52 protein-coding genes (2 of these 52 only partly in view) are annotated in these 56,350 nt (G+C 70.5%); 15 read left to right on the forward strand and 37 right to left on the reverse strand.

The genetic code is table 11. The features are described 5' to 3' along the window. Positions 1-444 carry the 3' portion of a hypothetical protein gene (locus MQP27_RS39615; protein WP_242774550.1) on the forward strand. 60 nt of this gene lie to the left of the window's left edge, so only the last 444 of its 504 coding nucleotides appear in the window; its start codon lies off the left edge, out of view; the stop codon is at positions 442-444. A gap of 60 nt (positions 445-504) precedes the next feature. Here MQP27_RS39615 and dapD read toward each other — a convergent pair whose 3' ends face one another. Both dapD and MQP27_RS39625 read right to left on the reverse strand, forming a co-directional pair. Further along, positions 505-1,494 carry a 2,3,4,5-tetrahydropyridine-2,6-dicarboxylate N-succinyltransferase gene (gene dapD / locus MQP27_RS39620; protein ID WP_242774552.1) on the reverse strand — a complete coding sequence of 330 codons (990 nt, stop codon included), beginning with the start codon at positions 1,492-1,494 and terminating at the stop codon, positions 505-507. Between the two features lie 17 nt (positions 1,495-1,511). After that, entirely contained in the window at positions 1,512-2,756 is a 1,245-nt protein-coding gene (locus MQP27_RS39625; RefSeq protein ID WP_242774554.1) for an MFS transporter, read from the reverse strand. 105 nt (positions 2,757-2,861) lie between these two features. Here MQP27_RS39625 and MQP27_RS39630 point away from each other — a divergent pair, with 105 nt between their 5' ends. Further along, positions 2,862-3,746 (forward strand): winged helix-turn-helix transcriptional regulator, encoded by an 885-nt coding sequence (locus MQP27_RS39630; RefSeq protein WP_242774556.1) that lies wholly within the window; start codon positions 2,862-2,864, stop codon positions 3,744-3,746. A 63-nt stretch (positions 3,747-3,809) separates the two neighbouring features. Here MQP27_RS39630 and MQP27_RS39635 read toward each other — a convergent pair whose 3' ends face one another. From MQP27_RS39635 to MQP27_RS39655, 5 genes are all read right to left on the reverse strand, one after another. Further along, complete coding sequence (locus MQP27_RS39635; RefSeq protein WP_242774558.1) at positions 3,810-4,820, reverse strand: CU044_5270 family protein; 1,011 nt, start codon at positions 4,818-4,820, stop codon at positions 3,810-3,812. A gap of 2 nt (positions 4,821-4,822) precedes the next feature. Continuing rightward, positions 4,823-5,416: an RNA polymerase sigma factor gene (locus tag MQP27_RS39640; protein WP_242774560.1), complete on the reverse strand. Its 594-nt coding sequence runs from the start codon at positions 5,414-5,416 to the stop codon at positions 4,823-4,825. 112 nt (positions 5,417-5,528) lie between these two features. After that, positions 5,529-6,065, reverse strand: coding sequence for a TetR/AcrR family transcriptional regulator (locus tag MQP27_RS39645; protein WP_242774563.1), 537 nt, complete (start codon positions 6,063-6,065; stop codon positions 5,529-5,531). Further along, positions 6,065-6,385 carry a DMT family transporter gene (locus MQP27_RS39650; RefSeq protein ID WP_242774565.1) on the reverse strand — a complete coding sequence of 107 codons (321 nt, stop codon included), beginning with the start codon at positions 6,383-6,385 and terminating at the stop codon, positions 6,065-6,067. The genes MQP27_RS39645 and MQP27_RS39650 overlap by 1 nt, the downstream gene beginning before the upstream one ends. Positions 6,386-6,798: 413 nt before the next feature. Then, complete coding sequence (locus tag MQP27_RS39655; protein ID WP_308290081.1) at positions 6,799-7,833, reverse strand: sulfotransferase family protein; 1,035 nt, start codon at positions 7,831-7,833, stop codon at positions 6,799-6,801. Between the two features lie 235 nt (positions 7,834-8,068). On the opposite strand from MQP27_RS39655, the gene MQP27_RS39660 reads away from it, so the two are divergent. Further along, positions 8,069-8,902, forward strand: a complete 834-nt coding sequence (locus tag MQP27_RS39660; protein WP_242774569.1) for an AbfB domain-containing protein — start codon at positions 8,069-8,071, stop codon at positions 8,900-8,902. 7 nt (positions 8,903-8,909) lie between these two features. Here MQP27_RS39660 and MQP27_RS39665 read toward each other — a convergent pair whose 3' ends face one another. From MQP27_RS39665 to MQP27_RS39710, 10 genes are all read right to left on the reverse strand, one after another. Beyond that, positions 8,910-9,557 (reverse strand): hypothetical protein, encoded by a 648-nt coding sequence (locus MQP27_RS39665; protein ID WP_242774571.1) that lies wholly within the window; start codon positions 9,555-9,557, stop codon positions 8,910-8,912. Between the two features lie 335 nt (positions 9,558-9,892). Continuing rightward, positions 9,893-10,285, reverse strand: coding sequence for a hypothetical protein (locus MQP27_RS39670; protein ID WP_242774573.1), 393 nt, complete (start codon positions 10,283-10,285; stop codon positions 9,893-9,895). A 178-nt stretch (positions 10,286-10,463) separates the two neighbouring features. After that, entirely contained in the window at positions 10,464-10,796 is a 333-nt protein-coding gene (locus MQP27_RS39675; RefSeq protein ID WP_037743875.1) for a metal-sulfur cluster assembly factor, read from the reverse strand. After that, positions 10,793-11,260 carry a Fe-S cluster assembly sulfur transfer protein SufU gene (sufU, locus tag MQP27_RS39680; protein ID WP_242774575.1) on the reverse strand — a complete coding sequence of 156 codons (468 nt, stop codon included), beginning with the start codon at positions 11,258-11,260 and terminating at the stop codon, positions 10,793-10,795. The genes MQP27_RS39675 and sufU overlap by 4 nt, the downstream gene beginning before the upstream one ends. 18 nt (positions 11,261-11,278) lie before the next feature. After that, complete coding sequence (locus MQP27_RS39685) at positions 11,279-12,535, reverse strand: cysteine desulfurase (protein ID WP_242774577.1); 1,257 nt, start codon at positions 12,533-12,535, stop codon at positions 11,279-11,281. Then, positions 12,532-13,296: a Fe-S cluster assembly ATPase SufC gene (sufC, locus tag MQP27_RS39690; RefSeq protein ID WP_242774579.1), complete on the reverse strand. Its 765-nt coding sequence runs from the start codon at positions 13,294-13,296 to the stop codon at positions 12,532-12,534. The genes MQP27_RS39685 and sufC overlap by 4 nt, the downstream gene beginning before the upstream one ends. A 7-nt stretch (positions 13,297-13,303) precedes the next feature. Continuing rightward, complete coding sequence (locus tag MQP27_RS39695) at positions 13,304-13,624, reverse strand: non-heme iron oxygenase ferredoxin subunit (RefSeq protein WP_115908852.1); 321 nt, start codon at positions 13,622-13,624, stop codon at positions 13,304-13,306. Continuing rightward, the gene (sufD, locus tag MQP27_RS39700; RefSeq protein WP_242774582.1) at positions 13,624-14,805 is read right to left on the reverse strand and encodes a Fe-S cluster assembly protein SufD; all 1,182 of its coding nucleotides are present in this window, start codon (positions 14,803-14,805) and stop codon (positions 13,624-13,626) included. Before sufD ends, MQP27_RS39695 begins: the two co-directional genes overlap by 1 nt. Positions 14,806-14,863: 58 nt before the next feature. Next, complete coding sequence (sufB, locus tag MQP27_RS39705; protein ID WP_242774585.1) at positions 14,864-16,288, reverse strand: Fe-S cluster assembly protein SufB; 1,425 nt, start codon at positions 16,286-16,288, stop codon at positions 14,864-14,866. Beyond that, the gene (locus MQP27_RS39710) at positions 16,285-17,040 is read right to left on the reverse strand and encodes a helix-turn-helix transcriptional regulator (protein ID WP_242774588.1); all 756 of its coding nucleotides are present in this window, start codon (positions 17,038-17,040) and stop codon (positions 16,285-16,287) included. Before MQP27_RS39710 ends, sufB begins: the two co-directional genes overlap by 4 nt. Positions 17,041-17,201: 161 nt before the next feature. On the opposite strand from MQP27_RS39710, the gene MQP27_RS39715 reads away from it, so the two are divergent. From MQP27_RS39715 to MQP27_RS39725, 3 genes are read left to right on the forward strand one after another with little or no spacing between them, the layout of a single operon-like run. Then, a complete protein-coding gene (locus MQP27_RS39715; RefSeq protein WP_242774590.1) occupies positions 17,202-18,077 on the forward strand; it encodes an AAC(3) family N-acetyltransferase in 876 nt (291 codons plus the stop codon). A 10-nt stretch (positions 18,078-18,087) separates the two neighbouring features. After that, complete coding sequence (locus tag MQP27_RS39720) at positions 18,088-19,011, forward strand: ABC transporter ATP-binding protein (protein WP_242774592.1); 924 nt, start codon at positions 18,088-18,090, stop codon at positions 19,009-19,011. Between the two features lie 47 nt (positions 19,012-19,058). Continuing rightward, a complete protein-coding gene (locus MQP27_RS39725; RefSeq protein ID WP_242774893.1) occupies positions 19,059-19,775 on the forward strand; it encodes an ABC transporter permease in 717 nt (238 codons plus the stop codon). 9 nt (positions 19,776-19,784) lie between these two features. On the opposite strand, the gene MQP27_RS39730 is transcribed toward MQP27_RS39725, so the two are convergent. Further along, positions 19,785-23,099: an ABC transporter substrate-binding protein gene (locus MQP27_RS39730; protein WP_242774595.1), complete on the reverse strand. Its 3,315-nt coding sequence runs from the start codon at positions 23,097-23,099 to the stop codon at positions 19,785-19,787. Between the two features lie 147 nt (positions 23,100-23,246). On the opposite strand from MQP27_RS39730, the gene MQP27_RS39735 reads away from it, so the two are divergent. Beyond that, positions 23,247-24,167, forward strand: a complete 921-nt coding sequence (locus tag MQP27_RS39735) for a hypothetical protein (RefSeq protein ID WP_242774597.1) — start codon at positions 23,247-23,249, stop codon at positions 24,165-24,167. Positions 24,168-24,246: 79 nt separating this feature from the next. Beyond that, a complete protein-coding gene (locus tag MQP27_RS39740) occupies positions 24,247-25,260 on the forward strand; it encodes a COX15/CtaA family protein (protein ID WP_242774599.1) in 1,014 nt (337 codons plus the stop codon). Here MQP27_RS39740 and MQP27_RS39745 read toward each other — a convergent pair. Both MQP27_RS39745 and MQP27_RS39750 read right to left on the reverse strand, forming a co-directional pair. Beyond that, on the reverse strand, positions 25,237-25,824 hold the full coding sequence (locus MQP27_RS39745) for a hypothetical protein (protein WP_242774601.1): 588 nt from the start codon (positions 25,822-25,824) through the stop codon (positions 25,237-25,239). The two genes, MQP27_RS39740 and MQP27_RS39745, sit on opposite strands and share 24 nt — an antisense overlap. An 88-nt stretch (positions 25,825-25,912) precedes the next feature. After that, positions 25,913-26,476 carry a helix-turn-helix domain-containing protein gene (locus MQP27_RS39750; RefSeq protein ID WP_242774604.1) on the reverse strand — a complete coding sequence of 188 codons (564 nt, stop codon included), beginning with the start codon at positions 26,474-26,476 and terminating at the stop codon, positions 25,913-25,915. Between the two features lie 205 nt (positions 26,477-26,681). Here MQP27_RS39750 and MQP27_RS39755 point away from each other — a divergent pair, with 205 nt between their 5' ends. Then, entirely contained in the window at positions 26,682-28,232 is a 1,551-nt protein-coding gene (locus tag MQP27_RS39755; protein WP_242774607.1) for a hypothetical protein, read from the forward strand. 71 nt (positions 28,233-28,303) lie between these two features. Here the strand turns inward: MQP27_RS39755 and MQP27_RS39760 are convergent, their stop codons facing one another. From MQP27_RS39760 to MQP27_RS39770, 3 genes are all read right to left on the reverse strand, one after another. Then, positions 28,304-29,410, reverse strand: a complete 1,107-nt coding sequence (locus MQP27_RS39760) for an amidohydrolase family protein (protein WP_242774611.1) — start codon at positions 29,408-29,410, stop codon at positions 28,304-28,306. A gap of 101 nt (positions 29,411-29,511) precedes the next feature. Then, positions 29,512-29,844 (reverse strand): hypothetical protein, encoded by a 333-nt coding sequence (locus MQP27_RS39765; protein ID WP_242774614.1) that lies wholly within the window; start codon positions 29,842-29,844, stop codon positions 29,512-29,514. A 70-nt stretch (positions 29,845-29,914) separates the two neighbouring features. Continuing rightward, positions 29,915-30,868, reverse strand: a complete 954-nt coding sequence (locus MQP27_RS39770; RefSeq protein WP_242774617.1) for a heme o synthase — start codon at positions 30,866-30,868, stop codon at positions 29,915-29,917. A gap of 344 nt (positions 30,869-31,212) precedes the next feature. Here MQP27_RS39770 and tkt point away from each other — a divergent pair, with 344 nt between their 5' ends. Genes tkt through pgl form a run of 5 tightly spaced genes read left to right on the forward strand, consistent with a single transcriptional unit; the run spans position 31,213 to position 37,916 of the window. Further along, positions 31,213-33,300, forward strand: coding sequence for a transketolase (tkt, locus tag MQP27_RS39775; protein WP_242774620.1), 2,088 nt, complete (start codon positions 31,213-31,215; stop codon positions 33,298-33,300). Positions 33,301-33,333: 33 nt separating this feature from the next. Next, positions 33,334-34,452 carry a transaldolase gene (gene tal / locus MQP27_RS39780; protein WP_242774623.1) on the forward strand — a complete coding sequence of 373 codons (1,119 nt, stop codon included), beginning with the start codon at positions 33,334-33,336 and terminating at the stop codon, positions 34,450-34,452. A gap of 4 nt (positions 34,453-34,456) precedes the next feature. Then, a complete protein-coding gene (gene zwf / locus MQP27_RS39785; protein WP_242774626.1) occupies positions 34,457-35,995 on the forward strand; it encodes a glucose-6-phosphate dehydrogenase in 1,539 nt (512 codons plus the stop codon). After that, positions 35,992-37,137, forward strand: coding sequence for a glucose-6-phosphate dehydrogenase assembly protein OpcA (gene opcA, locus MQP27_RS39790; RefSeq protein ID WP_242774629.1), 1,146 nt, complete (start codon positions 35,992-35,994; stop codon positions 37,135-37,137). The genes zwf and opcA overlap by 4 nt, the downstream gene beginning before the upstream one ends. Then, positions 37,134-37,916, forward strand: a complete 783-nt coding sequence (pgl, locus tag MQP27_RS39795; protein WP_242774632.1) for a 6-phosphogluconolactonase — start codon at positions 37,134-37,136, stop codon at positions 37,914-37,916. Before opcA ends, pgl begins: the two co-directional genes overlap by 4 nt. 75 nt (positions 37,917-37,991) lie before the next feature. Here pgl and pgi read toward each other — a convergent pair whose 3' ends face one another. The 13 genes from pgi to MQP27_RS39860 all read right to left on the reverse strand — a co-directional run bounded on the left by pgi (position 37,992) and on the right by MQP27_RS39860 (position 54,999). Next, on the reverse strand, positions 37,992-39,644 hold the full coding sequence (gene pgi / locus MQP27_RS39800) for a glucose-6-phosphate isomerase (RefSeq protein ID WP_242774635.1): 1,653 nt from the start codon (positions 39,642-39,644) through the stop codon (positions 37,992-37,994). A gap of 52 nt (positions 39,645-39,696) precedes the next feature. Then, a complete protein-coding gene (locus MQP27_RS39805) occupies positions 39,697-41,427 on the reverse strand; it encodes an MFS transporter (RefSeq protein ID WP_372511429.1) in 1,731 nt (576 codons plus the stop codon). 376 nt (positions 41,428-41,803) lie between these two features. Further along, positions 41,804-42,091, reverse strand: a complete 288-nt coding sequence (locus tag MQP27_RS39810; protein WP_007448238.1) for an RNA polymerase-binding protein RbpA — start codon at positions 42,089-42,091, stop codon at positions 41,804-41,806. A gap of 260 nt (positions 42,092-42,351) precedes the next feature. Further along, positions 42,352-42,588 carry a preprotein translocase subunit SecG gene (secG, locus tag MQP27_RS39815; RefSeq protein WP_108013541.1) on the reverse strand — a complete coding sequence of 79 codons (237 nt, stop codon included), beginning with the start codon at positions 42,586-42,588 and terminating at the stop codon, positions 42,352-42,354. A 99-nt stretch (positions 42,589-42,687) separates the two neighbouring features. Next, a complete protein-coding gene (gene tpiA, locus MQP27_RS39820) occupies positions 42,688-43,464 on the reverse strand; it encodes a triose-phosphate isomerase (RefSeq protein WP_242774640.1) in 777 nt (258 codons plus the stop codon). Between the two features lie 5 nt (positions 43,465-43,469). Beyond that, positions 43,470-44,681 carry a phosphoglycerate kinase gene (locus tag MQP27_RS39825; RefSeq protein WP_242774642.1) on the reverse strand — a complete coding sequence of 404 codons (1,212 nt, stop codon included), beginning with the start codon at positions 44,679-44,681 and terminating at the stop codon, positions 43,470-43,472. Positions 44,682-44,813: 132 nt separating this feature from the next. Continuing rightward, positions 44,814-45,821 (reverse strand): type I glyceraldehyde-3-phosphate dehydrogenase, encoded by a 1,008-nt coding sequence (gene gap / locus MQP27_RS39830; protein ID WP_242774645.1) that lies wholly within the window; start codon positions 45,819-45,821, stop codon positions 44,814-44,816. Between the two features lie 228 nt (positions 45,822-46,049). Next, positions 46,050-49,004 carry a M14 family metallopeptidase gene (locus MQP27_RS39835; RefSeq protein ID WP_242774648.1) on the reverse strand — a complete coding sequence of 985 codons (2,955 nt, stop codon included), beginning with the start codon at positions 49,002-49,004 and terminating at the stop codon, positions 46,050-46,052. Between the two features lie 170 nt (positions 49,005-49,174). Further along, entirely contained in the window at positions 49,175-50,164 is a 990-nt protein-coding gene (gene whiA, locus MQP27_RS39840) for a DNA-binding protein WhiA (protein WP_242774651.1), read from the reverse strand. After that, a complete protein-coding gene (locus tag MQP27_RS39845) occupies positions 50,155-51,222 on the reverse strand; it encodes a gluconeogenesis factor YvcK family protein (RefSeq protein WP_242774653.1) in 1,068 nt (355 codons plus the stop codon). Before MQP27_RS39845 ends, whiA begins: the two co-directional genes overlap by 10 nt. After that, positions 51,219-52,178 carry an RNase adapter RapZ gene (gene rapZ, locus MQP27_RS39850; protein ID WP_242774655.1) on the reverse strand — a complete coding sequence of 320 codons (960 nt, stop codon included), beginning with the start codon at positions 52,176-52,178 and terminating at the stop codon, positions 51,219-51,221. The genes MQP27_RS39845 and rapZ overlap by 4 nt, the downstream gene beginning before the upstream one ends. Beyond that, positions 52,175-54,271, reverse strand: coding sequence for an excinuclease ABC subunit UvrC (gene uvrC, locus MQP27_RS39855; protein WP_242774657.1), 2,097 nt, complete (start codon positions 54,269-54,271; stop codon positions 52,175-52,177). Before uvrC ends, rapZ begins: the two co-directional genes overlap by 4 nt. Positions 54,272-54,324: 53 nt before the next feature. Beyond that, complete coding sequence (locus MQP27_RS39860; protein WP_242774659.1) at positions 54,325-54,999, reverse strand: response regulator transcription factor; 675 nt, start codon at positions 54,997-54,999, stop codon at positions 54,325-54,327. A gap of 204 nt (positions 55,000-55,203) precedes the next feature. On the opposite strand from MQP27_RS39860, the gene MQP27_RS39865 reads away from it, so the two are divergent. Beyond that, positions 55,204-55,365, forward strand: coding sequence for a hypothetical protein (locus MQP27_RS39865; protein ID WP_242774661.1), 162 nt, complete (start codon positions 55,204-55,206; stop codon positions 55,363-55,365). A gap of 110 nt (positions 55,366-55,475) precedes the next feature. Here MQP27_RS39865 and MQP27_RS39870 read toward each other — a convergent pair whose 3' ends face one another. Then, positions 55,476-56,350, reverse strand: the final stretch of a protein-coding gene (locus MQP27_RS39870) for a PAS domain S-box protein (protein ID WP_242774895.1). Its footprint extends 1,789 nt past the window's final position; 875 of the gene's 2,664 nt are visible here — the last part of the coding sequence; its start codon lies off the right edge, out of view — the gene reads right to left on this strand; its stop codon occupies positions 55,476-55,478.

Consider the following 56,350-nt stretch of genomic DNA (forward strand, 5'->3'; position numbering starts at 1 on the left):
CCCGAGCGGCGACCCGAGGGGTATACGACGATCCGGGTGGCCCTGCAGCCCGGGAGGCCGTTGCGGGTGTGGCTGAACCCCTCGCACGGGGCCGCGCTGCTCGGGCTCGGGTACGAGCTGTGCTGGGCGACCACCTGGATGGACGCGGCGAACCGCTGGATCGGGCCGGTGATCGGACTGCCGGAGTTGCCGTACGTCGACTTCGGGACGGGGCTGTTCGCGTTCCGGCCGGACGGGGTGCACTGGAAGACCGAGGCGATCGTGGCGCACGCCGAGGGGCGGGCCTTCGCCTGGGTGGACGACGAGCAGAGTCCGGCGGACGAGGCGTACGTCGCCTCGGTCCATCCCGGCCCGGCCCTCCTCCACCACGTCAGCCCCCGACTCGGCCTGCGCGAGGGCGACTTCACGGCGCTGGCGGAGTTCGCGGCGACCCTGCGCACGTGAACGGGCGCCCTTCCAGCCCCTGTTGGAAGGACGCCCGCCGAAGCCGCGCGGCCGGTCGGCTCAGTTGTGGCTGTGCAGGATCTCGTTCAGGCCGCCCCAGACCGCGTTGTTCGGGCGGGCCTCCACCGTGCCGGTGACCGAGTTGCGGCGGAAGAGGATGTTGGAGGCGCCGGACAGCTCGCGGGCCTTGACGATCTGGCCGTCGGGCATGGTGACGCGGGTGCCCGCGGTGACGTACAGGCCGGCCTCGACCACGCACTCGTCGCCGAGCGCGATGCCCACGCCTGCCTCGGCGCCGATCAGGCAGCGCTCGCCGATGGAGATGATGACGTTGCCGCCGCCGGAGAGGGTGCCCATCGTGGAGGCGCCGCCGCCGATGTCGGAGCCGTCGCCGACGATGACGCCGGCCGAGATACGGCCCTCGACCATCGACGTGCCGAGGGTGCCGGCGTTGAAGTTGACGAAGCCCTCGTGCATGACCGTGGTGCCCTCGGCCAGGTGCGCACCGAGCCGGACCCGGTCGGCGTCGGCGATCCGGACGCCCTTGGGGGCGACGTAGTCCGTCATCCTCGGGAACTTGTCGATGGACGTGACCTGGAGGTGCAGTCCCTCGGCGCGGGCGTTGAGGCGCACCTTCTCGACGTCGTCGACGGCGACCGGGCCGAGCGAGGTCCAGGCGACGTTGGCGAGGAAGCCGAACATGCCGTCGAGGCTCTGGCCGTGCGGGCGCACCAGACGGTGCGAGAGGAGGTGCAGGCGGAGGTAGACGTCGTGGGCGTCGATCGGCTTCTCGTCGAGGGAGGAGATGACCGTGCGGACCGCGACCACGTCGACACCGCGGCGGGCGTCGGGGCCGATCGCCTTGGCGGCGCCCTCGCCGAGGAGTTCCACGGCACGCTCGGCGGACAGGCGCTCGGTGCCGGACGGACCGGGTTCGGCGGAGAGCTCGGGCGCGGGGAACCAGGTGTCGAGGACGGTGCCGTCGGCGGCGATCGTGGCGAGGCCGGTGGCCACGGCGCCGGTGGTGCGCGGTGCAGTCGTGTCGGTCATGAGGGCAACCTAACCGGCTAGGGGGTGCGGAGGCTAACCGGGTGGGGCGGTGTCTCAGGGGACGAGCGGTCGGGCGCCGGCGCCGGGGTCGTGGCCGTGCGCCCGCGGGCCGACAGGAGTACGGCGGCGGCCGCCAGCGCGCCCAGGATCGCGCAGAGCGGCCACAGCGCGTTCGGGGCCGCCTCGTAGAGGGCTCCGCCCAGGGGCGCCGAGAGCACCACGCCGCTGATGGACGCCCCCGCGTAGAGGGACTGGAAGCGGCCCTGGACGTGCGGCGGGGCCTGGTCGGCCACGTACGCCGTCGCCGTCGTCTTGTACAGGGCCTCGCCGAGGGTCAGGAGGGCCATCATCACCGCCGCCGTGACGACTCCGGCGCCCAGGAGCAGTGCCCCGTAGCCGCCGGCGACCAGCAGCAGCCCCGTCCCGACGATCCGCAGCGGTGAGCGTCGGCGCAGGCCGAGCGCCAGCGGCAGCTCCAGGCACAGGAGCATGCCCCCGTTGATCGCCAGGAGCGAGCCGTACACCTGTGCGTCCATGCCGTGGTCGGCGAGGAAGACCGGGAAGGTGGAGTACTGCTGCCGGTACACGACGTCGATCACCACGATCGAGGGGAGCAGCACCAGGACCGCGGGGCGGGCTCGCAGAGCCGGCCAGACGCCGCCGAGTCCGCTTCCGTGACTCGCCTCCACGCGCTTGGGCACGGCGGGTGCCCGGACCACCCGCGCCGTCCAGCACGCCAGCCCCAGGCTTCCGGCGCCTTCGGCGACGTAGAGCCAGTCGTACGAGAAGTGGGTGGCGACCAGGGCTCCGAGGATCGGGCCGAGGGTGAAGCCGCCGTTGGACGCCGCCCGCATCAGCGCGAAGGCCTGGCGTCGTGAGCCCTCGGGGACGGTGGTCGCCACGAGGGCGGAGGACGAGGCGCGTTGGGTGCCGGAGAGGTACTGGGCGAGGGGCAGTGCGGCGAAGAGGGCCGGGGTGGGCAGGGCCGGGACCGCGAGGAGGGTGAGGCCGGAGAGGGCCGCCGAGGCGAGGAGCACGCGGCGGTGGCCGAAGTGGTCGCCGTACCAGCCGCCCGTGAAGTTGCCGGCCAGCAGACCGAGGCCGGCGGCGCCGCTGAGGATGCCCGCCTCGGCCGTGTCGAGCGCTCGGGGGCCGGTCAGGTACAGGAACGTGTACGCGAAGCTCACGCTCACGACCATGTTCACGAACGTGCCGCCGGCCAGCAGCCAGATGGGGCGCGGTATGTCGCGTAGCCCTCGCAATGTCGCTCCCCCGTTTGTGAGTTCCTTTTGGGAACTTACTATGGACGCACGACAGCTTCCGGTCAACGGCGACCGGCGCACGGACGGAACGGAAAGGGGACGCCCATGGCCCGCAGGACGAGCCTGGAGGACGCCACGTGCGCCATCGCCCAGGCCCTCGACGTCGTCGGCGACTGGTGGACCCTGCTGATCGTGCGGGACACGGCGCGCGGGGTGTGCCGCTTCGACGAGCTCCAGCGTGAACTCGGGCTCTCCAGAAAGGTGTTGACCGAGCGCCTGCGCCTGCTCGTGGAGGCGGACGTACTGACCCGGGTGCCCTATCAGGAGCGGCCGCCGCGGTACGAGTACCGGCTCACCGCGCGCGGTCGCGCGCTGCTGCCGGTGCTGATCGCCCTTCAGGACTGGGGGGATGCCTGGGTGTTGGGGGACGGTGGTACGACGGCCACCGCGGCGGAGGCCTCGCTGGAGGCCCGGCGGGTGCACGAGCTGCTGGGGGCGCGGGTGCCCGAGATCCAACTGGTCGACGACCGGGGCGAGTTGCGGGACCCGGTCGCCGACGACGTGCCGTACACCGTCCTTTACTGCTTCCCCGGCGCCTTCGCCCGAGCCGATGCGTATCCGCCGGGCTGGGGCGACATTCCCGGCGCTCCCGGCTGCACCTTGGAGTCCTGCACCTACCGGGACCGGCTCGACGAGTTCGGCGCGGCCGGCGCGGCCGTGCGCGGGGTCTCCACTCAACGGCCCGACGAGCAACGGGCGTTCGCGGACAAGGAGCGACTGGGGTTCCCGCTGCTGTCGGACGCCGGGCTCTCGCTCATCGCCGCGCTGCGGTTGCCCACCTTCCGGGCGGCGGGGGTCAGCCGGTTGAAGCGGCTCACCTTGGTCGTGGACCGGGAGCGGGTGGTGCGGGACGTGCAGTACCCGGTGACCGACGTCGCGGGGAGCGTGACCACCGCCCTCGCCGCGGTCGCGCGGCTCGGGTCGGCGTAGGGCAGCCGCCCGGGCGGCCCGCACTCCCCTCGCGGTGTGGGCCCCGTCCCGGGGGGGCGGGCGTCAGGCGCGGTCGCCGGGGGCGTTCACCACCGCCGTCGAGACCGTCACGCTTCCGGTCGCGATCCTGTCACCCTGGAGCAGGCGCATACCGAAGACCCGATAGGTCTGCGGGTCGATCAGCCACTCTTCCCGCATGTCCTGTCCGGCCCCGGGCCGGCCGTAGGTCAGGGCGATCGCCCGGCGCCCGGCGCCGGTGTCCACCAGGTGGTCGACGACCTTTCCACCGGGGACAGTCGCAAGGGCCCGGTAGAGAGAGGCCAGGGCCTTGGACGGCATGACGTCGGCGCGCAGCAGTACGGTGATCTCGGTGTAGTCGTCGCTCGACTGCGACTCCCCCTTGCCGTCGGCGATCGCGTTCTGCTCGCGCAGCGCCTTCAGCGTTCCCTCGGCGGTGGAGGGGAGGGCGGCCAGTGTTTGGTACATCTCACGTGGTGAACGGTCGTCACCCTCGGCCCCGTTCTCCAACTGCATCCCGCTGACCTGGAGTTCGAGCTTCTCGCCCGTGGTGTCCAGGTTCCAGCCCGCCTGCGCGGTGCCGTCGTAGCGGAGCCAGCTCTCCTGCGGGCCGGTCATCAGCTTCAGGGCGCCCTTCGGGAGGTTCTTGTACTGATCCGCCTTCGGGTCCTTGACCGGCTCCTGGACCACCTTGGTGTAGATCCACTGCTTGGCCGTCGGGACAGGGCCGTCCGGTTGCTTCGCCACCTCTTCGGCCATGCCGCGCAGCAACTCGCTCGCGCTCACCCCCTTCAGGTGGACGCCCGGTGTGGTCGCCGGCTGGACCTTCCGGTCGCCTCCGCCGCCGCCCAGCAGGAGGGAGACGGTCACCGCCACCGCGGTCACCGCCGCCACGACACCGCCGACGATCACGAACTCCCGGCGCCGCCACAGCGCCCGGTGCCGTTCGTCGGCCCGGGCCGCGTCCAGGAGCCTCGCCCGGCCCGGTGCGAGGCGGGCGCGGTCGGGGGCCTGGGCGTCGGCGCGCAGTTCACGCACCCTGGTCAGCTCGTCCATGGTCACGCCACCTCCGCCGCGTCGTTCACGAAAGCGGGGTCGGCCCCAAGTGCCGTACGCACCTTGCGCCTTGCCCGGTTGAGCCGGGAGCGGACCGTGCCGACCGGGATGCCCAGGGCCTCGGCGACCTCCTGGTAGGTCAGTTCGGCCCACGCGACCAGCAGCAGGACGTGCCGGTCGCCCGCCGAGAGAGCGGCAAGGGCGCCGGCCAGCGGGCCCTGTGCCGCGATCCGGCTGTCGGTGTCCTCCACCCACGACGCCGCCACCGGGTCGTGGCCGGTACGGGCCAGCGCCCTGAGCGCCCGCACCTCGGCGCGGCGCTGCTTGCCGATGAGGTTGCCGGCTATGCCGTACAGCCACGGGCGGGCGTTGGAGCGGGTGACGTCGTAGCGGGAGCGGATGCGGAAGGCGATGAGGAAGGTGTCGGCGGTGATGTCGTCCGCCGAGGTGTCGCCCAGACGCCGGGTCGCGTAGCGGTGGATGTCGGGTGCGTAGCGGTCGTAGAGCCGGGCGAACAGCTCCGGCTGGTCCAGGGACTGGGCGACGATCTGCGCGTCGTCCTCCGTCCCTGCCGTGGACGACGGTGGTCCGCTCACCGGGCTCCCCCTGATTGTTCGGTACGTGCGTGTCACCCCCTGTTCCCCGATGGGCGGCGGAGGGTTCACGCCGGGGCCGGGAAATCAGGCGCGGCCCGCAGGACAGGGGCGGTCAGGAAATCAGGCGCGCCAGTGCGTCACGGGCGAATCCTTCGTCGTACGGCGTTCCCGTGAGCAGGACCTGGAGGCAGATGCCGTCCAGCAGGGCGACCAGGGCTCGGGCCGTGGCCGGGTCGGTGCGGGTGGAGAGGCGGTCGGTCAGGTCCTCGGCCCACTCGGCAGCCACGGGGCGCAGGGCGGGGCGGCGGACGGCGGCGAGGTAGAGCTCGTACTCCAGTTCCACGCCGGTGCGGTCGCCGGACAGCCACTCGCCGAGGATCCGGGCGAGTTCCGCCGCGAGGTCGCTCTCCGGGTCCGCGAGCGCCGCGTGCGCGGCGACCACCTTGGCGAAGCCCTCGTTGGCCTGGCGCAGAGCCGCGACCATCAGCTCGTCGAGCGTGCTGAAGTGGTACGTCGTGGAGCCGAGCGGCACGTCCGCCTCGGCCGCGGCCGAGCGGTGGCTCAGGCCGGCCAGGCCCTTCTCCCCCACCACCCGGATCGCCGCGTCGATGATCCGCTGCCGGCGGTCGGGGTCGTAGCGGCGGGGCATCAGTGCGCGCCGCCGAGGTTCAGCACCACCACGCCGATGATGATCAGGGCCATGCCGGCGATCTTGGCCGCGGTCAGGCCCTCGCCGAAGAAGAGCAGGCCGATGGTGGCGATGGCCGCGGTGCCGATGCCGGACCAGATGGCGTAGGCGGTGCCGACCGAGATCGTCTTCAGGGTCTGGGCGAGCAGGAAGAAGGAGACGACGTATCCGACGACGGTGAGCAGCGTCGGCACCAGCCGGCTGAAGCCCTCGCTGTACTTCATGGCGGTCGTCGCACCCACCTCGGCGGCGATGGCCGTGCCGAGCAAGAGATATCCCATGTGTACGAGCGTACACAACGAAGCGTACGGGTGTACACATAGGGGGTTCGGCCGGCCACGCCGACTGCCGCGAGCTCTTTGCCACCGGACCCCTTGCCGCCGGGTGCCTTACCGCCGACCTCTGCCGTCGACTCCCGCGGTCGACTCCCGCGGTCGTCCTGCGGTCGACTCCTGCCGCCGCCCCACCCGCCGTCGACCCCCCTGCCGTCGACACCTACCGCCACCCCATCCGCCGTCGCCCCACCTGCCGTCGACACCTACCGCCACCCCACCCGCCGTCGCCCCCCCTGCCGTCGGATCCCTTGCCGTCGACCCCCTGCAGACGACTCTCCCGCGGCGGCCCCCTGCAGTCGCCCCCCCCCCAAAAAAAAGGTCAGCTCCTGCCGTCGGCTCTCCCGCTGTCGGCCCGTGGGTCAGGCGCCGGACTCGGACGTCGTGAGGGTGTGCGGGCGGGCCGCCACCGGGCCCGGTTCGCGGAGCCTCGTCACGTGGTCGAGCATGCGGCGCTTCGCGTGGGCGGCTCTGCGGAGGGTCACCACGCGGCGGTAGCGGAGGAGTTCGGCGGGGTCGGGGCGGACCGCCCCGCTGAGCTCGTAGCCGTTGCGGACCAGGCGGTCGCCCAACACGGCCTCGCAGAGCCGGATCTGATCCGGCGTCAGGCGCCGTGCCCAACTGCCCGCGCGCGAGGCGTCCAGTGTGCCGTGGGTGCGCCGGTGCCAGGTCTTGCGGGCGGGCACCGCGGTACGGGCCAGCCGGTGCGGCTCGGTCATCCCGGGGGCGTACTCCTCGCCCAAGTAGGCGCACAGGGCGCGGAGTTGGGGTTCGGGGTCGGTCAGCAGGTCCTCGTAGCGGAGCTCGTGCCAGGTGTCGGGGCCGAGGGTGCGGGCGTAGCGGCGGGTCACGTCCATCACCTGGGCCCAGGTGGCGACGGCCTCGTGGAAGCCGCGATGCCACCAGGGCATGCCGAGCAGGGAGGCGACGCAGTCGCGGCCGTCGCGTACGAGGTGCACGAACTGGGCGGTCGGGAAGAGCCGCAGGATCTCCTCGACGTGCAGGGCGTACGCCGGTCGCTTGTCGCCCCAGCGGACCTTGCCGTGACTCTCGGCGTACGACCTGAGCGCGATCCCGAGTGCGGAACCGAGCGTCGGCGGGCCGTCCGCGATGCGTTCGGCGACCCGGCCGGCGTCCAGGCCCAGCTCGTGGAAGCGGGTCTCCTTGCGGCCGGTGATCCAGGCGGCGAGCCCGGCCCGGTTGCCCTTGTCACGCAGGTCACCGAAGCGGAGCCGGTCCTCGTAGGCGGGGAGGACGAAGCGGGTCTCGGGCGGAAGGGCGATGCGCGGGTGGGCGTGCAGCATCAGCTGGAGCAGGGTGGTGCCGGAGCGGGGGCAGCCGAGGACGAACACGGGGCGGTCGGGGGCCGGTGCGGGGGTGAGTGCAGAGGTAGCCACACTGCCCGAGGCTGCCGCCCGGCGATGAGCCGGGACTGGGAAGGCCCTGAGAAGAAGATGTGAGGTTCAACAGGGAAGGTCGGCAGAGAAGTTCAACAGAGAGGTTCAATATTCATGGAAACCGCTCGCTGAAACACCTCCCGGCAATCCCGCGGCTCCACTAGTGTTTCACCGCTCACTCACCTCACCCTCACACCCCCGGCCGCCGCCCTGGGCGCCGCTGGAGGAACAGCGCATGCCAGACACCACGCCCCAGCCTCCGCAGCAGCCCTGGGAGAACGGCTGGGCCCCCGACACCTCGCGAGCTCCCGGCACCCGAAGACTCTGGCTGGCCGGCGGGCTGGCCATCGCCACGATCATCACGTGCGTGACGTCGATCGCCGTGATGGACAGCGACTCCGACAAGACGTCACACACGGCGTCGGCGGACCCGACCTCCTCCGCGACGGTGCCGGGACTGATCTCCTTCGCCTCACCGTCCACGGACGCGGCGTCACCACCGCACGCCGGGAAGAGCGGCCTGACGTCGGGCAGGCCCAGCACGTCCGCCGCCGCGCAGGAGAACGGCTCCCCGTCCCCCGCGTCGGGTTCGAAGCCCTCCAAGTCCCCCACGTCGCACGCGGGTTCACCGTCGAAGCCGCAGCCCACGACCACCTGGCGCTCGGTCCGCTCGGTCAACTACCCGGACCGCTACTGGCATGTGAGCGGCGGCTACGTGAAGCTGGACCCGATCGCCGGCTCGGAGTCCCGAGCGGACTCCACCTTCAAACTGGTCAAGGGCCTGGCGAACTCCTCCTGCTACTCCTTCGCCACGCACGATGGCAAGTACCTCCGCCACCGCAACTTCCTCCTGCGCGCCGACACCAACGACGGCTCCAGCCTCTTCAAACAGGACGCCACGTTCTGCGCCCGCTCGTCGTCGATCTCCGGCGCGATCATGCTGGAGTCGGTCAACTACCCCGGCCGCTACCTCCGCCACCAGAACTTCCAACTCAAACTGGACCCGTACCAGTACAGCGACCTCTACCGCCACGACTCGGCGTTCCGCCTGGTGGACGGGCTGGCCTGAGAAGGGCTCACCAGCCGCCGTACCGTTCGTCCACGGCATCGCTGCCCGCCACCGCCACCGTGAGCGGGAGGGTTTTCGGACGGACGGGGCGGACGGTGAAGACGGCTGTGGCGCCTTCGGCGGTGAGGAAGCAGTAGGTGTGGCCGGGGACGGCGTCGACTTGTAGTCCCCGGACCTCAGGAGTCTCGAAGAGCAGCAACTCGCAGTCCGAGAGAACCTGTTCGACGTCCGTGCCTTCAGTGAGGCGCGCGGACGTCCTCGTGGCGACTCCGCTTCCCACCACGACCTTGGTGGCCGTCGTGCTGTCGTCGGCCCGGAGGTCGGCACGAGTCTCGACGGGCAGTGCTCCGTACTGGCCGAAGGCGAAACCGTACGTGGACACCTTGCCGGGAGACAGTGGCAGGGCCACCGGCCCCCGCCAACCCGAGGGATAGGCACCGTTCCCGGAAGTAGGGCCGGCATAGGTGGCGCCGGCGCCGTCCGGCAGGCCCGTGTCATCACTGCTGGGCGCGGCCCCCACGCCTCCGGCGCTGTCGCCCGATTCACCGCCCCGGCTCCCCGAAGCAACCGGCCCGTCGCCGATCGTGGCGCTCTGCCCGGTCTGGAGCGCGGCCACCCCTGCCAGCAGTACGGCACACCCCGCTGCCCCCGCCATCACCCAGCGCATCCCGGTCAGTCCCGGCGCTCTCCCGCCGACCCTCACAAATCCCTGTGCACCAAACGAAGCCGACTGCCTCCGCCGTCCCCGGAGCCGTCCCGACGCCCCCTTGACCACCGCGCCGTTTCCATCCGCGGCATTCCCCTTCGGCCTCCCAGTCCCACGGGCCGCCCCACTCGGCCGTACTCCCAGCACGGCGCCCAAAATCCGCCGCCACAACGGCAGTTCGCGCCACACGACCACAACCCGCGGCCGAAACGCCGCCCGGCGCGCACTACGCCGTCCGTTCCGGCCGAACACCGCCGCCACCGTCCTGCGGCCGACCCCGGAGGTCACTGCTGGGCCTCCGCACCGGGCCCCTGTGTCGACGAGACTCCCGTCACCGCCTCGTCCACCATCTGCGTACGACCCAGCTGTGTCAGCAGAGTCGGTGCCGAAACTCCGACCACCAGAGCCGCGTACACCCCGCTGATCTGCCCGGAGAGTCCGAACAGCACGGCGCAGGCGGCGCCCATCCCCATGTGCACCACCGTCGCGACGGAGTCCGGAATGAGGTCGAAGTACTCACGGAACCTCGGGGGTTCCCCGGTGTCCTCCTCCTGCGCCACGGCCTTGCGGTGTGCGCGCCGTGCCTCCTGCCAGGCCATCGTCTGGTTGTAGACGTCGACCAACCCCCGCAGCGAACCACCCGCCGCGCCCAGCAGCACCAGTAACCATGCGTCCATGGCATGTCCCCCGACCACCGGCCGTTCCCCCGCGCGGGCCGCGACGGCCCGGCTATCTCACGAGGGTATTGCGCGCCGCCCACGGCGGGACCGGCCCTGAACACATTTGTGGCCTCCCGGCGCACTGCCGGAAGGCCACAAACAAAACAAACAAAACCAGACCGGCCCAGAAAGGGCCTCAGACGTTGAACCCGAGCGCCCGAAGCTGCTCCCGCCCGTCGTCCGTGATCTTGTCCGGGCCCCACGGCGGCATCCAGACCCAGTTGATGCGCAGTTCGTTGACGAGGCCGTCCGTGGCGGACTTGGCCTGGTCCTCGATGACGTCCGTCAGGGGGCAGGCCGCCGACGTCAGGGTCATGTCGATCGTCGCGATGTTCGCGTCGTCGATGTGGATGCCGTAGATCAGACCCAGGTTGACGACGTCGATGCCGAGTTCCGGGTCGACCACGTCGTACAGCGCCTCGCGGAGTTCCTCCTCCGAGGCCGGCTTCATCTCAACGGTCTCGCTCATGCCGTCTTCCTTTCGGCGTCGGCGCCACCCAGTGCCTGGGCCGTCGCGTCCTTCCACGCCATCCAGCTGAGGAGGGCGCACTTGACCCGGGCCGGGTACTTGGAGACACCGGCGAACGCGACCGCGTCCTCCAGCACCTCCTCCATCGCGTCGTCGGGCTCCAGCTTGCCCTTGGACTGCATCAGCTCCAGGAAGGTCTCCTGGATCTTCTGCGCCTCGGACACGTCCTTGCCGACGAGGAGCTCGTTCAGCACGGAGGCCGAGGCCTGGCTGATGCTGCAGCCCTGGCCCTCGTACGAGACGTCCTCGATCTTCGTGCCGTCGTACTTCACGCGGAGCGTGATCTCGTCGCCGCAGGTCGGGTTGACGTGGTGCACCTCGGCGTCGCCGTCCCGCAAGCCCCGCCCGTGCGGGTTCTTGTAGTGGTCCAGGATGACTTCCTGGTACATCGAGTCCAGCTTCACGGTCTCAGCTCACGCCCTTCAGCCGAAGAAGTTCCGTACGTGCTCCAGGCCGTCGACCAGAGCATCGATCTCGGCCGGCGTGGAGTACAGATAGAACGACGCTCGCGTGGTCGCAGGAATTCCGTACCGGAGGCAGACCGGGCGGGCGCAGTGGTGGCCGACCCGGACCGCGATGCCCTGCTCGTCGAGGACCTGGCCCACGTCGTGCGGGTGGATGTCGCCGAGCGTGAACGAGATCGCCGCGCCCCGGTCCTCGGCCGTCGTCGGGCCGATGATCCGCAGGTCGGGGACCTCCGACAGCCGCTTGACCGCGTACTCCGTCAGCGCGTGCTCATGGGCGAGGATCTTGTCCATGCCGATCGAGGAGAGGTAGTCGATCGCCGCGCCGAGGCCGACCGCCTGGGCGATCGGGGGCGTGCCCGCCTCGAACTTGTGGGGTGCCGGAGCGTAGGTCGAGGAGTGCATCGACACCGTCTCGATCATCTCGCCGCCGCCCAGGAACGGGGGCAGGTCCTCCAGCAGCTCCTGGCGGCCCCACAGGACGCCGATGCCCGTCGGACCGCACATCTTGTGGCCGGTGAAGGCCACGAAGTCGGCCTGCAGGGCCTGTACGTCCAGCGGCATGTGCGGGGCGGCCTGGGAGGCGTCGATGCAGACGAGGGCGCCGACTTCCTGAGCGCGCCGGATTATCGTCTCGACCGGGTTGACCGTGCCCAGGATGTTGGACACCAGCACGAAGGAGACGATCTTCGTCTTCTCGGTGATGATCTCCTCGATGTTGGACAGGTCGAGGCGGCCGTCGTCGGTCAGGCCGAACCACTTCAGCTTCGCGCCCGTGCGCTGCGACAGCAGCTGCCACGGGACGATGTTGGAGTGGTGCTCCATCTCCGTGATGACGATCTCGGTCTCGTCGTCCACGCGGTAGGGCTCGTCGGCCCAGCCCAGCATGTTCGCGACGAGGTTGAGCGACTCGGAGGCGTTCTTGGTGAAGATCACCTCGTCCCGCGAGGGCGCGTTGATGAACGACGCGACCTTGTCACGCGCGCCCTCGTACAGCGCCGTGGCCTCCTCGGCGAGCACATGCACACCGCGGTGGACGTTGGCGTTGTAGCGCTCGTAGTACTCGTTCAGGGCGTCCAGCACCTGCTGCGGCTTCTGGCTGGTCGCCGCGTTGTCCAGGTACACGAGCTTCCGGTCGTCGTGGACCAGTCGGTCCAGGACGGGGAAGTCCTTGCGGATCGCCTCTGTGTCGAGGAGGCCCGGCAGCTGTGTCACTCGGATGCGCCACCCTTCGTGTAAGCCTCGTAGCCCTCGTTCTCCAGCTTGTCGGCGAGCTCGGGGCCACCCGACTCGACGATCCTGCCGCCGGCGAACACGTGCACGTGGTCAGGCTTGATGTAGCGCAGGATGCGCGTGTAGTGCGTGATCAGCAGGGTGCCGACCTCGCCGGTCTCGCGGACGCGGTTGACGCCCTCGGAGACGATCCGCAGCGCGTCGACGTCCAGACCGGAGTCGGTCTCGTCGAGGATCGCGATCTTCGGCTTGAGCAGTTCGAGCTGGAGGATCTCGTGGCGCTTCTTCTCACCGCCGGAGAAGCCCTCGTTGACGTTGCGCTCGGCGAAGGAGGGGTCCATGTTGAGGCGCTCCATGGCCTCCTTGACCTCCTTCACCCAGGTGCGCAGCTTGGGGGCCTCGCCCCGGATGGCCGTGGCGGACGTACGGAGGAAGTTCGACACGGACACACCCGGGACCTCGACCGGGTACTGCATCGCCAGGAAGAGGCCGGCGCGGGCGCGCTCGTCGACCTCCATCTCCAGGACGTCCTCGCCGTCGAGGGTGACGGTGCCGCCGGTGATCGTGTACTTCGGGTGGCCCGCGAGGGAGTAGGCGAGGGTCGACTTGCCGGAGCCGTTGGGGCCCATGATGGCGTGCGTCTCGCCCTGCTTCACGGTCAGGTCGACGCCCTTGAGGATCTCCTTCGTGGCGTTGTCGGCCTCGACGGTGACGTGCAGGTCGCGGATTTCAAGCGTTGCCATGGGTGCCTCAGGACTCCTGGTTGAGGGAGACGAGCACGTCGTCCCCTTCGATCTTTACGGGGTATACGGGGACGGGGCGCGTCGCGGGCAGGCCGGACGGCTTGCCGGTGCGGAGGTCGAAGCTGGAGCCGTGCAGCCAGCACTCGATCTGGCAGTCCTCCACCTCGCCCTCGGAGAGCGAGACGTTCGCGTGCGAGCAGATGTCGTGGATCGCGAAGACCTCGCCCTCGGTCTGCACGACCGAGATGGGCGTGCCGTCGAGTTCCACCCGCTTCGGGGTGTCCTCCTCCAGCTCGCTCAGCCCGCAGGCGCGTACGAAGGCCGACATCAGACGGTGGCCTCCAGCTCGGCGTCGATCTTCTCCAGCAGCCGCGCCTCGATGTCGTCGACACCGATCTGCTGGACCAGCTCGGCGAAGAAGCCGCGGACCACGAGGCGACGGGCCTCGTCGGCCGGGATGCCGCGGGCCATCAGGTAGAAGAGCTGCTCGTCGTCGAAGCGGCCGGTCGCGGAGGCGTGGCCGGCGCCGACGATCTCGCCGGTCTCGATCTCCAGGTTCGGCACGGAGTCGACCCGGGCACCGTCGGTCAGCACGAGGTTGCGGTTCATCTCGTACGTGTCCGTGCCCTCGGCCTTGGCCTCGATCAGCACGTCGCCGATCCACACGGCGTGCGCGTCGTCGCCCTGGAGCGCGCCCTTGTAGACGACGTTCGACTTGCAGTGCGGGGCGTTGTGGTCGACCAGCAGGCGGTGCTCCTGGTGCTGGCCGGCGTCGGTGAAGTACAGCCCGAACAGCTCGGCCTCGCCACCGGTGCCGGCGTAGGACACGCGCGGGTGCAGTCGTACGACGTCGCCGCCGAAGGTGACGACCACGGACTTGAAGGACGCGTCCCGGCCGAGCAGGGCGTTGTGCTGGGCGACGTGCACGGCCTTGTCGTCCCAGTCCTGGACGGAGACGACGGTCAGCTTGGCGCCGTCGCCCAGGATGTAGTCGACGTTGGCGGCGAGCACGGCGTCACCGGTGTGGTCGATGACGACGACGGCCTCGGCGAACGCGCCCAGCTCGATCACCTGGTGCCCGAAGCGGGTACCGCCCTCGCCGTGCACGGCGATCCGGATCGGCTCGGTGAGCACCGTCTCCTTGGGGACGGTGACCACGCCGGCCTTCTCGAACGCCGAGTACGCCTGGGCGGCGATCCGGTCCACCGGGGCGCCGGCCCTGCCGACCCGGGCGTCGTCACGGCCGACGGTCTCGACGGTGACGCCCTCGGGGGCCTCCACCTCGACCTTGACGCCCTCGCCGGTCGCCACGGCGGTGCCGTCGTGCAGTCCGCGCAGGCGCTCCAGCGGGGTGAACCGCCACTCCTCCTCACGGCCGTGCGGGACGGGGAAGTCCTGCACGTCGAAGGACGGGGGCGCGCTCATGCGCGTGGCGACGGTCGACTCGGCGGCGACCGCGATCGAGCCGGCGGTGGTGGAACCCACCGGGATGTTCTGGGCCTCGGCCATGGCTGTCGTAATGCTCGCTTTCTTGCGTGAGTGGCTTGATGAGAGGGGCAGCTGGCGCCTAGCCGACCGCGCCCTCCATCTGGAGCTCGATCAGCCGGTTGAGCTCAAGGGCGTACTCCATCGGCAGCTCCTTGGCGATCGGCTCGACGAAGCCGCGCACGATCATCGCCATCGCCTCGAACTCGCTCAGACCGCGGCTCATCAGGTAGAAGAGCTGGTCCTCGGAGACCTTGGAGACGGTCGCCTCGTGGCCCATGGACACGTCGTCCTCGCGGACGTCGACGTACGGGTACGTGTCGGAGCGGGAGATGGTGTCGACGAGCAGCGCGTCGCACAGCACGTTCGACTTCGATCCCGCGGCGCCCTCGCCGATCTCCACCAGACCGCGGTAGGAGGTACGGCCGCCACCGCGCGCCACCGACTTGGAGACGATGTTCGAGGAGGTGTTCGGCGCCATGTGGACCATCTTGGAGCCGGCGTCCTGGTGCTGGCCCTCGCCCGCGAAGGCGATGGAGAGGGTCTCGCCCTTGGCGTGCTCGCCCATCAGGTAGACGGCCGGGTACTTCATCGTCACCTTGGAGCCGATGTTGCCGTCGATCCACTCCATGGTCGCGCCCTCGTAGGCGACGGCGCGCTTGGTGACCAGGTTGTAGACGTTGTTCGACCAGTTCTGGATGGTCGTGTAGCGGCAACGGGCGTTCTTCTTGACGATGATCTCGACGACCGCGGAGTGGAGCGAGTCGCTCTTGTAGATCGGGGCCGTACAACCCTCGACGTAGTGCACGTAGGCGCCCTCGTCGACGATGATCAGGGTCCGCTCGAACTGGCCCATGTTCTCCGTGTTGATACGGAAGTAGGCCTGGAGCGGGATCTCCACGTGCACGCCCGGCGGGACGTAGATGAAGGAGCCACCGGACCACACGGCGGTGTTCAGCGACGCGAACTTGTTGTCGCCGACCGGGATGACGGTCCCGAAGTACTCCTTGAAGAGCTCCGGGTGCTCCTTCAGCGCGGTGTCGGTGTCCAGGAAGATGACGCCCTGCTCCTCCAGGTCCTCACGGATCTGGTGGTAGACGACCTCGGACTCGTACTGGGCGGCGACACCGGCGACGAGGCGCTGCTTCTCCGCCTCGGGGATGCCGAGCTTGTCGTACGTGTTCTTGATGTCCTCGGGCAGGTCCTCCCAGGACTCCGCCTGCTTCTCCGTGGAGCGCACGAAGTACTTGATGTTGTCGAAGTCGATGCCCGACAGGTCCGAGCCCCAGTTCGGCATGGGCTTCTTGTCGAACAGGCGCAGGCCCTTGAGGCGGAGCTTGGTCATCCACTCCGGCTCGTTCTTCTTCGCGGAGATGTCGCGGACGACCTCCTCGCTCAGACCGCGCTTGGCAGAGGCGCCGGCCTCGTCGGAGTCCGCCCAGCCGTACTCGTACTTGCCCAGACCTTCGAGCTCAGGGTGGGCGGTCTCCTCGATGGGGAGAGTCATGCGGGGTTCCTCCCGGCCGTGCTTGCAGATGCTTTGTGGGTGGTCTGTGGTGAAACCTTGGGGATGAACGTCGTGCAGACGCCGTCACCGTGCGCGATGGTCGCCAGTCGCTGGACGTGCGTCCCCAGCAGCTGGGAGAAGACCTCGGTCTCCGCCTCGCAGAGCTGGGGGAACTTTTCCGCGACATGGGCGACGGGGCAGTGGTGCTGGCACAGCTGCTCGCCGACCGGTGCGCTGCGCGCCGTAGCAGCGTACCCGTCCGCGCTCAGGGCCTTGGCCAGGGCTTCGGTGCGGTCCTCGGGGGCGGCGGCCTCGATCGCCTTGCGGTAGGCGTCCGCCTGCTCGGCGAGCCTCGCGCGCGCGAAGGCGACGACCGCCTCGTCCCCGCCGAACCGCTCCGCGATGAAGCGCAGGGCGTCCGCGGCGAGCTTGTCGTACGACTGGTCGAAGGCGTCGCGGCCGCAGTCGGTGAGCGCGAAGACCTTCGCGGGACGGCCACGCGTGCGTGCGCCGTAGACCCGCTGCTCGCGCGCCTCCACGACCTCGTCGGCGGTCAGGGCGTCCAGATGACGGCGTACGGCGGCCTGGGTGAGCCCCAGCCGGCCGGCCAGCTCGGCGACGGTCGACGGCCCGTGGTCCAGGATGGACCGCGCGACCCGGTTGCGCGTCGAGCGATCCGAGCGCAGTCCGGCCGCGAGCTCCTCCTGAGGGGCCCCCGTGGGGGTCTCCCGAGCCTCGCCGACGTTTTTCACAACGCCATTGTTGCGTAATTCCTCAGGACCGGGCAACCCACGTCCGCGCCGCTGGACGGTGCCCTGCGTCACTTAGGCTTACCTAATCTGACCTGCGAGAACGATCTTTGATCGATCAAACGGGTGGCATCCCCGGGCCCCTTCGGGAAGACTCCCGAACCATGCCGACACCCCCCGCGACCGGCCCTCTTGTCACCCGCGACACACTCGCAGCCGAGCTGCGCCTCCTGGGTGTCGGGACCGGCGAGATCCTCCTGGTGCACTCCTCCCTCAGCAGCCTCGGCTGGGTCTGCGGAGGCCCGGTCGCGGTGGTCCAGGGACTGCTCGACGCGGTCGGCCCGGACGGCACGATCGTCGTCCCGACCCAGACCGGCGACCTCTCCGACCCGGCCCTGTGGGGCAATCCGCCGGTGCCGGAGGAGTGGTGGGACCGCATCCGGGCCACGATGCCCCCGTACGACCCCCTGATCACGCCTTCCCGCGGGGTCGGCGTCGTCCCGGAGACCGTGCGGACCTGGCCGGGCGCTCTGCGCAGCGCGCACCCGCAGACCTCGTTCGCGGCGCTCGGCCTGCGCGCGGCGGAGATCGTCGAGGGCCACGCCACGGACTGCCGGCTCGGCGAGCGCAGCCCGCTGGCCCGGCTGGAGCGCCTCGGCGCCCGGGTACTGCTGCTCGGCGCCGGCTACGCCTCGTGCACGAGCTTCCATCTCGCCGAGTACCGCATCCCGTCCCCGCTGGTCGCGGTGGGCCGCCCGGCGCCCGGGGGCGGCTGGGAGACGGTGACGGAGGTGTCGATCACCTCGGACCGGTTCGACGAGCTCGGGTACGACTTCGAACGGGACCGCGCGGTCGTACGGGGCCGGGTGGGCGCGGCGCACGTACGGCTGTTCCCCGTCGCGGACGCGGTGGCGTACGCGGAGCGGTGGCTGGCGGTGCACCGGTCCCGGGAGGACGAGATACCGAACACCGCCGACACCTGTGTGGATACGGGGGGAGATCCTGCACCCGCCCGTCGGAGCCGTGGACCGCGAACCTAGACTCGGGCCCATGCGAAGTGAGCCCGTGCTCCAGGTTCAGGCCCTGGTGAAGCGGTACGGCACGAAAACCGCCGTGGACGGCCTCGACCTGGTGGCCCAGGCGGGCGTGACCGCCGTACTCGGCCCGAACGGCGCGGGCAAGACCACCACCGTGGAGACCTGCGAGGGGTACCGCAGGCCGGACTCCGGCACGGTGCGCGTGCTGGGCCTCGACCCGGTACGCCAGGCCCGCGAGCTGCACCCCCGCATCGGCGTGATGCTCCAGTCCGGCGGCGTCTACTCGGGCGCGCGGGCGGACGAGATGCTGCGGCACGTGGCGAAGCTGCACGCGAACCCGCTCGACGTGGACGCGTTGATCGAGCGCCTCGGCCTCGGCGGCTGCGGCCGTACCTCCTACCGCCGCCTCTCCGGCGGCCAGCAGCAGCGGCTGGCCCTCGCGATGGCCGTGGTCGGCCGCCCGGAACTGGTCTTCCTGGACGAGCCCACCGCCGGCCTCGACCCGCAGGCCCGCCACGCGACCTGGGACCTGATCCGCGACCTGCGCGGCGACGGCGTCTCGGTCGTCCTGACCACGCACTACATGGAAGAGGCCGAGCAGCTCGCCGACGACGTCGCGATCATCGACGCGGGCCGGCTCATCGCGCAGGGCTCTCCCGAGGAGCTGTGCAAGGGCGGCGCGGAGAACACCCTGCGCTTCGTCGGCCGCCCCGGCCTGGACGTCGGTTCCCTCCTGAAGGCCCTCCCGGCGGACTGCACGGCGGCGGAGCTGACCCCGGGTTCCTACCGCGTGGTGGGCAAGGTCGACCCCCAACTACTGGCCACCGTCGCCTCCTGGTGCGCACAGCACGGCGTGATGCCGGACAAGATCTCGGTGGAACGGCACACCCTGGAAGACGTCTTCCTGGAACTGACGGGCAAGGAGCTGCGCTCGTGACTGTGGGTACGTACACGCCGAAGCCCGGCGCGGCCCCCCTCCCCCGCATGATCGCGGCCCAGGCGGCGCTGGAGACGAAGATGCTCCTGCGCAACGGCGAACAGCTGCTGCTGACGGTGGTGATCCCGACCCTGTTGCTGGTGCTGTTCAGCTCGGTGGACATCGTCGACACGGGCAAGGGCAAGGCGGTCGACTTCCTCACCCCCGGCATCCTGGCCCTCGCGGTCATGTCCACGGCCTTCACGGGCCAGGCGATCGCCACGGGCTTCGAACGCCGCTACGGCGTCCTGAAACGCCTCGCCTCCTCCCCGCTCCCGCGCTGGGGCCTGATGACGGCCAAAACGGCATCGGTCCTGGTCACGGAGCTCCTCCAGGTCGTACTCCTGACGGCAATCGCGTACGCCCTCGGCTGGTCCCCCCACGGAAACCCGGCGGCCGTCCTGCTCCTCCTGATCCTGGGCACAGCAGCCTTCTCGGGCCTCGGCCTCCTCATGGCAGGCACCCTGAAGGCAGAGGCGACCCTGGCCGCGGCCAACCTGGTCTTCCTCCTGCTGCTGGTGGGCGGCGGAGTGATCGTGCCGCTGGACAAGTTCCCGCAGGGCGCCCAGAACGTCCTCGGCCTGCTGCCGATCTCGGCCCTGTCGGACGGCTTGCGGGACGTACTGCGGGACGGGGCGGCGATGCCGTGGGGCGACCTGGGGATCCTGGGTGTGTGGGCGGTTGTGGGGCTGGCGGTGGCGGGGAGGTTCTTCCGCTGGGAGTGAGGGACTGGCTCAGCGGACCCACATCTGGGAGATGAGCGGCCCCAAGCCTGGCGAGGTCTGGTAGTTGCCGAGGCGGGTGGAGATGAAGGACACCTGCTTGACGTTGGCCACGGGAATCCGCACCGCCTCGTCGAGAACCTTCCGATCAACCTCTTCCCACAGCCGACCGGCCCGCCCGGGGTCGGTGCTCACGGCGGCCTGAGCGGAGGCCACGAGCTGGTCGAAGGCCGGGAAGCAGTACTCGGCGAAATTCATGCTGGCCCCGCTGGCCGGACGGAAGCCGTCGCAGGTGAGGAGCGGTGTGAAGTAGGTGGAGGAGGACGGGTAGTCGGGCCACCAGGCCTGGACCATCACCTGTGCCCGCGTACTCGAGTCCGCCACCGTCGGCCAGTACTTGTCGATGTCCGGGAGGACGTGCAGCGTCGCCCGGTAACCGAGCTCGTTCAGAAGGTCCACGAAGTAGGCGGTGGCCCGGCGGTTCGCCTCCGCGTTCCAGGTCCACGCACCCACCCGCATGCCCGCCGTACCGGACGCCCTGATCAGCTTCCTGGCCCGGTCGAGATCGCGTCCGTACGGGCAGTAAGGACGGTAGCCGGGGAAGCTGGGCGGCAGGGACTGGCAGGTCATGGAAGCGATTTCGGCCCCACCTACCAGGGACACCAGCTTCTTCCGGTCGACCGCGTAGGCCAGCGCCTGGCGGACCCGCTTGTCGTCGAAGGGCGGCACCCGCGTGTTGAGGACCTCGTACAGCATGAGGAACGACGGGTCGATACGCAGCCGGCTGGGGTACCGCACTGCGAGCCGTCCCAGATCGGGAAACCCGGGATGGCCGTTGAGGTGGATCGCGAGGTCCGCCCGGCCGGCGTTCACCTCGGCGATCTGCTTCTCAGCCGTAGGGACTGCCCGCCAGCGGATGACGTCGGGATAGCCGTCCGGCTGCGCCACCTGGGACCACCGCCGGAAGTACGGGTTCCGTACGAGGACGAGTTCCTTGCCCTTGTGGTACTCGCCGATCCGGTACGGGCCGGTCGAGGGGACGGGACGGCTGCCCACGTTCTCGGCCGGGGTGCCCGCCGGCGTCGGCACCACGAACAGGGTGAGCTTGCCAAGGAAGTCCGGGTCCGGCTCGGTGAGACGGAAGGTGACGGTGGACTTCACGTCGTCGGTCACGACCCCGCGCGACAGGTCGCAGCGGTCGGGATCGTCGATACACGTTGCCCCGCCGATGATCCGGATGAAGGACAGCGGGTTTCCTGCCTCGTCGGTCAGCGCCCGCTGTACGCCACGGCGGAAGTCCGAGGCCCTGACGGTCCGCCCGTCGGAGTAGTGGACTCCGCGACGCACCGTGAACGTGTAGGTCCGTCCGCCGTCGGTCGGCTGCGGGAGCGCGGTCGCCAGGTCCGGTACGAGGTTGAACTCCTGTCCCCCGGGCACCTGGCGCAAGCCGACGAGATGGTCGTAGGCCACGCTGAGGGCCAGGTACGCCTCTCCTACATAGACGTCGGCCGGGTCGATGCCGCCCTCGAAGGCCGCGCCCAGCCCGAGCACGTTCAGTGTGCCGCCCCGATGCGCAGGCGCCGCGAAGGCCCTGGCTCCGGCCCATACCCTCTCCCCCGCCAGCGCCAGCCCGCGCGGCGAACTCCCGGTACGGACCGTCCGCACCGGCAGTCCGGTACGAGGGTCGAGCCGGACGACCGTGGCGTCGTACTCGTTGCTCACCCAGACCGCGTCCTCCCCCGCGACCACCGTGCGGGGCCCGTCGCCGACCGCGTGGGTGGTGACGACGCCGGTGTGGGCGTCGATGCGGGAGACCGTCAGGGACAGCCCGTTGGCGACCCAGACCGCGTCCTCGGTGACGGCAACACTCCGCGGTCCCGTGCCCACCTGCACCGGTCCGCCGGCCTGCCCCGTAGCCGCGTCGACCGAAGTCACCGTACCGTCAAGGCTGTTGGCCACCCAGACCGTCCCCTGACCCACTCCTATCCCCGTCGGCGCCCGGCCCACCGCGATCTCCGGCCCCACCCGCCCCGTCTCGGGATCGATCCGCCGCACCGCGTTGTCACCGCTCAGCGCGACCCACACCCCACCGGGCCCGGCGGCCACAGCGGAAGGGAGATTGCCCACCTTCACGATGTCCACGACCCGGTTCACGGACGCGTTGATCCGCGAGACCGTCCCGTCCCCACTGTTGGCCACCCACACATCGTCACCGCTCACCGCAACGGCGACCGGCCCCGCCCCGACTGGAATCAACTGCACGGCCCGCGTCTCCGGATCGATGCGGCTGACCGAGCCGTCCCCGCTGTTCGCCGCCCACACCGAACCCGCCCCCCACGCCAGCCCGTCCGGACTCTGCCCGACGCGCACCGGCGGACCACCACCACCGGCCACGGCCCCCACGGTGTTGGCCTCCAGCGAGACGGGGACCGAACGAGGCGCGCTCGCCCCGGAGATGAGGCCGAGGCAGAGGACGGCGACAGCGGCGAAGGACACGACCGGGCTGGGAGTACGCCGACGCCGTCCCGGGGCACGACCCGACACCCGGCGTGGCGCCGCTGCCGTCGGATCGTGCGTCAGCACCGCCTGATGGACCCGCTGCACGGACTCGTCGGGATCCAGGCCCAGTTCGTCCGCGAGCCGGTCCCGTAACCGCCGATAGCAGGCCAGCGCCTCGGCCTGCCGACCGCTCCGGTACAGGGCGAGCATCAGCTGCGCGCACAACTGCTCCCGTAGCGGATGCGCGGCGGCCAACTGCTCCAACTCGCCCACGACGGCGGCGTGCCGCCCCGACGCCAGGTCGGTCTCGATGCGCGCTTCGAGCGCGGACAGCCGCACGTCCTCCAGGCGCGCGGCTTCACGTCGTACGAAGCCGTAGTCGCCCAGATCCTCCAGCACCGCCCCGCGCCACAGCTCCAAGGCCCCACGCAGCGTCCGGCCCGCCTCCGCACAGCGGCCCGCGTCAAGCTCCTCGCGCCCCTTGCGGACCGCCGCCTCGAAGCGCCCGGCGTCCGTCGCCGCGGGGTCGGTGCGCAGCACATAGCCGCGCCCCTGGGTCACGAGCACCTCGGCCGCGGCCCCGCGCGCCCGGTCCGGCTCCAGGATCCGGCGCAGATGGAAGACGTACGTCTGCAGGGAGGTCACCGCTCCGTCCGGGGGGTCGTCGCCCCAGATCTCGTCGACCAGCCGGTCCAGGGTGACGACCCGGTTCGCCTCGATCAGCAGCAGGGCGAGCACCGCTCGCTGCCGGGGGCCTCCCAGCGGCAGGGCGGAGCCGGCACGCATCACGCGCAAGGGGCCCAGTGCGCCGAATTCCATGGCTGACATGGGACATCGCCCTCGTTCCAAGCCGGTACCAAGGCGCTCCAAGCGCCCATTCAGGAGCGTAGCGGGACGGAGCGGTGGAGTGTGACCCACTTCACTCAACAGCCGCTCGCCCCCGGGGCGTTGCGGCCGGAATCCGGGAGAGTCACCATGATCCCTTCATCCGTCTCACGCCATCCGGTGTTCTGGGCCACCGTGCCGTTCCTGTGCGCGGCGCTCGCCGGCAGCGGTCTCGTGTCGACACCGGCCGCGGCCAACGTGCTGCTGGACGAGCCGACAGCCGTGTCCGGGTACACCTACGTGGAACGGCACAGCACGTACGACTCCAGCTCCTCGCGGTCCGTCAGCGCCCCGTGCCCCAGCGGCAAGGTGGTGCTGGCAGGCGGAGTGCGCATGGTCGGCGGCAGGCACGGCGTGCTGCTGCGCGGTTCGTACCCGGTCCACTCGTCCGCCGGGGACCGGTGGACCGCATCGGCCGAGGAGGTCGGAGCCGGCTCCACGGCCAAGTGGCAGCTGCGCGCCTACGCGGTGTGCGCCGACAAGCCGGCCGGGCTGACGTACAAGCAGGCCGACTCGGCGTTCGACTCCTTCAGCCCCAAGATCGTGGCCGTGGCCTGCCCGGCGTCCACCCGGCTGATCGGTCTCGGCGCGCGGATCACGGGCGCCGACCACCGGGTCGGCCTCAACTCCCTCACCCTCACCCGCGGGCTCAGGGCGGGCTACGCACGGGCCAGTGAGGCGATGCCCACAGCGCGGCGGTGGGACATCACAACGTACGCGGTGTGCGCCGATCCGCTCCAGCAGACCTTCCACGAGAGCGCGTGGAAGCACGCCGCCGCCACGGCCTCGTCGAAGACGGCCGTCGCCAGGTGCTGGCCGGGCAGCCGAGCGTACGCAACGGGACTCCGGTTCTACGGGAGCGGCGCCACCCTCGACCGGCTCGCCCCGACGGAGCTGCGCCCGACACCGATCCCGCCCGTTCGGGCCGAAGGAGTGGCGGGGCTGTCCGAACTGGCTCCCGGGACGCCCGCCACCTGGGCCGTCAAGGCGCAGGTGATCTGCGTCCGCTGAACCTCCCGCATGGGGGTGCGGGGTGCCGGAGGTGGCTCCCCGTACCCTCGTGAACGCGTGCACAAGCGGTCCGCCTACGATGGACCGCGTGCCAAACGTGACCCGCGCCGACGCCGTAGCCGCCGTGCGCAACCCGCTCGCCTTCATTGCCGCACGCTGGACGCCGACCCCGAGGACGGTTCAGCGGGCGGCGCTCGCCGCGCTCGTGATGTCCGTCGTCATCGTCGTCACCGGCGGTGCGGTGCGGCTGACCGGGTCCGGGCTCGGCTGCCCGACCTGGCCCAAGTGCACGGACGACTCGCTCACCACGACCAGCGCGATGGGCGTGCACGGCATGATCGAGTTCGGCAACCGCATGCTGACGTACGTGCTGTGCGCGGCCGTCGGCTGGGCGATCATCGCGGCGCGCTCCGAGAAGCCGTACCGCCGGAGCCTGACCCGTCTCGGCTGGGCGCAGTTCTGGATCGTCATGAGCAACGCCGTGCTGGGCGGAATCGTGGTGCTCGTCGGTCTCAACCCGTACACCGTCGCGGCGCACTTCCTGCTCTCCTCCGGGCTGATCGCGGTCGCCACGGTCATGTGGCAGCGGACCCGGGAGGGCGACGGCGCGGCCCGGCCGCTGGTCGGCAAGCCGGTGCAGCAGATGGTGTGGTTCCTGGTGCTCGCCTCGGTGCTGCTGATCGCGGTGGGCACGGTGGTGACCGGTTCCGGGCCGCACGCCGGCGACTCCAGCGAGGTCGAGCGGATGCCGCTGGACTGGGAGACGGTCAGCAAGCTGCACGCCGTACTGGCGTGGATCGTGGTGACGCTGACGTTCGCGCTGTGGTTCGTGCTGAAGGCCGTGGACGCCCCGAAGGGCCCTCTCGACCGCACCCGCGAGCTCTTCCTGATCCTCCTCTCCCAGGGTGTCATCGGGTACGTCCAGTACTTCACGAACCTCCCCGAGGCCCTGGTCGCCCTGCACATGCTCGGCTCGGGCCTGGTGTGGATCGGTGTGCTGAGGGTGCTGCTCGCGATGCGGGAGCGGCCGGACGCCGAGGTGCAGCTGCCGGGGCCGGCCCAGTCGGGGTCAGCGGTCGGGGCCGGGGTCTGAGGAGCCGGCCGGCGCGTTCGCGTCGGGGTCGGGGCGGGTCAGTCCCTCGCCGGGGCTGTCCTTCGGGGGCGTCAGCAGCATGTTGAACACGTCGCGCAGCTTGTCGACCGTCTGCCGCGAGAACATCCCGACGAGCGCGGCCACCGCCGCCATGCCGTACGGGTTGATGTCGGCGGACGACGCCATGCTCGTGGTGAGACCGCCGCGCAGCACGCAGTAGACGACGAGCGCGAGGGCGGCGCCGACGACGGGCTCGATGACGTACATCGGGATCCAGCTGCGCCGCAGCCGACGGTCGCCGACGTACTCGTAGAGCGAGCGCAGGACATGGATGACCGCGCCGAGACCCCCGGCCGCCGTCACGACCACGAAGAGCCGTGTGTCGCGCAGCAGCCGGGGCGTCCAGAAGAGGATCCGCATCCGGTCGGCCTTCTCCGTGCCGGCGCCCGGTGCGGCGGGCGGCGGCCAGGCCTGCACCAGCGCGGTCGCGAGCGCGACGGTCAGGGCCAGCAGTACGGCGATGATCACGACGACGTCCCGCGCCGACGCGAACTCCGTGCCCACGGTCATCTCCGCGGGCCGCGGTTCGCGAGCCGGCCGCGGTCTTCCCGGCTCCCCCTCCGTCACCGCGACTCCCCTGTCCGTCGGTCCGTCAGTCCGTGCCGGACACCTGAGCCTCGGCCAGACCGGCCTGCTCCAGGCAGGTCACGCCGCGCGGGGTGATGGTCCAGGCGTTGTGCCGCCACTGCCGGCTCTTCATGGCCACGCCCGCTGATGTCAGTTTGCGGCCGACGCGGCTGACCTCGGTGATGTCCACCTTGAGGCGGTCGGCGAGTTGCTCGTTGCTCAGGCCCGGCTCGCGGGCGATCTCCGTCAGGAAACGAGCGGCGTGGCCATGGGGGTCGAGGTTGAGCTGAAGTCCGGAGGGCAGCCGGCGCAGGGCCCAGAAGGTGATGTCGATCTGGCCCAGCAGCCGGCCACGCTGTTCGGCGACCTTGGGGTTGTCGCGGTCGGGCACGAGCTGTCCGTACAGGCGTCGCAGTCCGTCGTGGGCCGCGCGCAGAGCCGGCTCGTCGGCGGCCAGGGAGGCGTCGGTGATGAGCATGCCGAGGGCAGCGAAGGACCCCTCCGACATCCCGTAGTCCAACTGCATGTCGTCGATCAGATCCCGCACCTCGGTCGCCCTGTCGCGCCCGGCGCTCTCCCGCTCGCTCATGGTCGTCCCCCGATCTCCAGTCCGGCGTCCCTTCCTCTCCTCCACCATGAAGCGATGTCAAGCGAGTGTCAAGTGACCGTCCATGATTCTTTGCGGAGATCACCGAGTCCCATTCGTTACACATCCATTGACACACTCAATGCGCATATGCGGCGGCCCCCGTTAACATCTGGTTCACGCGCTTCACGCATCGGGGGGATGAATCATGGAAGACAAAGCGTCGCGCGATACCGACCCTTCGATCAGCAGGGTCGAATTATCGGCGGATCCGGCCGACCTCTTCGTGATTCTTTACGATCTGCTTCCGGAAGAGCGCTTCTGTGGCAACGAAGCGATCGACTGGTTTCAGAATTCGACCGTCAGGGGATTCGCGGACCACATCTGCAAGCAGGTGCTGCGGACCGGTCGCGTCACCGAGCGGCTGCGGGGGGAGATCGCCCGCGAGATCGACAACCACGCCCACCGGGGCATGTTCGCCGCCCTCGTCGGGCTCGACTGGGCCCTTGCCGCGGCAAACCCGTTCAGCCCGGCCTACGACGAGTCGGCCATGTCCTCGCTGCGCGTCCGCTATGTCCTGCACGGCCATCTCAACAACCCGCGGGAGACGACCGGCCTCCTGTTGCCCCGCTGCGCACGGCCGGGAAAGGTCGTGTCGGAGTGGGAGCACAAGGCGGACTTCTTCGGAGTGCACCGAGTCACCCGAAGCGACTGTGATCGAATTCGACTCGAGCGGATACCGAGCCGCAATGATCCGGGATTCACGGCCGGAGAAACAGTTTCGGTCGGCGCCGTTCCCGTGCTGCAGAATTACGACGATCTGGTGTTCGAATGGCCTCGGAGGGGTCCGGGCAGGCGATACCGGATCAGCCCTTCCAAGGATCTGGGCGACCGCTTCGGCGAGGTGATCGAGAATCTCCGGGAATCCGGCGCAGAGATAGGCGTCCTGCCCGAGAGCACGGTGTCCAAGCTGCTGGTACCGCGGTGGGAGAGCCGGCTCAGAGAGCTGCCCAAGGACAGCCGTCTGCGGTGGCTCCTGCTCGGTACCGGCCCGGTCGAGGACACCAACCCGCCACCCAACCGGGCCGTCCTGGTGGACTGCCGTACCGGCGAGACGATCCTGGAACAGGACAAGATGGCGGGCTTCACCCTGACCGCCGACCTGGCCGAGCAGTGGCGGCTGCCCGGGGGCCCGCACCGGGGACCCGCCCGCGAGGACATCTCCCGAGGACTCGACATCACCGTGCTGGACAGCTCGCTCGGCCGCCTCGCCGTCCTGATCTGCGAGGACGTCAAGCAGGCCGTCCCCTGGGCGGCCAAGCTCCAGGCCCTCGGCGTCTCGCACATCCTCGTCCCGCTCTTCGCCGCTCCGATCCAGCGCGCGAGGGCCCAGTGGGAGCGCCAGGCAGCCCAGCGCTGCGTCGAGGAGTTCGGCGCCTGGGTGGTCCTCTCCAACAGCCTCGCCGTCGGCGCGCAGTGGGACACGCCGCCCTATCTCGAACCGGGCGACGGCTTCAACTGCGCCGTGGTGGGCCCTCCCGAGCGCAGGGCGACCACCTACACAGAGCTTTACGACACCCAGCTCTGCCGTGCCGACAGCGCCGTGGATCCCTCCCGCGTGCACTACCGCAACGGCACCCCGGTCACCGCCGAGGACGGCATGCCGCTGCCCCTTCCGAGCGTGCGAGCGGGCTGGGCGGACACGGAACCGACCTGGGCGGAAGCGGACGAGGAGCCGGATTGGGGAGAGGCCGGATAGCGTATGCGCACCGTCGGCGGAAGGGCACCCGGACCGCGTGTCCCACCCCGGCCTCTGGAAGCACGCACGCCTCACGCCACCCCGTACACCCGCCGCGCGTTCCCCGCCGCCACCATCCCCGCCACCCGCTGCGCGTCCGCCAAGGACCACGCCCCCTCCGCCACCCAGCCGCCCAGCACCCGGCCCAGCGCCTCGCGGAACAGGCGGGCGGCCACCACGTGCAGTTCGGGCAGGCCGTGTGCGCCGCTGGAGAAGAGGATCTTGCCGAAGGGGGCCAGCTCCAGGAGTTCGGCGAGGACCGTGGCCGCGCGGGCGCCGGTGCGGACCAGGGCCGCGCCCGAGTCGGCGTACACGTGCGGGAAGATGCCGGCGAGATGGGCGGCGTGGCGGTGGTACGGGTAGCCGTGCAGCAGGATCAGGTCGGTGCCGAGGCCGGCCGTCGCGCGGACGAAGTCCGTCAGGAGCACGGGGTCCGTGCGGTCGATGCGCTGGCCCGGTTCGCCCAGCCCGGCGTGCAGTTGGAGGGGCAGCCCCGAGGCGACGGCGATCCACAGCAGATGCCGTAGCAGAACCGGATCGGTCAGCTCGCCGCCGACCCTGCGGCCCGCCAGCCACCGGCCCGCCGCGCCCCGCACCTCCCCCGGGCCCGGCGGCTCGGGCGCCAGCGCCAGGCCGTGCCGTACGCCCGCGACCGAGGTGAACGCGACCGCGCTGCCCGCCGCGCCGTGCACCGACTCGGCGAGGTTGGCGAGGAAGGACTCGACCGTGCCGGAGGTGTCGGCGACCTGCTCGGCGAGCAGTTCGAGCCGCACGATCTCGTGGGCGTCGGCCTCGCCCGTGGAGGCCATCTCGGAGGGGCCGATGAGGTCGCCGGGCAGGCCCGTGTCGACCAGGTAGGTCGTGATGCCGCTACCGCGCAGCAGCCTGCGGCCCGTTTCCAGTACGCCGAGTTCACGGCGGCGGGCGAGATAGCGGGCCGGGGAACAGTGCGGTTCCAGGCCGAGTAACGGCGGGCACCAGCGTCGTACGGCGAAACCGGTCTGGGTGTCGAAGAGCGTGGTGCCGGGGGCGGGCGGGCCCTCGGTGCGCGCCAGCTGGGCCTCGAAGGTGCCGAGGCCCAGTTCCGTGCGCAGTACGCCGTGGCAGTACTGGTCCACGAGGGACGGCGTTTCGATCATCCGGACTCCCGCGTGGACGCTGCGCTTGCTCACAGGTCCTAACGGGTGAACGGGGCACTAGGTGTTGCTACGACACACCCCGTGCGAAACGCCGAGAGAAGTCAGCCGTTGCTCGGGCCGCCCAGCTGGATCCCCGCCATCCGGGTCCACTCGTACGGACCCGTCCGCACCTTCGCCGCGAACTCGCCGTCGAAGTCCTCGTGGACCGTGATGCCGGCCTTCTCGACCGCCTTCTCGGCGATCTCGTACGAGGGTGCCACCAGGTCGCCCCAGCCGCCGTCCTCACCGACCAGGACGATCCGGGTGCCGCGTTCGCCGATGTAGGCCAGCTGCCCCTCGGCGCCGCCGTGCTCCTTGGAGAAGGCGCCGATCTGCTTCACGAGCCGGGCGATCCTGCGCTCGGCCCTCGCGTCAACCTGCTGCGTGTCTGCCATGGCCAGAATGCTACCGACGGGTAGAGGTGAGGACGACGTGACCCTCGCCTCAGGGCCTCACCTCAGGGCCTCACCTGAGGAAGGGGTCCACCGCGACGGCCACGAACAGCAGCGAGACGTACGTGATCGACCAGTGGAACAGGCGCATCTCCTTGAGCTTGCCGCCCGTCACCTCCGCCTTCGCGCGGTTCTGCAGCGCGTGCGCCTCCCAGAGCCACCAGCCGCCGGCGGCCAGGGCCACGGCCGTGTAGAACCAGCCGGTGTAGCCGAGGGGGGTGAGGAGCAGGGAGACCGCGACCATCACCCAGCTGTAGATCACGATCTGCTTGGCGACCACCTTGTTGGAGGCGATGACCGGCAGCATCGGCACGCCCACGCGCGCGTAGTCCTCCTTGACCTTCATGGACAGCGGCCAGTAGTGCGGCGGCGTCCAGAAGAAGATGACCAGGAAGAGGATGAGCGGCGCCCAGGAGAGCGAGTCGGTCACGGCCGACCAGCCGATGAGGACCGGCATACAGCCCGCGATGCCGCCCCACACGATGTTCTGCGAGGTACGGCGCTTGAGGATCATCGTGTAGACGACGACGTAGAAGAGGAGCGCGCCGAGGGACAGCCAGGCGGACAGCCAGTTGACGGTGAGGCCGAACAGGAGCGTCGAGACGACGGCGAGAGAGATGCCGAAGGCGAGGCACTCGCGCGGCGAGACCATGCCGGTGACCAGCGGGCGCTGCGAGGTGCGGTCCATGAGCGCGTCGATGTCGCGGTCGATGTACATGTTCAGCGCGTTGGCGCCGCCCGCCGAGAGGTAGCCGCCGACGCAGGTGAGCAGCACCAGCGTCAGGTCCGGTACGCCCTGCTGGGCGAGGAACATCACCGGAACGGTGGTGATGAGCAGGAGCTCGATGATCCGCGGCTTGGTCAGCGCCACGAACCCCTTGACACGGGCCCCGAACGGCCGGTGACGCGGGCTCTCGCTCGCACCGAGTAGACCCGCTGGACGGGATTCGACGGCCGTCACGCACACCCCTACAGAGACATCCCAGCGAGCCTCACCCGTGTGAAGTCCCGGTAAAGGCTCGCGCGTACCACGCCACTGTAGACGTTGCCCATACCCCGACATTCGCGGGGGTGGGGTCGTGTTGGGGAGGGTCGTACGGAAGGTCGATTGAGCACTCGGATGAGCAGCTCCGTATTCAGTTGCCGAATGCGATCTGCCCAGTCGGGAGGCGGATCCCCCGCGGGCCCGGCAGTCTGGAATGACTCGAAAAATTGCACGTACTCGCGGGGGTAGGCTCGACAACGGCCGGTGGGCGTCCAGTGCGCCGGCATTCGACATGCGTGACATGTGGAGAGGAGCCCTGACTCAGGGTGAGCACCAAGCCGACCACCACAGACCTCGAGTGGACCGAGTTGGACCAGCGGGCCGTGGACACCGCCCGCGTCCTGGCCGCCGACGCCGTACAGAAGGTCGGCAACGGCCATCCGGGTACGGCGATGAGCCTGGCGCCCGCCGCCTACACCCTCTTCCAGAAGGTGATGCGGCACGACCCGGCGGACCCGGAGTGGGTCGCGCGTGACCGCTTCGTGCTGTCCGCGGGCCACTCGTCCCTGACCCTCTACACGCAGCTCTACCTGGCCGGTTTCGGCCTGGAGCTGGACGACCTGAAGGCGTTCCGCACCTGGGGCTCGAAGACCCCGGGCCACCCGGAGTACGGCCACACCAAGGGCGTCGAGACCACCACCGGCCCGCTGGGCCAGGGGGTCGCCAACGCCGTGGGCATGGCCATGGCCGCCCGCTACGAGCGCGGGCTGTTCGACCCGGACGCGGCGCCGGGCGAGTCCCCCTTCGACCACTTCATCTACTGCGTCGCCGGTGACGGCTGCCTCCAGGAGGGCATCTCCGCCGAGGCGTCCTCGCTGGCCGGCCACCAGAGGCTCGGCAACCTGATCCTGCTGTGGGACGACAACCACATCTCGATCGAGGGCGACACCGAGACGGCCGTCTCCGAGGACACCGTCAAGCGGTACGAGGCCTACGGCTGGCATGTGCAGCGCGTCGCCCCGAAGCCGGACGGCGACCTCGACCCGCACGCCATCTACAACGCGATCGAGGCCGCGAAGAAGGTGACGGACCGGCCGTCCTTCATCGCGATGCGCTCGATCATCGCCTGGCCCGCCCCGAACGCGCAGAACACCGAGGCCGCGCACGGCTCGGCGCTGGGTGACGACGAGGTCGCGGCCACCAAGCGAGTCCTGGGCTTCGACCCGGAGAAGTCCTTCGAGGTCTCCGACGAGGTCCTCAAGCACACCCGGCAGGCGCTGGAGCGGGGCCGCGAGGCGAAGGCCGAGTGGGAGAAGTCGTTCCAGCTGTGGCGGCAGAACAACGCCGAGCGCGCCGCCGACTTCGACCGCATCAGCAAGGGCGAGCTGCCCACCGGCTGGGAGGAGAAGGTCCCCGTCTTCGAGCCGGGCAAGGGCATCGCGACCCGTGCCGCCTCCGGCAAGGTGCTGCAGGCCCTCGGCGCGGTGATCCCCGAGCTGTGGGGCGGCTCCGCCGACCTGGCGGGCTCGAACAACACGACCATCGACAAGACGAGTTCGTTCCTGCCGGCCGACAACCCGCTGCCGGAGGCGAACCCGTACGGCCGCACGATCCACTTCGGCATCCGCGAGCACTCCATGGCCGCGGAGATGAACGGCATCACCCTGCACGGCAACACCCGTGTCTACGGCGGTACGTTCCTGGTCTTCTCCGACTACATGCGCAACGCCGTGCGCCTGTCGGCGCTGATGCACCTGCCGGTGACGTACGTGTGGACGCACGACTCCATCGGCCTCGGCGAGGACGGTCCCACCCACCAGCCGGTCGAGCACCTGGCCTCGCTGCGCGCCATCCCGGGCCTGAACGTGGTCCGCCCGGCCGACGCCAACGAGACCGCGATCGCCTGGCGCGAGATCCTGGGGCGCTACACCAAGGTCTTCGGCAAGGGCGCCCCGCACGGTCTGGCGCTGACCCGGCAGGGCGTGCCGGTGTACGAGCCCAACGAGGACGCGGCCAAGGGTGGTTACGTCCTGTTCGAGGCCGAGGGCGGCAACGCGCAGGTCATCCTGATCGCCACCGGTTCCGAGGTGCACGTCGCCGTCGAGGCGCGCGAGCAGCTCCAGGCGGACGGGGTGCCGACGCGGGTCGTGTCCATGCCGTGCGTGGAGTGGTTCGAGGAGCAGGAGCAGGGGTACCGGGACAGCGTTCTGCCGCCGCAGGTGAAGGCGCGGGTCGCGGTCGAGGCCGGGATCGGTCTCACCTGGCACAAGTACGTCGGGGAGGCCGGTCGCATCGTTTCCCTGGAGCACTTCGGTGCTTCCGCCGACGGCAAGGTGCTCTTCCAGGAGTTCGGCTTCACTGCCGAGAACGTGGCCGCCAAGGCGCGGGAATCCCTCGCCGCCGCCCAGCGCTGACGCTCACATACGACACGTAGGAGATGTAATTCCATGACAGACGCACTCAAGCGCCTCTCCGAGGAAGGCGTCGCGATCTGGCTGGACGACCTGTCGCGCAAGCGGATCACGTCCGGCAACCTCGCCGAGCTGATCGACCAGCAGCACGTCGTGGGCGTCACCACCAACCCGACGATCTTCCAGAAGGCGATCTCCGAGGGCGACGGCTACGACCAGCAGCTGTCGGACCTCGCCGCGCGCAAGGTCACCGTCGAAGAGGCCATCCGCATGATCACCACGGCGGACGTCCGCGACGCCGCCGACATCCTGCGCCCGGTCTTCGACGCCACCGACGGCCAGGACGGCCGCGTGTCGATCGAGGTCGACCCGCGTCTCGCCCACAACACCAAGGCGACCGTCGCCGAGGCCAAGCAGCTGGCCTGGCTGGTGGACCGGCCGAACACGCTCATCAAGATCCCGGCCACCGAGGCGGGCCTCCCGGCGATCACCGAGACCATCGGCCTCGGCATCAGCGTCAACGTCACGCTGATCTTCTCCCTGGAGCGCTACCGCAAGGTCATGGACGCCTACCTGTCCGGCCTGGAGAAGGCCAAGGAGCGCGGCCTGGACCTGTCGAAGATCCACTCCGTGGCGTCCTTCTTCGTGTCCCGCGTGGACACCGAGATCGACAAGCGGCTGGACGCGCTGGGCACCGACGAGGCCAAGGCGCTGCGCGGCAAGGCCGCCGTCGCCAACGCCCGCCTGGCCTACCAGGCCTACGAGGAGGTCTTCTCCTCGGACCGCTGGAGCCGGCTGGAGAACGCGGGCGCCCGCAAGCAGCGTCCGCTGTGGGCCTCGACCGGCGTGAAGGACCCGGCGTACAAGCCGACCCTCTACGTCGACGACCTGGTGGCGCCGAACACGGTGAACACCATGCCGGAGGCCACCCTGCACGCCACCGAGGAGAGCGGCTCGATCACCGGCAACACCATCGCCGGCACGTACGAGCAGGCCCGCGCCGACATCGACGCCGTCGAGAAGCTCGGCATCTCGTACGACGACGTGGTGCAGCTCCTGGAGGACGAGGGCGTCGAGAAGTTCGAGGCGTCCTGGAACGACCTGCTCAAGTCGACCGAGGCGGAGCTGGAGCGCCTCGCCCCCTCGGAGGGCTGAAACCTTGGCTCCCCTTCCCGGTTCCGGAGCGAACCCGCTTCGTGACCCTGCAGACCGACGGCTCCCGCGTATCGCGGGGCCGTCGGGCCTGGTCATCTTCGGCGTCACGGGCGATTTGTCACGGAAGAAGCTCATGCCCGCCGTGTACGACCTCGCCAACCGGGGTCTGCTGCCGCCGGGCTTCTCGCTGGTGGGCTTCGCGCGCCGCGAGTGGGCGAACGAGGACTTCGCGGCCGAGGTCCACGACGCCGTCAAGGAGCACGCCCGTACGCCGTTCCGCGAGGAGGTCTGGCAGCAGCTCATCCAGGGGATGCGCTTCGTCCAGGGCACCTTCGACGACGACGACGCGTTCGAGCGGCTGCGCGGCACCATCGAGGAGCTCGACAAGGCGCAGGGCACGGGCGGCAACTTCGCCTTCTACCTGTCGGTGCCGCCGCGCTCCTTCCCGGTCGTCATCCAGCAGCTGAAGAAGCACGGCCTCGCCGACCAGTCCTCCGGCTCCTGGCGGCGCGCCGTCATCGAGAAGCCCTTCGGCCACGACCTGAAGTCGGCCGAGGAGCTCAACGCGATCGTCCACGAGGTCTTCGCCCCGGACCAGGTCTTCCGCATCGACCACTACCTGGGCAAGGAGACCGTCCAGAACATCCTGGCGCTGCGCTTCGCCAACACGATGTTCGAGCCGATCTGGAACCGGTCCTTCGTGGACCACGTGCAGATCACCATGGCCGAGGACATCGGTATCGGTGGCCGGGCCGGCTACTACGACGGCATCGGCGCGGCCCGTGACGTCATCCAGAACCACCTGCTCCAGCTGATGGCCCTCACGGCCATGGAGGAGCCCGCCTCCTTCGACGCGGACGCGCTGGCCGCGGAGAAGACCAAGGTGCTCGGCGCGGTACGGCTGCCGAAGGACCTCGGCCGGGACACGGTGCGCGGTCAGTACGCGGCCGGCTGGCAGGGCGGCGAGAAGGCGGTCGGGTACCTCCAGGAGGAGGGCATCGACCCGAACTCCAAGACCGACACCTACGCGGCCATCAAGGTGGAGGTGGACAACCGCCGTTGGGCGGGCGTCCCGTTCTATCTGCGCACCGGCAAGCGCCTGGGCCGCCGGGTCACCGAGATCGCGGTCGTCTTCCAGCGCGCCCCGCACTCCCCCTTCGACCACACGGCGACGGAGGAGCTCGGCAAGAACGCGATCGTCATCCGCGTCCAGCCCGACGAGGGCGTGACGGTCCGCTTCGGCTCGAAGGTGCCGGGCACGTCGATGGAGATCCGGGACGTGTCGATGGACTTCGCGTACGGCGAGTCCTTCACCGAGTCCTCCCCGGAGGCCTACGAGCGGCTGATCCTGGACGTCCTGCTCGGCGACTCGAACCTCTTCCCGCGCACCGAGGAGGTCGAGCTGTCCTGGAAGATCCTCGACCCGATCGAGGAGTACTGGGACACGCACGGCAAGCCCGCCCAGTACCCGTCCGGTACCTGGGGGCCCGTCGAGGCGGACGAAATGCTCGAGCGAGACGGACGGAGCTGGCGCCGGCCATGAAGATAGACCTCACGGACACCACGGCCAGCAAGATCAATAAGGCGCTGGTCAAGGGCCGCCGGGCCATCGGCACGCCGGCCGTCGGCATGGTGCTCACGCTGGTCATCGTCACGGACGAGGAGAACGCGTACGACGCGCTGAAGGCCGCCAACGACGCCTCGCGCGAGCACCCCTCGCGCACGCTCGTGGTCATCAAGCGCGTCTCGCGCACTCCCCGCGACCGTACGCAGTCCCGGCTGGACGCCGAGGTCCGGGTGGGCGCGGACGCGGGCACCGGCGAGACGGTCGTGCTGCGGCTGTACGGCGAGGTGTCCGACCACGCCCAGTCCGTCGTACTGCCCCTGCTGCTGCCGGACGCCCCGGTGGTGGTCTGGTGGCCGGTGAACGCGCCCCTCGACCCGGCGAACGACCCCCTGGGCGCCCTCGCCCAGCGCCGGGTGACCGACACCTACGCCGCCGAGCAGCCGGTACGGGAGCTCACGGCCCGCGCCGACACCTACACGCCCGGCGACACCGACCTCTCCTGGACCCGCATCACGCCCTGGCGCTCGATGCTGGCCGCCGCTCTCGACCAGGTCACCTGCGAGGTGGAGGCCGTCGAGGTGGAGGGCGAGGAGTTCAACCCGAGCTGCGAGCTGCTGGCGATGTGGCTGGCGGACCGGCTGGACGTGCCGGTGAAGCGGACGCTGTCGGGCGGGCCCGGGCTGACGGCGGTCCGTATGCACACCGACAGCGGGCCGATCGTGCTGGACCGCGCGGACGGCTCGCTTGCGACCCTCTCCATCCAGGGCCAGCCGGACCGCGCGGTGGCGCTGAAGCGGCGGGACACGGCCGAGCTGATCGCGGAGGAACTGCGCCGGCTCGACCCGGACGACACCTACGCCTCGGCGCTGCGGTTCGGCGTGGAGCGGCTGAACGCGGGGCCCTCGCACAGGGTCCCGGTCGAGGAGGCCATGGCCTCCCTGGAGCAGGCCGTCGCGTCCATGGAGGAGGCGGTCGCCACCGCCAAGGAGGGGGCATCCAAAAGTGCCGGCTCCGCGCCCGAAGGAGAAGCGCCGGACGAAGCCGCTGCTGAAGCTCCCGCACCGGAGGCGGCGGAAGCACCGGTGACGGAGGCGGACAAGAAGGCGAAGGCGTCGTGAGCACTCCGCAGCTGGTCGTGCACCGCGACAAGGAACTGATGGCGCAGGCCGCCGCGGCCCGCCTGATCACGAAGATCGTGGACGCGCAGGCCTCCCGGGGCTCCGCGTCCGTGGTCCTCACGGGCGGCCGCAACGGCAACGGCCTGCTGGCCGCCCTCGCGTCCCAGCCGGCCCGGGACGCGGTGGACTGGGGCCGGCTCGACCTGTGGTGGGGTGACGAGCGCTTCCTGCCCGAGGGCGATCCGGAGCGGAACGTCACGCAGGCCCGCGAGGCCCTGCTGGACTCCGTCCCGCTGGACCCCAAGCGGGTGCACGCCATGCCGGCGTCGGACGGCCAGTGGGGCGACGAGGTCGACGCGGCGGCCGCCGCCTACGCCGAGGAGCTGGCCCGCGCGGCCGGCCCCGAGAACCATGGCGCGGTACCCACCTTCGACGTCCTGATGCTGGGCGTCGGCCCGGACACGCACGTGGCCTCGCTGTTCCCGGAACTCCCCGCCGTACGGGAGACCGAGCGCACGGTGGTGGGCGTCCGCGGCGCCCCCAAGCCCCCGCCGACCCGAGTGACCCTCACGCTCCCCGCCATCCGGGCGGCCCGCGAGGTGTGGCTGCTGGCGGCCGGCGAGGACAAGGCCCAGGCGGCGGCGATCGCCCTGTCCGGGGCGGGCGAGATCCAGGCCCCGGCGGCGGGCGCTCGCGGTCGACAGCGCACCCTGTGGCTACTGGACTCGGCGGCGGCTTCCCAGCTGCCCCGGTCGCTGTATCCACCGGCTTCGCCGTGAGCGTCTGACGGCACCAGGACACCAGGGCACCGACCGGGGTGCGGCGAGGGTCGCCTCGCCGCACCCCGTCGCGTTTCACCGCCCGCGCAGCTCGCGGTACTTGGCCACCAGCGCCTTGCTGGACGGGTCCAGGCCCGGCACCTCCGCGCCCTCCGTCAGCGCCGGCTCGACGCGCTTGGCGAGCACCTTGCCGAGCTCGACGCCCCACTGGTCGAAGGAGTCGATGTTCCAGACGGCGCCCTGCACGAACACCTTGTGCTCGTAGAGGGCGATCAGCTGGCCGAGGACCGAGGGGGTCAGCTCGCGGGCCAGGATCGTGGTCGTCGGGTGGTTGCCCTTGAAGGTCTTGTGGGCCACCAGTTCCTCCGGCACGCCTTCCGCCCGCACCTCGTCCGGCGTCTTGCCGAAGGCCAACGCCTGCGTCTGCGCGAAGAAGTTGGCCATCAGCAGGTCGTGCTGCGCCTTGAGCCCCTCGCTCAGCTCGGCCACCGGCTCGGCGAAGCCGATGAAGTCCGCCGGGATCAACTTCGTGCCCTGGTGGATGAGTTGGTAGTACGCGTGCTGCCCGTTCGTCCCCGGCGTGCCCCACACCACCGGACCGGTCTGCCAGTCGACCTCCTGCCCGTCGCGGTCCACCGACTTGCCGTTGGACTCCATGTCCAGCTGCTGCAGATACGCGGTGAACTTGGAGAGGTAGTGGCTGTAGGGCAGCACCGCGTGCGACTGGGCGTCGTGGAAGTTGCCGTACCAGATGCCCAACAGGCCGAGCAGCAATGGCACGTTGGACTCGGCGGGCGCGGTCCTGAAGTGTTCGTCGACCAGCCGGAAGCCGTCGAGCATCTCGCGGAAGCGGTCCGCGCCGATGGCGATCATCAGGGAGAGGCCGATCGCCGAGTCGAAGGAGTAGCGTCCGCCGACCCAGTCCCAGAACTCGAACATGTTGGCCGTGTCGATGCCGAAGTCGGCGACCTTCTCCGCGTTCGTCGACAGCGCCACGAAGTGCTTGGCGACGGCCTCCTGACCGGCCTTCAGCTCACCGAGCAGCCAGTTCCGCGCGGAGGTCGCGTTGGTGATCGTCTCGATGGTGGTGAAGGTCTTGGACGCGATGACGAACAGCGTCTCCGCCGCGTCCAGGTCGCGGGTGGCCTCGTGCAGGTCGGCGCCGTCGACGTTCGACACGAAGCGGACCGTCAGGTCGCGGTCGGTGAACGAGCGCAGCACCTCGTACGCCATCGCCGGGCCCAGGTCGGAGCCGCCGATGCCGACGTTGACCACGTTCTTGATGCGCTTGCCGGTGTGGCCGGTCCACTCGCCGGAGCGGACGCGTCCGGCGAAGTCGGCCATCTTGTCGAGGACCGCGTGCACCTTGGGCACGACGTTCTCCCCGTCGACCTCGATCACCGCGTCGCGCGGGGCGCGCAGGGCGGTGTGCAGGACGGCGCGGTCCTCGGTCGTGTTGATCTTCTCGCCGCGGAACATCGCGTCCCGCAGCCCGGCCACGTCGGTGGCGGCGGCCAGGTCGCGCAGCAGCCGCAGGGTCTCGTCGGTGACCAGGTGCTTGGAGTAGTCGACGTACAGGTCGCCGACCTGGAGCGTGTAGCCGGTGCCGCGGTCCGGGGCGGCGGCGAAGAGCTCCCGCAGACCGGTGTCGGCGAGTTCCTCACGGTGCTTGGCCAGCGCGGTCCACTCGGGCGTCTGGTTGAGCCTGGTACGGCCGTCTGCGTTCATGTCCGACTTCAGCCTTCTTTCGTGCCTGTCCCAGCTGTTCCAACCTAGTTGATCAGCGCGGGGCGTGAGCCGTCGTGGCGTCGTCGTCCGGCGCAACAACAGGTACGTCCGGCTTGCGCCCGGGTATCAGCGCGAGGACCGACAGGACGAAGAAGGCGGCGGTGAGCAGCGCGGGCGTGTTCAGTCCCCAGGCGGTGGCGACGGCGCCGCCGAGCAGGGCGCCCAGGGGGGCTCCGGCGACGGCCAGGGTGCGGAAGGCGGAGCTGACCCGGCCCAGTAGCTCGGCGGGGGTCCGCTGCTGCATCAGGGTCGTGGTGTTGACGTTCCACACCATGCCCATGAACCCGAAGACGGCGAGGGCGGCCACCGTCGCGGCCAGGCTGCGCACGGAGCCCATGACGACGAGTGCACCGATCTGCACGCTCCCGGCGAGCAGCACGCTCCGCGCCGGCCCGAGCCGCGCGACGATCCGCCGGTTCCCCGCTCCCCCGGCGAGACCGCCGACGGTGTAGGCCGTGGTCGCCGCCGCGTATCCGGCCGTGCCGGCATCGAGCCAGCCGGTCACCAGGATCACCAGCGTGGCGATCAGCGCGCCCATACCGACGTTGCACAGCGCCGTAGCGGCACACAGCCCACGCAGATCCCGGTCACGCCACAGGGCACGCATGCCATCAGCGATCTCCCGACGCAGGGTACTGCCCGCAGATCTGGGACTGCGTCTGCCACCCGTCGATCCCTGACCGGGGATGCCGCCAGTCCGTCCCGGGCTACGGGCGCCGTCCGCCGATCCCGGGCTGCGGGCGCCGTCCGCCGATCCCGAGCCGCGCGTCCCGCCCGCCAGTCCCGGGCTGCGGGTGCTACCGGTCAGTCCCGGCCCGCGAGCGCCGTCCGCCGATCCCTGGCTGCGGGTGCCGTCCGCCGGTCCCAGCCCGCGCGTCCCGCCCGCGAGCCCCGGGCTACGAGCACCACCCACCTGTCCCGGCCCGCAGGTGCCGTCCGTCGATCCCAGCCCGCGGGTCCCGCCCGCCAGTCCCGGGCTACGAGTGCCACGCGCCGACCCCGACCCGCGCGTACCACCCACCGGTCCCAGCCCCCGCGTGCCCTCCGCCGGCCCCAGCCCGTGTGTGTCGGCCGTGGATCCCGGCGCGCTCCCCGGCGTCGGCGTCGGCCGCAACGAGGCCACCAGCGCGGCCGCCACCAGGAACGTCGCCGCGTCGGTCGCGAACGGGATGGATGCCCCCACGGCGATCAGGAGTGGGACCACCGGCGCCCCGAGCAGGCCGCCCGCGATCTGCTGCCCGGTCATCAGGCGGGCGTTGGCGCTGCCGAGCTCGGACCGGTCGACCAGGGCGGGCAGCAAGGCCGTGGCGGCGTTGTCGAAGAGGGTCTGCAGGGTGGTGAGGGCGAAGGCGAGGGCGATGAGCAGCGCGATCGAGGCGTGACCGAGCGCGACGGTCACCGCGAACGCGGCGACGAGCAGCCCTCGTACCGCATCCACCGTCCACATCGCGCGCCGCTGGTCGACCCGGTCCGCGACCGCGCCGCCGAGCAGGCCGAAGACGATCCAGGGCAGATAGCCGCACGCGGTCACGGAGGCGATGAGCAGGGGCCGGTCCGTCAGCGACGCGGCGAGCAGCGGCAGCGCCGCGCCCCGCAGCGCGTCCCCGAACCGGGACACCACCGCGGCCGTCCACAGCCGCCCGAATCCCCCACGCCACGCCGACTCACGCACGCCCGCGGACTCGACTCCCACCACAGCTCCCCCTCCGGTCCCACTCGCCACGAAGGCGATGAACAAACCGTAGAGGTCACCACTGACAATCGGTCCGCGAGCAGCCGCTCACCCGGCCGTGAAACACCTCCGGCCAGGCACCCCTCGGTGCCCGGCCGGCCGTCAACTCCCAGGGCCTGCGCAGCGGATCATGCCGGAGACGCGGGGCTTGGCACGCACTCCCCCAGAGGGGGCACCCCCAGCCGCGTTGTCGTCGCTCGCCGACGTCCCCCAGCCTTCGGCCGGGAGGTGCCCCCACCGCGTCGCCCGCCGCGGCAGCGGCTGATGTCCACGTCTCCTCCGCCTTGCAGCTGCACGCGCCAAGCCCCGCTCCCCTGCGCCGCATTGGCACCGCCGCTTTGCTCCGGCCTGATCCGCTGGGCAGGCCCTAGATCTCGCCCCGCAATTTGGCGAGCGCCTCGGCGAGGATCGCCTCGCCGTCCGCGTCGCTGCGCCGCTCCCGCACGTACGCGAGATGCGTCTTGTAGGGCTCGGTGCGCGGCGGGTCAGGCGGGTTGTCCCGGTCCTGTCCGGCCGGGAAGCCGCAGCGCGGGCAGTCCCAGGTCTCCGGAACCTGCGCGTCGCTGGCGAAGCTGGGCTGCGTCTCGTGCCCGTTCGAGCACCAGAAGGAGATGCGCAGACGCGGCGCGGACTCGCCGCGCTCGGCCTCGCCCATCGGCCCCGCCCCGACCCGGCTTCCTCGGATCGCGTTGCCACTTGCCACGGTGTAACTCCCTGCGTGATGGTGCCGCGAAGCGAGTCGGCGTGTCGCTTCGTTGCGAGCGCCTCAGTCTACGTAAGGCCCAACGCGCGTCCAGTGATTGGAGTTACAGCCCCCACATCTGGACGCAAGCCCCATGATAGGCCGCGCTCAGCTGCGCGTACCGAACATGGGGCGTTACGTGCGGAATGCAGGTGCTGCGTGTGCGTTGCTGCTCAGCTGTTCGTCTTCATGATGATGCCGAGGACGACAATGCACGCGAACCACAGCAGACCGATCACCAGGGTGATGCGGTCGAGGTTGCGCTCGGCGACCGAGGAGCCGCCGACGGACGACTGCATGCCGCCACCGAACATGTCGGAGAGGCCGCCGCCCTTCCCCTTGTGCATCAGCACCAGCAGCATCAGCAGCAGGCTGAAGACGATCAGGGCGATCGAGAACCCCAAAACCACGGCTGGACCAACTCTCTCGGATTCGGATGAAAAGACGGGGGCACGGTAGCTGCCTACCATGCCCCCGCAAGGGTACGACGGATCGCCGCTAGGGCCTACTCACTGGTCCCGGAAGCGCACGATCTTGACGAACTCGTCGGCATCCAGCGACGCACCGCCCACCAGGGCCCCGTCGATGTCGGCCTGCGCCATGATCTCGGCGACGTTGCCCGACTTCACGGAGCCGCCGTACTGGATGCGGACCCGGTCGGCCAGCTCCTGCGTGTACAGCTCGGCGACCTTGCCGCGGATGGCCGCGCAGACCTCCTGCGCGTCCTCGGCGCCGCAGACCTTGCCGGTGCCGATGGCCCAGACGGGCTCGTAGGCGATCACGACGGACTCGGCCTGCTCGGCCGGGAGGTCCTTGAGGCCGCCCTCGACCTGGGCGAGGGTGTGCGAGACGTGGTTGCCCGCCTCTCGGACCTCCAGTTCCTCGCCGACGCACAGGATCGGGGTCAGGCCGTGCTTGTAGGCGGCCTTGACCTTGGCGCCCACGATCTCGTCGGTCTCCGCGTGGTACTGGCGGCGCTCGGAGTGGCCGATGACCACGTACGTGCACTTCAGCTTGGCCAGCATCGGGCCCGAGATCTCGCCGGTGTAGGCGCCGGAGTCGTGCTGCGAGATGTCCTGGGCGCCGTACTTGATCTTGAGCTTGTCGCCGTCGACCAGGGTCTGCACGGAGCGCAGGTCGGTGAAGGGCGGCAGGACGGCGACCTCGACGGCCTCGTAGTCCTTGTCGGCCAGGGCGAAGGCGAGCTTCTGGACGTGCGCGATGGCCTCGAGGTGGTTGAGGTTCATCTTCCAGTTGCCCGCCATGATCGGCGTGCGCGTGCTCATTGAGGTCAGTCCTCCAGTGCGGCGAGGCCGGGGAGCGTCTTGCCCTCGAGGTATTCGAGGGAGGCGCCGCCACCGGTAGAGATGTGGCCGAATGCGGTCTCGTCGAAGCCCAGGATGCGGACGGCGGCGGCGGAGTCGCCACCGCCGACCACGGTGAAGGCCTGGGAGTCGAGGAGGGCCTGGGCGACCGCCTTGGTGCCCTCGGCGAACTCGGGGTGTTCGAAGACGCCCATCGGGCCGTTCCAGAAGACGGTGGCGGCGTCGGTGATCTTCGAGGCGTACAGCTTGCCGGACGCGGGGCCGATGTCCAGGCCCATCCGGTCGGCCGGGATGGCGTCCGCGGGGACGGTGGTGGCGCCGGCCGGGCCCTTGGTCTTCAGGTCGGGGAACGCGGGGGCGACCACCGCGTCGACCGGCAGGACCAGCTCGACGCCGGTCTTCTCGGCGCGCTCGATGTACTCCAGGACCGCCGGGATCTGGTCCTCCTGGAGGAGGGAGGCGCCGACCTCGTGGCCCTTGGCCTTGAGGAAGGTGAAGGCCATGCCGCCGCCGATGAGGATGCGGTCGGCCTTGCCGAGCAGCTCGTCGATGACGGCGAGCTTGTCGGAGACCTTGGCGCCGCCGAGGACGACCACGTAGGGCCGCTGGACCTCGTCGGTGAGCTTCTTCAGGACGCCGACCTCGGTGGCGATGAGGTAGCCGGCGTAGTGCGGCAGCCGGGCCGGGAGGTCGTACACGGAGGCGTGCTTGCGGTGCACCGCGCCGAAGCCGTCGCCGACGTACACGTCCGCGAGGGCGGCCAGCCGGTCCGCGAACTCGCCGCGCTCGGTGTCATCCTTGGACGTCTCACCGGCGTTGAAGCGCAGGTTCTCGATGACCGCGACCTGGCCGGGCTGCAGGCCGTTCACCGCGTCGTGGGCGGCGGGGCCGACGGTGTCCTGGGCGAACGCGACCGGGGCGCCGAGGAGTTCGGCCAGCCGCTCGGCGGCCGGGAGCAGGGAGAAGGCCGGGTCCGGGGCGCCCTTGGGGCGGCCCAGGTGCGAGGCGACGACCACCTTGGCGCCCGCCTCGGCGAGGGCCTTGACGGTGGGCAGTACGGCGCGGATGCGGCCGTCATCGGTGATCAGGCCGTCGGCGAGCGGCACGTTGAGGTCGGCGCGGACGAAGACCCGCTTGTTGTCCACGCCTTCGGCGAGAAGTTCGTCGATCGTCTTCATGAGGGAGGCTCCTGGTGAGGGTTGCTCTGATCGTACGAGGGCTGCTGCGTACGCGAGTCAGGGCCCGGGCGGCGCGTCCCTGCGCCGCCCGAGCCCTGCGTTCACATCGAGTTGCCTGCTCTGTGGATCAGGTCAGAGCTGGTTGCCCACGAAGACCGTGAGGTCGACGAGGCGGTTGGAGTAGCCCCACTCGTTGTCGTACCAGCCGAGGATCTTCACCGACGTGCCCTCCTGGACCATGGTCAGGGAGGAGTCGAAGGTGCAGGACGACGGGTCGCTGACGATGTCCGAGGAGACGATCTCGTCCTCGGTGTAGGACAGGTAGCCCTGCAGCTCGCCCTCGGAGGCCTTCTTGAAGGCCGCGTTGACCTCGTCCTTGGTGACCTCGCGGGAGAGCTCCACGACGAGGTCGGTGGCCGAGCCGGTCGGGACCGGGACGCGCATGGCGATGCCGTCCAGCTTGCCCTTGAGCTGCGGGAGGACCAGGGCGGTGGCCTTCGCGGCACCGGTGGTGGTCGGGATGATGTTCTCGGCGGCGGCACGGGCGCGGCGCAGGTCCTTGTGCGGGAAGTCCAGGATGCGCTGGTCGTTCGTGTACGCGTGCACCGTGGTCATCAGACCCTTGACGATGCCGAAGTTCTCGTCGAGGACCTTCGCCATCGGCGCCACACAGTTGGTGGTGCAGGAGGCGTTGGAGATGACGTGGTGGTTCGCCGGGTCGTACTTGTCCTGGTTGACGCCCATGACGATGGTGATGTCCTCGTCCTTGGCCGGAGCCGAGATGAGGACCTTCTTGGCGCCACCGGCGATGTGCTTGGCGGCGTCTTCCTTCTTGGTGAAGATGCCGGTCGACTCGATGACGATGTCGACGCCCAGCTCGCCCCACGGGATGTCGGCGGGGTTGCGCTCGGACAGGACCTTGATGGTCTTGCCGTCGACGGTGATGGTGTCGGCGGTGTGCGAGACCTCGGCCTTGAGACGGCCCAGGATGGTGTCGTACTTCAGCAGGTGAGCGGTGGTCGCGGTGTCACCCAGGTCGTTGACAGCCACGATCTCGATGTCAGCACCCTGCTCCAGCAGCGCGCGGAAGTAGTTGCGACCGATACGACCGAAGCCGTTGATGCCTACGCGGATCGTCACGAACCGATCTCCTCGTTGGTACGCCGGCCATGCGGTGCCGGCGAGCTCTGTTTGGGATGTCCCCGACCACCCACGACCCTACCTCCCTGAGGGCCCCGGAGTGACATCGAGATGCCGCATACACGGGCAGGCGGTCCGTACCCGCCAGTAGGGGTACGGACCGCCCGGGCCGGAAGGCCCGATCACTCCTTTTGACTACGGTGAGCTAGTCATCGTTGACCAGGGAGTTCACCCTTCGAGGGCCGCGAGGGCCTTCTTGACGAGGGTGTTGCGGTCCGCCGCCGCGGTGACGTGCTCCAGGCCGAAGCCCAGCAGCACGGTCCGGTCGGTGGTGACGGCGCCGTACGTCTTGAACAGCGCTCCGGTGCGCGCCCAGTCCTGGAGGACGGCCGGGCTGCCCGCGGGCGGTCCGGGCACGCTCCAGGCGCCCAGCGAGGTCTCGAAGCCCTCGGTCTGGGTGGCCGTGCCGCCGATGACGAGCGAGGCGTCGTCGGCGAGGACTCCGTGGCCGCCGGCGCCCGGGTCGGTCACGTAGCTGATCGAGACCTCGACGGACTTGCCGGCGTAGGCGCTCAGGTCGTAGCCGACCTGCTGCCACCCGCTGGAGGCGCCGGTGAGGCTGTTCCAGGCGCCGCTGGTGCCGGTCGGGGTGCAGGCGTTGTTCCCGATCGTCAGGTAGTGCTTGAGCCACGGGTGCTCGTTGATCAGGAAGCCCGCCCCGCACTCCGAGGGCACGGTCTGGGTGCTCGCGCCGCCCAGCTCCGGGAGGGTCGTCCAGTCGTCGGCGCCGGTGGTGTGGGCCTCGACGATCACATGGTCGTAGCCGGGCTCGGTGTCCCACAGCAGCCGGCTGCGCAGGAGCGGCTGCTGGGCCGCGGTGACACCGGTGAGGTCGACGGTGCGGGTGAGGCGCTTGTAGGCGTCGTCGGTGTGCACGGCCGCCGCCATGTAGGAGCCCGCGTACGGCCCGTACGGGTTGACCGTCCCGGCGAACTGGCCCGCCCCCGCGCTGGCGAACTGCGGGTACGTGTCGGCGGGCAGCGAGTCGGAGGTGACGCCGTAGGTGCCCGCCTTGTCGAGCGGGTTGCCGGGGGCGGCGCCGAGGGCCGCACCGGCGCCGTCGAGCTTGCCGGAGCCGGTGAAGCCGGTGGCCCCGGGGGTCGACGTACGCGAATAGGCGCCGAGGTAGTACTGGCTGAAGTCGTCGGAGAGGGTGCCGCCGCCGAGGTCGACGTTGCCGCCGGCCTGTTCGCCCGCCTCGATCAGCTTGCCGCCCTCGTTGAGGAAGGCGCGCAGCTGGAGCTGGGTGGCGACGCCGGGGACGCTCGCGCCGGTGTAGTGGACGACGGTCCCGAAGTGGCTGAGCACGCCGAGCGCGTCGGGCGCGCCCTGGGTGGCGACGTCCCACACGATCGCCTTGCGGCCGTTGGCCTTCAGCGCGTCGACGTAGGTCTGCGCCTGCGTGGCGGCGGCGCCTTCCTCGGCGACGACCAGGGTGTCGGCCTTGGCGCGCTGGGCGACGGTGTAGGTGAAGTGCTCGCTCGCGACCTTCTTGCCGCTCCTCGTCTCACCGGTGAACCAGACCTCGACCTTGTCGCCGGGGTCGCCGTCCCTGACCTTGGCCCGGTACTCGTCGAAGTGCAGGTTGTCCTCGCCGCCGTAGGTCTCGCCGCCCTTCCAGGCCCTGAGGTCCTGCTCCTGGGTACGGCCGCCGTTGACGCGGTACTTGAGCTCCTTGTCGCGCACGGACTTGCGTACGACGACCGAGACCTCCTGGTCGGCGCCGCGCGAGTACGACGTGGCGAACTCGGCCGGGGTGAAGTCGGCCGCCGTCAGGCCCAGCGAGGAGGAGGGCGTGTCGGGGTGCGCGGCGGTCTCGGCGACCGAGAGCGCGAACGGGATGTTCTTGACGAACTCCTGCTGGATCAGCTTCTCGTCGTCCGGGAAGTTGAACACGGACTGGCAGTCGGCCGCGTTCCACTGGTCGTTGGGGTCGATGTCCGACGCGGTCTGGCAGGTCGACATCTCCGGGGTGAACATCGACATGCCGTTGACGTTGGCCGCGTGGCCGTCCGCCTCGCCGTTGGTCGTGTAGAGCTCCGAGGAGACCTGGGGGCGGTAGCCGGGGATCGCGGAGTTGTCCGGCGTACCGGCGAGCGCCTTGTAGAGGACGTCGTCCGGGGTGGGCGTGGCGACCTGCCAGCCGACGCCGTAGAGCAGCAGCTCGGCGGCGGAGTGGTAGTTGACGCCGTACGAGAAGCCGATCCGCTTCTCGAAGTTGTCGAGCGCCTTCGTCTCGGGCTCGGAGCCGGGGCTCGCGCCGCGGTAGGTCTGGCTGGTGGGGTTGGGGGACGAACCCTCGTCGTCGTAGCCCCACTTGTAGGCGAAGTTGCGGTTGAGGTCGACGCCGTCGCCGGTGGAGATGACGCCGTCTCCGTTGACGTCCCGCAGGTTCTTGCGCCACAGGCGGGTGTCGGAGTTCTGGAAGGTGTAGTCGTAGCCGTCGGGGTTGGCCGAGATCACGAACCACAGCTCGGTGGAGTCGACGATCTTCTTGATGCGTTTGTCGGTCTTGTAGTTGTCGATGTAGTAGTGCATCAGACGCCGGGTCATCTCCGGCGTGATCCACTCGCGCGCGTGCTGGTTGGACACGTAGAGGACGGACGGCTTCGAGCCGTCCTTGGACTTCTTGGCGCCCTTGGTCAGTTTGAGCGCGAGGATGTCCTGTCCGTTGATCGTCTTGCCGATGGAGACGACCTTGGTGAGGCCGGGATTCTCCTGGCCGGTCCGGACGATCTCCTCCTTCAGGCCACCGCTTCCGCTGTACGGGCGGTACACGCCCTCGGCGGCGTTCTCGACCCGCGCCTCGGCCTTGGCCGAAAGCGTGTGCTCGGTGAGGTCGACGCCCTTCTTCTCCAGGGACTTGGCCTGCTGGTCGGTGAGGTAGACCTCGACGGTGGCCTTCCCCTTCTCGGGGACCTGCTCGCCGAGTTCGTGACCGTCCTGTCCGGCGGCCAGCAGCAGGGGTACCTGCTTGGCCGTGACTTCGGCGCGGTAGACGTTGACCTCGTTCGGGTCGTTCCCCTGTGAAGTCCCGTTCTGCGCCTGCGCGATGGGTGCGAGGCTCGCTCCGCCGATCAGGAGCGCGCCGACAGCGAGGATCGATCTCGCTCTAGGTCTCATGAACCCCCCTAGCAGTGGTCCGCCGCAGTAGCGAACAGATGCCAGGCTCATGACAGTTCATGATCGAGTCAAGAGTGCCTCAAAGACAGACAAACGAGCGCAGACGTACGCCGGTGCCGGCGCCCCAAGTGGGCGTCGGCACCGGCGTGTTGAGCGACCTTGATACGGCGTCAGCCGACCAGGTTGTCGGCCATCTCCTCGGTGATGCTGGACTCCGTGCCCGGGATGCCGAGGTCGGAGGCGCGCTTGTCGGCCATCGCGAGCAGCCGGCGGATACGGCCGGCCACGGCGTCCTTGGTCAGCGGCGGGTCGGCGAGCGCGCCCAGCTCCTCCAGGGAGGCCTGCTTGTGCTCCATGCGCAGCCGGCCGGCCGCCGCGAGGTGCTCGGGGACCTCGTCGGCGAGGATCTCGAGGGCGCGCTGGACGCGGGCGCCGGCGGCGACGGCCGCGCGGGCGGAGCGGCGGAGGTTGGCGTCGTCGAAGTTGGCGAGACGGTTCGCCGTGGCGCGCACCTCGCGGCGCATCCGGCGCTCCTCCCAGGCCAGCACCGACTCGTGGGCGCCGAGACGGGTGAGCAGGGCGCCGATCGCGTCGCCGTCGCGGACGACCACCCGGTCGACCCCGCGCACCTCACGGGCCTTGGCGGCGATCGACAGCCGGCGGGCGGCACCGACCAGGGCGAGCGCGGCCTCGGGCCCCGGGCAGGTCACCTCAAGGGAGGAGGAGCGGCCCGGCTCGGTGAGCGAACCGTGTGCCAGGAAGGCGCCGCGCCAGGCGGCTTCGGCGTCGCAGGTGGCCCCGGAGACCACCTGCGGGGGCAGCCCGCGGATCGGGCGGCCCCGCCCGTCCACCAGGCCGGTCTGCCGGGCCAGCTGGTCGCCGCCGGCGACGACCCGGACGACGTAACGCGAACCGCGGCGCAGTCCGCCGGGTGCCATCACGATCAGCTCGGAGGAGTGGCCGAAGATCTCCAGGATGTCCCGCTTCAGGCGCCGGGCCGCCATCGCGGTGTCCAGCTCCGCCTCGATCACGATGCGCCCGCTGACCAGGTGGAGGCCGCCGGCGAACCGCAGAATGGCGGAGACCTCCGCCTTTCTGCAGCAGGTCCGGGTGACGGGGAGCCGGGAGATCTCGTCCTTCACCGCTGCCGTCATCGCCATGGGCCGATCCTTCCATGCATCCGAAAAATACGGTCGTACGCGGCGGCCAGCAGCTCCGGGTCGTGCCGCGGAGTTCCGTCCCTCCGCGCCACCGGGGCCAGCTCGACCGCGGCTCCGAGCCGCTTGGCGGCCTCGGTGAGCACATCACGGTCGGGCACGGCGGCCTCGTCGGCCAGCACCACGTCCAGGGCGAGTTTAGGGGCGTGTCGTCCCAAAACCTCCAAATGACGCTGCGGGGAGAAGCCCTCGGTTTCTCCGGGCTGCGGGGCGAGGTTCAGCGAGAGTACCCGGCGCGCCTTGGTCTCCGTGAGCGCGTCCAGCAGTTCCGGCACCAGCAGGTGCGGGATGACGGAGGAGAACCAGGAGCCGGGGCCGAGGACCACCCAGTCGGCGTCCAGGACCGCCGCGACGGCCTCGGGCACGGCGGGCGGGTCGTGCGGCACCAGGTGCACGGACTGCACCTCGCCGGGCGTGAGCGCCACGGTCGCCTGCCCGCGCACGGTGTCCACGTCCTCCGGCCGCTCCGGGTCGTGCCCCTTGACCAGGGCCTGCAGCTCCAGGGGTACGGCGGACATGGGCAGCACGCGCCCGTGCGCGCCGAGCAGCTTGCCGACCAGGTCGAGGGCCTGGACATGGTCGCCGAGCTGCTCCCAGAGGGCGACGATCAAAAGGTTGCCGACCGCGTGTTCGTGCAGGTCGCCCTTGGACTGGAAGCGATGCTGGATGACGCGGGCCCAGGTCTGGCCCCAGTCGTCGTCCCCGCACAGCGCGGCCAGCGCCTTGCGCAGGTCGCCGGGCGGCAGCACGCCCAGCTCGTCCCGGAGGCGGCCGCTGGAGCCGCCGTCGTCGGCCACGGTGACGACGGCGGTGAGGTCGCCGGTGATCCGGCGCAGCGCGGCGAGCGAGGCGGACAGTCCCATGCCGCCGCCCAGCGCGACCACCTTGGGCTGGGCACCGCGCCGGCGCGGCCGGGCACCGCGGGCCTCGATGGTCCGGCTCACGCGGGACTCGGGCACCACCCGGCGCAGTCGGCTCAGCCGCGAAGAACGTTCCGTCATTCGCGTCCCATGTCCCGGTGTACGACCACGGTCTCCACGCCCTCGGCCGCGAGGCGTGCGGCGAGCTTCTCCGAGGTGGCGACGGAGCGGTGCTTGCCGCCGGTGCAGCCGATGGCGATCGTCACGTACCGCTTGCCCTCGCGGCGGTAGCCGGCCGCGATGAGCCTGAGCAGCTCGGCGTAGCGGTCGATGAACTCCTTGGCGCCGGGCTGGTTGAAGACGTACGCCGACACCTCCTCGTTCAGGCCGGTGAAGGGGCGCAGCTCCGGGACCCAGTGCGGGTTGGGCAGGAAGCGCATGTCCGCCACGAGGTCGGCGTCGACCGGGAGGCCGTACTTGAAGCCGAAGGACATGACGGTGGCCCGCAGCTCGGGCTCCTCGTCCCCGGCGAACTGGGCGTCCATCTTGGCGCGCAGCTCGTGCACGTTAAGGCTGGAGGTGTCGATGACCAGGTCGGCGTCTCCGCGCAGCTCGCGCAGCAGCTCGCGCTCGGCGGCGATGCCGTCGACGATGCGGCCGTCGCCCTGGAGGGGGTGCGGGCGGCGCACCGACTCGAAGCGGCGGACCAGGGCGTCGTCGGAGGACTCCAGGAAGACGATCCGCCGGGTGACGCCCCTGCTGTCGAGGTCGGCGAGGGACTCGCGGAGGTTGTCGAAGAAGCGCCGGCCGCGGACGTCGACGACGACCGCGATCCGCGCCACGTTGCCCTGCGAGCGGGCGCCGAGCTCCACCATGGTGGGGATCAGCGCGGGCGGCAGGTTGTCGACGACGAACCAGCCGAGGTCCTCCAGACACTTGGCGGCCGTCGACCTTCCCGCACCGGACATGCCGGAGATGATCACCAGCTCGGGGATGGCCGCGTCGGGAACCGCGGCCGTCTCGCTGGTCGTGCCCGTACTCACCTGTGCTCCGTCTCCGCCTTGGTCCTGTTGCCCGTCGTGCTTGTTCACATTCATGTCTCCTGCCCCCGTCGTTCGTCCGGGGCGCCCGTCGTCACGGGCTCCCCACCGGAACCCATGGTGCCGGGTTCCTCTTCCATGATCTCTCCAGTGGCCGTGTTGACGGCGGGTGCGGCCGGAGCCGCCTGGGCGAGGGCCGCGGCGATCGTCTCGGCCGTCTTGCGGCCTATGCCGGGCACCTCGCAGATCTGGTCGATGGTGGCGGACCGAAGTTTCTTCAAGGAACCGAAGTGTTTAAGAAGCGCCTGTTTACGAGCGTCGCCGAGGCCGGGCACGTCGTCCAAGGGGCTCGCCCGGAACCGCTTGGCCCGCTTGGTGCGCTGGTAGGTGATCGCGAACCGGTGCGCCTCGTCACGCACGCGTTGCAGCAGGTAGAGGCCCTCGCTGGTGCGGGGCAGGACGACCGGGTCCTCCTCGTCCGGCAGCCAGACCTCCTCCAGGCGCTTGGCGAGCCCGCAGACGGCGACGTCGTCGATGCCCAGTTCGTCGAGGGCCTTCTTCGCGGCGGCGACCTGGGGCCGGCCGCCGTCGACGACGACCAGCTGGGGCGGGTAGGCGAACTTCTTGGGCCGCCCGTCCTCGTCCTTGAGGCCGTTGCCGTTCGTCGGGCCCCCGCCCGTCTCGCCCGTCTCACCCGTCTCACCCGCGAGGCCGTCCTCGTGGCCGTCGTCGACCCACTCGCCGGTCTTCGCCTTCTCGGCGAGGTAGCGCCGGAAGCGGCGGTTGATCACCTCGTGCATGGAGCGGACGTCGTCCTGGCCCTCGAAGCCCTTGATCTGGAAGCGGCGGTACTCGCTCTTGCGCTGCAGGCCGTCCTCGAAGACGACCATGGAGGCGACCACGTCGTCGCCCTGGAGGTGGGAGATGTCGTAGCACTCGATGCGGAGCGGGGCGCTGTCCAGGTCGAGGGCCTCGGCGATCTCCTCCAGGGCGCGCGAGCGGGTGGTGAGGTCGGAGGCGCGCTTGGTCTTGTGCAGCACGAGGGCCTGCTGGGCGTTGCGCTCGACCGTCTCCATCAGGGCCTTCTTGTCGCCGCGCTGCGGGACGCGCAGCGAGACGCCCGAGCCGCGGCGGTCGGCGAGCCACTCCTGGACCGGCTCGACCGGGTCGGGCAGGGCGGGGACGAGGACCTCCTTGGGGACGGAGTCGCCCTTCTCCTCGCCGTAGAGCTGCTGCAGGGCGTGCTCGACGAGGGCGCCGGTGGTGATCTCCTCGACCTTGTCGGTGACCCAGCCGCGCTGGCCGCGGACGCGTCCGCCGCGGACGTGGAAGATCTGGACGGCCGCCTCCAGCTCGTCCTCGGCGACCGCGATCAGGTCGGCGTCGGTCGCGTCGGCGAGCACGACCGCGTTCTTCTCCATGGCCTTCTTCAGGGCCTCGATGTCGTCGCGCAGGCGTGCGGCCCGCTCGTACTCCATCTCCTCGGCCGCCTCCGTCATCTGCTTCTCCAGACGGCGGATGTACGTGCCGGTGCGGCCGGCCATGAAGTCGCAGAACTCCTCGGCCAGTTCGCGGTGCTCCTCGGGCGTGACGCGCCCGACGCAGGGGGCGGAGCACTTGCCGATGTAGCCGAGCAGGCAGGGGCGGCCGGTGCGGGCGGCGTTCTTGAAGACGCCGGCCGAGCAGGTGCGCACGGGGAAGACGCGCAGCAGCAGGTCCACGGTGTCGCGGATGGCCCAGGCGTGCCCGTACGGCCCGAAGTAGCGCACACCCTTGCGCTTCTGACCGCGCATCACCTGTACGCGCGGGAACTCCTCGTTCATCGTCACCGCGAGGTAGGGGTAGCTCTTGTCGTCGCGGTACTTGACGTTGAACCGGGGGTCGTACTCCTTGATCCAGGAGTACTCCAGCTGCAGGGCCTCGACCTCCGTGGACACCACGGTCCACTCCACGGACGCGGCGGTGGTGACCATCGTCCGGGTGCGCGGGTGCAGGTTCGCCAGGTCCTGGAAGTAGTTCGCCAGGCGCTGGCGCAGGCTCTTCGCCTTTCCGACGTAGATCACCCGGCGGTGCTCGTCGCGGAACCTGTACACCCCGGGAGAGTCCGGGATCTGTCCCGGCTTGGGGCGGTAGCTGGAGGGGTCGGCCATGTCTCACACCCTACTGGCGAGCACCGACACTCCGACGGGCCTGTGGACAGCGGCTAGCGCGACTCCAGGAAGGTCAGCACGGCCAGTACCCGGCGGTGGTCGTCGGTGTCCTCGGTGAGGTGGAGTTTGCCGAGGATGCTGCGGACGTGTTTCTCCACCGTGCCCTCGGTGACCCACAGGCGGCGGCCGATGCCCGCGTTGGAGCGGCCCTCGGCCATCAGGGCGAGGACCTCCTTCTCGCGGGCGCTGAGGTGGGACAGCGGGTCGTCGCGGCGGTGGACCGAGAACAGCTCCTGCACCAGGGAGGGGTCGACGACCGAGCCGCCCCGGTGGATGCGCTCCAGGGCCTCGATGAACTCGTCGACGACCGTGACCCGACTCTTGAGCAGGTAGCCGATCTTGCGGCCGCCGGCCAGCAGCTCCAGGGCCTCCTCGACCTCGACGAACGCCGACAGCACGAGGATGCCGGTGGCGGGGTGGTGGTCACGGATGGTGCGGGCCGCCTTGAGGCCCTCGGTGGAGTGGTCCGGCGGCATTCTTATGTCGACGATCGCGAGGTCGGGGCGGTGCGTGGCGACCAGGTCCAGAAGCCTCGCCGCGTCACCGGCCTGCCCTACCACCTCGTAGCCGACCCGCTCGCACAGGCTGGCCAGTCCCTCCCTGAGCAACACGTCGTCGTCGGCGAGGACGACCCGTCCCCGCGCGGGCTGCTGCGTTGCGTCGTCCATGGCCCCGGCTCCCCTTGCCCCGACCTATAGGTGCGCGCCCAACAGCCTGCCCGACCGGCGGGGTTCCGGCTAGCCGGAAGCGGAATTGGAGGCCTCCCGTGACGACATGAGGACGTGTCGGAGCGATTCTCGTACCAGTGCAGAGCAAGTGGGCCGGCCGGCTCGGGCGAGAGCCGGCGGGTCACGGGTCGAAGGGCTGCGGGAATGCGTCGGACGCGGATCGAGAAGCGGCAGCGGCCGGTCCGCGCCCGCCGGTATCAGGACGACACACGCGCGTGGAGCGACGTCCTGGACCCCAGGGACCCCGACATCGTGCGCGCCAAGCAGGTCGGCGGCGCGCAGGGCGGCGGCAGCGGCCGCCCCTAGGACCGGACGGCAGCCTCTCCGTCCGCACCCGACCGCCCGGACGTACGCGTACGTCACCGAGTCCATGGCCCCCCGTCCTGGACGACTCCCCTCCGCGTACGCCCGGGCGGTCACACCTGCGTCGAGGGTCCGCCGCTCAGGGGCAGCCGCACCCGCATGGTCGTGCCCCGGCCGGCCGGGCTGCTGACGGTCAGCTTGCCGCCGATCGCCTCGACCCGGTCGATCAGGCCGATGAGGCCGGAGCCGCGTCCGGTCTCGGCGCCGCCGACGCCGTCGTCGGCGATGGTCAGCTCCAGTACGTCGTCACGGATCCCGGCGTCGACGCTCACCACGCGTGCGTGCGCGTGTTTGGCGGCGTTGGTGAGGCACTCGGAGGTGACGTAGTACGCGGCCACCTCCAGCTGCTCCGGGAAACGGGCGGCCGGCAGCCGCAGGTCGAGCTCCACGGGGACGGCGGAACGCCGGGCCAGGGAGCGCAGCGCGGGGCCCAGGCCGCCCTTGGACAGGATGGCCGGGTGGATGCCGCGGGCCACCTGGAGCAGGTCCTGGAAGGCGTCGTCGAGGCCCTTGCTCACATGGGCGATCTGCTCGGCGAGCTCGGAGGTCGGATCGGTGAGCATGGACTCGGCCAGCCGCAGGTCGAGTTGGAGCGCGACGAGCCGCTGCTGGACGCCGTCGTGCAGATCGCGCTCGATACGGCGCCGGGAGGCGTCCCCGGCGGCCACCACGCGCGCGCGTGAAGCGGTCAGCTGGTCGCGGCTGTCGGCGTTGGCGATGGCGGTCGCGACCAGCTCGGTGAAGTCGGCCAGCCGTGACTCGGTCCCCTCGGGCAGCGAGTCCAGCGCGGAGGCGGCGACGACGAAGCCCCACAGCCGGTCGTCCACGACGATGGGCGCGGCTGCGGCACGGCCGGCCCGGGCCGCCCGCCGGGTCCTGGCCACCTCCGTCAGCGCGGCGTGCGCCGCCGTCCGGCGCACCTCGCGCG

The organism is Streptomyces cylindrosporus, assembly GCF_022698165.1.
Taxonomy (GTDB): Bacteria; Actinomycetota; Actinomycetes; order Streptomycetales; family Streptomycetaceae; genus Streptomyces; species Streptomyces cylindrosporus.

What these genes read in the sequence shown, in the direction of transcription:
- dapD (WP_242774552.1), bottom strand. Translation starts at nt 1,494, where the DNA reads ATGACCGACACGACTGCACCGCGCACCACCGGCGCCGTGGCCACCGGC.
- MQP27_RS39650 (WP_242774565.1), bottom strand. Translation starts at nt 6,385, where the DNA reads ATGGGATATCTCTTGCTCGGCACGGCCATCGCCGCCGAGGTGGGTGCG.
- MQP27_RS39635 (WP_242774558.1), bottom strand. Translation starts at nt 4,820, where the DNA reads ATGGACGAGCTGACCAGGGTGCGTGAACTGCGCGCCGACGCCCAGGCC.
- MQP27_RS39665 (WP_242774571.1), bottom strand. Translation starts at nt 9,557, where the DNA reads ATGGCGGGGGCAGCGGGGTGTGCCGTACTGCTGGCAGGGGTGGCCGCG.
- MQP27_RS39765 (WP_242774614.1), bottom strand. Translation starts at nt 29,844, where the DNA reads ATGGCAGACACGCAGCAGGTTGACGCGAGGGCCGAGCGCAGGATCGCC.
- MQP27_RS39835 (WP_242774648.1), bottom strand. Translation starts at nt 49,004, where the DNA reads ATGAGACCTAGAGCGAGATCGATCCTCGCTGTCGGCGCGCTCCTGATC.
- MQP27_RS39755 (WP_242774607.1), top strand. Translation starts at nt 26,682, where the DNA reads ATGGAAGACAAAGCGTCGCGCGATACCGACCCTTCGATCAGCAGGGTC.
- MQP27_RS39740 (WP_242774599.1), top strand. Translation starts at nt 24,247, where the DNA reads ATGGACCGCGTGCCAAACGTGACCCGCGCCGACGCCGTAGCCGCCGTG.
- MQP27_RS39660 (WP_242774569.1), top strand. Translation starts at nt 8,069, where the DNA reads ATGCCAGACACCACGCCCCAGCCTCCGCAGCAGCCCTGGGAGAACGGC.
- MQP27_RS39760 (WP_242774611.1), bottom strand. Translation starts at nt 29,410, where the DNA reads ATGATCGAAACGCCGTCCCTCGTGGACCAGTACTGCCACGGCGTACTG.
- MQP27_RS39720 (WP_242774592.1), top strand. Translation starts at nt 18,088, where the DNA reads ATGCGAAGTGAGCCCGTGCTCCAGGTTCAGGCCCTGGTGAAGCGGTAC.
- MQP27_RS39825 (WP_242774642.1), bottom strand. Translation starts at nt 44,681, where the DNA reads ATGAAGACGATCGACGAACTTCTCGCCGAAGGCGTGGACAACAAGCGG.
- tal (WP_242774623.1), top strand. Translation starts at nt 33,334, where the DNA reads ATGACAGACGCACTCAAGCGCCTCTCCGAGGAAGGCGTCGCGATCTGG.
- MQP27_RS39860 (WP_242774659.1), bottom strand. Translation starts at nt 54,999, where the DNA reads ATGGACGACGCAACGCAGCAGCCCGCGCGGGGACGGGTCGTCCTCGCC.
- MQP27_RS39670 (WP_242774573.1), bottom strand. Translation starts at nt 10,285, where the DNA reads ATGGACGCATGGTTACTGGTGCTGCTGGGCGCGGCGGGTGGTTCGCTG.
- MQP27_RS39730 (WP_242774595.1), bottom strand. Translation starts at nt 23,099, where the DNA reads ATGTCAGCCATGGAATTCGGCGCACTGGGCCCCTTGCGCGTGATGCGT.
- MQP27_RS39715 (WP_242774590.1), top strand. Translation starts at nt 17,202, where the DNA reads ATGCCGACACCCCCCGCGACCGGCCCTCTTGTCACCCGCGACACACTC.
- MQP27_RS39810 (WP_007448238.1), bottom strand. Translation starts at nt 42,091, where the DNA reads ATGGGCGAGGCCGAGCGCGGCGAGTCCGCGCCGCGTCTGCGCATCTCC.
- uvrC (WP_242774657.1), bottom strand. Translation starts at nt 54,271, where the DNA reads ATGGCCGACCCCTCCAGCTACCGCCCCAAGCCGGGACAGATCCCGGAC.
- sufD (WP_242774582.1), bottom strand. Translation starts at nt 14,805, where the DNA reads ATGGCCGAGGCCCAGAACATCCCGGTGGGTTCCACCACCGCCGGCTCG.
- opcA (WP_242774629.1), top strand. Translation starts at nt 35,992, where the DNA reads ATGAAGATAGACCTCACGGACACCACGGCCAGCAAGATCAATAAGGCG.
- MQP27_RS39750 (WP_242774604.1), bottom strand. Translation starts at nt 26,476, where the DNA reads ATGAGCGAGCGGGAGAGCGCCGGGCGCGACAGGGCGACCGAGGTGCGG.
- MQP27_RS39630 (WP_242774556.1), top strand. Translation starts at nt 2,862, where the DNA reads ATGGCCCGCAGGACGAGCCTGGAGGACGCCACGTGCGCCATCGCCCAG.
- MQP27_RS39645 (WP_242774563.1), bottom strand. Translation starts at nt 6,065, where the DNA reads ATGCCCCGCCGCTACGACCCCGACCGCCGGCAGCGGATCATCGACGCG.
- MQP27_RS39735 (WP_242774597.1), top strand. Translation starts at nt 23,247, where the DNA reads ATGATCCCTTCATCCGTCTCACGCCATCCGGTGTTCTGGGCCACCGTG.
- MQP27_RS39725 (WP_242774893.1), top strand. Translation starts at nt 19,059, where the DNA reads ATGATCGCGGCCCAGGCGGCGCTGGAGACGAAGATGCTCCTGCGCAAC.
- whiA (WP_242774651.1), bottom strand. Translation starts at nt 50,164, where the DNA reads ATGGCGATGACGGCAGCGGTGAAGGACGAGATCTCCCGGCTCCCCGTC.
- MQP27_RS39675 (WP_037743875.1), bottom strand. Translation starts at nt 10,796, where the DNA reads ATGAGCGAGACCGTTGAGATGAAGCCGGCCTCGGAGGAGGAACTCCGC.
- rapZ (WP_242774655.1), bottom strand. Translation starts at nt 52,178, where the DNA reads ATGAATGTGAACAAGCACGACGGGCAACAGGACCAAGGCGGAGACGGA.
- sufC (WP_242774579.1), bottom strand. Translation starts at nt 13,296, where the DNA reads ATGGCAACGCTTGAAATCCGCGACCTGCACGTCACCGTCGAGGCCGAC.
- pgi (WP_242774635.1), bottom strand. Translation starts at nt 39,644, where the DNA reads ATGAACGCAGACGGCCGTACCAGGCTCAACCAGACGCCCGAGTGGACC.
- MQP27_RS39695 (WP_115908852.1), bottom strand. Translation starts at nt 13,624, where the DNA reads ATGTCGGCCTTCGTACGCGCCTGCGGGCTGAGCGAGCTGGAGGAGGAC.
- tpiA (WP_242774640.1), bottom strand. Translation starts at nt 43,464, where the DNA reads ATGAGCACGCGCACGCCGATCATGGCGGGCAACTGGAAGATGAACCTC.
- MQP27_RS39865 (WP_242774661.1), top strand. Translation starts at nt 55,204, where the DNA reads ATGCGTCGGACGCGGATCGAGAAGCGGCAGCGGCCGGTCCGCGCCCGC.
- sufB (WP_242774585.1), bottom strand. Translation starts at nt 16,288, where the DNA reads ATGACTCTCCCCATCGAGGAGACCGCCCACCCTGAGCTCGAAGGTCTG.
- MQP27_RS39845 (WP_242774653.1), bottom strand. Translation starts at nt 51,222, where the DNA reads ATGACGGAACGTTCTTCGCGGCTGAGCCGACTGCGCCGGGTGGTGCCC.